53 protein-coding genes (1 of these 53 running past the window's edge) are annotated in these 57,671 nt (G+C 35.5%); 34 read left to right on the top strand and 19 right to left on the bottom strand.

Going from position 1 to position 57,671, the window contains the following annotated elements; translation table 11 throughout:
• The 3 genes in view from mreC to purH are tightly spaced (at most 55 nt apart) and all read right to left on the bottom strand, a layout consistent with a single transcriptional unit that may run on beyond the window.
• Positions 1 to 187, bottom strand: the beginning of a protein-coding gene (gene mreC, locus ACMHJ2_RS15030) for a rod shape-determining protein MreC (RefSeq protein WP_413513689.1). 647 nt of this gene lie to the left of the window's left edge; the window shows 187 of its 834 coding nt (coding positions 1–187); it begins with the start codon at positions 185 to 187; its stop codon lies off the left edge, out of view.
• Between the two features lie 8 nt (positions 188 to 195).
• A complete protein-coding gene (locus ACMHJ2_RS15025) occupies positions 196 to 1,224 on the bottom strand; it encodes a rod shape-determining protein (protein ID WP_413513688.1) in 1,029 nt (342 codons plus the stop codon).
• A gap of 55 nt (positions 1,225 to 1,279) precedes the next feature.
• Positions 1,280 to 2,806: a bifunctional phosphoribosylaminoimidazolecarboxamide formyltransferase/IMP cyclohydrolase gene (purH, locus tag ACMHJ2_RS15020; protein WP_413513687.1), complete on the bottom strand. Its 1,527-nt coding sequence runs from the start codon at positions 2,804 to 2,806 to the stop codon at positions 1,280 to 1,282.
• 183 nt (positions 2,807 to 2,989) lie between these two features.
• On the opposite strand from purH, the gene ACMHJ2_RS15015 reads away from it, so the two are divergent.
• Positions 2,990 to 4,240, top strand: coding sequence for an ABC transporter permease (locus ACMHJ2_RS15015; RefSeq protein ID WP_413513686.1), 1,251 nt, complete (start codon positions 2,990 to 2,992; stop codon positions 4,238 to 4,240).
• Positions 4,241 to 4,298: 58 nt separating this feature from the next.
• Here the strand turns inward: ACMHJ2_RS15015 and accD are convergent, their stop codons facing one another.
• Genes accD through ACMHJ2_RS15000 form a run of 3 tightly spaced genes read right to left on the bottom strand, consistent with a single transcriptional unit; the run spans position 4,299 to position 8,841 of the window.
• Positions 4,299 to 5,156: an acetyl-CoA carboxylase, carboxyltransferase subunit beta gene (gene accD, locus ACMHJ2_RS15010; protein WP_413513685.1), complete on the bottom strand. Its 858-nt coding sequence runs from the start codon at positions 5,154 to 5,156 to the stop codon at positions 4,299 to 4,301.
• A gap of 45 nt (positions 5,157 to 5,201) precedes the next feature.
• A complete protein-coding gene (gene fbaA / locus ACMHJ2_RS15005; protein ID WP_413513684.1) occupies positions 5,202 to 6,269 on the bottom strand; it encodes a class II fructose-bisphosphate aldolase in 1,068 nt (355 codons plus the stop codon).
• 46 nt (positions 6,270 to 6,315) lie between these two features.
• Entirely contained in the window at positions 6,316 to 8,841 is a 2,526-nt protein-coding gene (locus ACMHJ2_RS15000; protein WP_413513696.1) for a BamA/TamA family outer membrane protein, read from the bottom strand.
• 81 nt (positions 8,842 to 8,922) lie between these two features.
• On the opposite strand from ACMHJ2_RS15000, the gene ACMHJ2_RS14995 reads away from it, so the two are divergent.
• Positions 8,923 to 9,663 carry a TrmH family RNA methyltransferase gene (locus tag ACMHJ2_RS14995; RefSeq protein ID WP_413513683.1) on the top strand — a complete coding sequence of 247 codons (741 nt, stop codon included), beginning with the start codon at positions 8,923 to 8,925 and terminating at the stop codon, positions 9,661 to 9,663.
• Here the strand turns inward: ACMHJ2_RS14995 and ACMHJ2_RS14990 are convergent.
• The 7 genes from ACMHJ2_RS14990 to ACMHJ2_RS14960 form a co-directional block, all read right to left on the bottom strand.
• Complete coding sequence (locus ACMHJ2_RS14990; RefSeq protein ID WP_413513682.1) at positions 9,650 to 10,450, bottom strand: porin family protein; 801 nt, start codon at positions 10,448 to 10,450, stop codon at positions 9,650 to 9,652. The genes ACMHJ2_RS14995 and ACMHJ2_RS14990 overlap by 14 nt on opposite strands.
• Positions 10,451 to 10,452: 2 nt before the next feature.
• Positions 10,453 to 11,181: a bifunctional demethylmenaquinone methyltransferase/2-methoxy-6-polyprenyl-1,4-benzoquinol methylase UbiE gene (ubiE, locus tag ACMHJ2_RS14985; protein ID WP_413513681.1), complete on the bottom strand. Its 729-nt coding sequence runs from the start codon at positions 11,179 to 11,181 to the stop codon at positions 10,453 to 10,455.
• Positions 11,182 to 11,291: 110 nt separating this feature from the next.
• Positions 11,292 to 11,858 carry a GNAT family N-acetyltransferase gene (locus ACMHJ2_RS14980; protein ID WP_413513680.1) on the bottom strand — a complete coding sequence of 189 codons (567 nt, stop codon included), beginning with the start codon at positions 11,856 to 11,858 and terminating at the stop codon, positions 11,292 to 11,294.
• A gap of 55 nt (positions 11,859 to 11,913) precedes the next feature.
• Complete coding sequence (locus ACMHJ2_RS14975; RefSeq protein WP_413513679.1) at positions 11,914 to 13,359, bottom strand: alanine/glycine:cation symporter family protein; 1,446 nt, start codon at positions 13,357 to 13,359, stop codon at positions 11,914 to 11,916.
• Between the two features lie 385 nt (positions 13,360 to 13,744).
• Positions 13,745 to 14,272 carry an inorganic diphosphatase gene (locus ACMHJ2_RS14970; protein WP_413513678.1) on the bottom strand — a complete coding sequence of 176 codons (528 nt, stop codon included), beginning with the start codon at positions 14,270 to 14,272 and terminating at the stop codon, positions 13,745 to 13,747.
• Between the two features lie 88 nt (positions 14,273 to 14,360).
• Positions 14,361 to 16,853 (bottom strand): DUF5686 family protein, encoded by a 2,493-nt coding sequence (locus tag ACMHJ2_RS14965; protein ID WP_413513677.1) that lies wholly within the window; start codon positions 16,851 to 16,853, stop codon positions 14,361 to 14,363.
• Positions 16,854 to 16,942: 89 nt separating this feature from the next.
• On the bottom strand, positions 16,943 to 17,920 hold the full coding sequence (locus tag ACMHJ2_RS14960) for a pyruvate dehydrogenase complex E1 component subunit beta (RefSeq protein WP_413513676.1): 978 nt from the start codon (positions 17,918 to 17,920) through the stop codon (positions 16,943 to 16,945).
• A 331-nt stretch (positions 17,921 to 18,251) separates the two neighbouring features.
• Between ACMHJ2_RS14960 and ACMHJ2_RS14955 the strand changes: the two genes are divergently transcribed.
• The 9 genes from ACMHJ2_RS14955 to ACMHJ2_RS14915 all read left to right on the top strand — a co-directional run bounded on the left by ACMHJ2_RS14955 (position 18,252) and on the right by ACMHJ2_RS14915 (position 24,810).
• Positions 18,252 to 18,626: a hypothetical protein gene (locus ACMHJ2_RS14955; protein WP_413513675.1), complete on the top strand. Its 375-nt coding sequence runs from the start codon at positions 18,252 to 18,254 to the stop codon at positions 18,624 to 18,626.
• Positions 18,627 to 19,191: 565 nt separating this feature from the next.
• A complete protein-coding gene (locus ACMHJ2_RS14950; RefSeq protein ID WP_413513674.1) occupies positions 19,192 to 19,938 on the top strand; it encodes an electron transfer flavoprotein subunit beta/FixA family protein in 747 nt (248 codons plus the stop codon).
• A gap of 31 nt (positions 19,939 to 19,969) precedes the next feature.
• Entirely contained in the window at positions 19,970 to 20,938 is a 969-nt protein-coding gene (locus tag ACMHJ2_RS14945) for an electron transfer flavoprotein subunit alpha/FixB family protein (protein ID WP_413513673.1), read from the top strand.
• Positions 20,939 to 21,038: 100 nt separating this feature from the next.
• The gene (locus ACMHJ2_RS14940; protein WP_413513672.1) at positions 21,039 to 21,659 is read left to right on the top strand and encodes a bifunctional nuclease domain-containing protein; all 621 of its coding nucleotides are present in this window, start codon (positions 21,039 to 21,041) and stop codon (positions 21,657 to 21,659) included.
• Between the two features lie 20 nt (positions 21,660 to 21,679).
• On the top strand, positions 21,680 to 22,504 hold the full coding sequence (locus tag ACMHJ2_RS14935) for a thymidylate synthase (RefSeq protein ID WP_413513671.1): 825 nt from the start codon (positions 21,680 to 21,682) through the stop codon (positions 22,502 to 22,504).
• Positions 22,505 to 22,523: 19 nt separating this feature from the next.
• Positions 22,524 to 22,904, top strand: coding sequence for a 2TM domain-containing protein (locus ACMHJ2_RS14930; RefSeq protein ID WP_413513670.1), 381 nt, complete (start codon positions 22,524 to 22,526; stop codon positions 22,902 to 22,904).
• A 3-nt stretch (positions 22,905 to 22,907) separates the two neighbouring features.
• Positions 22,908 to 23,393: a dihydrofolate reductase gene (locus ACMHJ2_RS14925; protein WP_413513669.1), complete on the top strand. Its 486-nt coding sequence runs from the start codon at positions 22,908 to 22,910 to the stop codon at positions 23,391 to 23,393.
• A gap of 2 nt (positions 23,394 to 23,395) precedes the next feature.
• Positions 23,396 to 24,190 carry a hypothetical protein gene (locus tag ACMHJ2_RS14920; RefSeq protein WP_413513668.1) on the top strand — a complete coding sequence of 265 codons (795 nt, stop codon included), beginning with the start codon at positions 23,396 to 23,398 and terminating at the stop codon, positions 24,188 to 24,190.
• On the top strand, positions 24,190 to 24,810 hold the full coding sequence (locus ACMHJ2_RS14915; protein ID WP_413513667.1) for a deoxynucleoside kinase: 621 nt from the start codon (positions 24,190 to 24,192) through the stop codon (positions 24,808 to 24,810). The genes ACMHJ2_RS14920 and ACMHJ2_RS14915 overlap by 1 nt, the downstream gene beginning before the upstream one ends.
• A 41-nt stretch (positions 24,811 to 24,851) precedes the next feature.
• Here ACMHJ2_RS14915 and gldA read toward each other — a convergent pair whose 3' ends face one another.
• From gldA to ACMHJ2_RS14900, 3 genes are read right to left on the bottom strand one after another with little or no spacing between them, the layout of a single operon-like run.
• Positions 24,852 to 25,760 (bottom strand): gliding motility-associated ABC transporter ATP-binding subunit GldA, encoded by a 909-nt coding sequence (gldA, locus tag ACMHJ2_RS14910; protein ID WP_413513666.1) that lies wholly within the window; start codon positions 25,758 to 25,760, stop codon positions 24,852 to 24,854.
• 47 nt (positions 25,761 to 25,807) lie between these two features.
• A complete protein-coding gene (locus ACMHJ2_RS14905) occupies positions 25,808 to 26,197 on the bottom strand; it encodes a DUF1634 domain-containing protein (RefSeq protein ID WP_413513665.1) in 390 nt (129 codons plus the stop codon).
• Between the two features lie 11 nt (positions 26,198 to 26,208).
• A complete protein-coding gene (locus ACMHJ2_RS14900; RefSeq protein ID WP_413513664.1) occupies positions 26,209 to 27,051 on the bottom strand; it encodes a sulfite exporter TauE/SafE family protein in 843 nt (280 codons plus the stop codon).
• A 159-nt stretch (positions 27,052 to 27,210) separates the two neighbouring features.
• Here ACMHJ2_RS14900 and ACMHJ2_RS14895 point away from each other — a divergent pair, with 159 nt between their 5' ends.
• Positions 27,211 to 28,284: a chorismate mutase gene (locus tag ACMHJ2_RS14895; RefSeq protein ID WP_413513663.1), complete on the top strand. Its 1,074-nt coding sequence runs from the start codon at positions 27,211 to 27,213 to the stop codon at positions 28,282 to 28,284.
• An 89-nt stretch (positions 28,285 to 28,373) separates the two neighbouring features.
• Positions 28,374 to 29,339, top strand: coding sequence for a ribosome small subunit-dependent GTPase A (rsgA, locus tag ACMHJ2_RS14890; RefSeq protein WP_413513662.1), 966 nt, complete (start codon positions 28,374 to 28,376; stop codon positions 29,337 to 29,339).
• 85 nt (positions 29,340 to 29,424) lie between these two features.
• Here the strand turns inward: rsgA and ACMHJ2_RS14885 are convergent, their stop codons facing one another.
• The gene (locus ACMHJ2_RS14885; protein ID WP_413513661.1) at positions 29,425 to 30,309 is read right to left on the bottom strand and encodes a hypothetical protein; all 885 of its coding nucleotides are present in this window, start codon (positions 30,307 to 30,309) and stop codon (positions 29,425 to 29,427) included.
• Positions 30,310 to 30,943: 634 nt separating this feature from the next.
• On the opposite strand from ACMHJ2_RS14885, the gene ACMHJ2_RS14880 reads away from it, so the two are divergent.
• From ACMHJ2_RS14880 to ACMHJ2_RS14845, 8 genes are all read left to right on the top strand, one after another.
• A complete protein-coding gene (locus ACMHJ2_RS14880; RefSeq protein ID WP_413513660.1) occupies positions 30,944 to 32,917 on the top strand; it encodes a DUF3857 domain-containing protein in 1,974 nt (657 codons plus the stop codon).
• Between the two features lie 8 nt (positions 32,918 to 32,925).
• The gene (gene dtd, locus ACMHJ2_RS14875) at positions 32,926 to 33,378 is read left to right on the top strand and encodes a D-aminoacyl-tRNA deacylase (RefSeq protein ID WP_413513659.1); all 453 of its coding nucleotides are present in this window, start codon (positions 32,926 to 32,928) and stop codon (positions 33,376 to 33,378) included.
• Positions 33,379 to 33,631: 253 nt separating this feature from the next.
• On the top strand, positions 33,632 to 33,958 hold the full coding sequence (locus ACMHJ2_RS14870) for a nucleotide pyrophosphohydrolase (protein ID WP_413513658.1): 327 nt from the start codon (positions 33,632 to 33,634) through the stop codon (positions 33,956 to 33,958).
• A gap of 13 nt (positions 33,959 to 33,971) precedes the next feature.
• Entirely contained in the window at positions 33,972 to 35,219 is a 1,248-nt protein-coding gene (locus ACMHJ2_RS14865) for a 3-phosphoshikimate 1-carboxyvinyltransferase (protein WP_413513657.1), read from the top strand.
• A 110-nt stretch (positions 35,220 to 35,329) separates the two neighbouring features.
• Positions 35,330 to 36,379 (top strand): tRNA preQ1(34) S-adenosylmethionine ribosyltransferase-isomerase QueA, encoded by a 1,050-nt coding sequence (queA, locus tag ACMHJ2_RS14860; protein ID WP_413513656.1) that lies wholly within the window; start codon positions 35,330 to 35,332, stop codon positions 36,377 to 36,379.
• A 126-nt stretch (positions 36,380 to 36,505) separates the two neighbouring features.
• A complete protein-coding gene (kynU, locus tag ACMHJ2_RS14855) occupies positions 36,506 to 37,786 on the top strand; it encodes a kynureninase (protein ID WP_413513655.1) in 1,281 nt (426 codons plus the stop codon).
• Between the two features lie 63 nt (positions 37,787 to 37,849).
• The gene (locus tag ACMHJ2_RS14850) at positions 37,850 to 38,932 is read left to right on the top strand and encodes an agmatinase family protein (RefSeq protein WP_413513654.1); all 1,083 of its coding nucleotides are present in this window, start codon (positions 37,850 to 37,852) and stop codon (positions 38,930 to 38,932) included.
• A gap of 294 nt (positions 38,933 to 39,226) precedes the next feature.
• A complete protein-coding gene (locus tag ACMHJ2_RS14845) occupies positions 39,227 to 40,573 on the top strand; it encodes an FAD-dependent oxidoreductase (RefSeq protein WP_413513653.1) in 1,347 nt (448 codons plus the stop codon).
• A 4-nt stretch (positions 40,574 to 40,577) separates the two neighbouring features.
• On the opposite strand, the gene ACMHJ2_RS14840 is transcribed toward ACMHJ2_RS14845, so the two are convergent.
• A complete protein-coding gene (locus ACMHJ2_RS14840; protein WP_413513652.1) occupies positions 40,578 to 42,125 on the bottom strand; it encodes a helicase HerA-like domain-containing protein in 1,548 nt (515 codons plus the stop codon).
• 335 nt (positions 42,126 to 42,460) lie between these two features.
• Between ACMHJ2_RS14840 and ACMHJ2_RS14835 the strand changes: the two genes are divergently transcribed.
• From ACMHJ2_RS14835 to ACMHJ2_RS14790, 10 genes are all read left to right on the top strand, one after another.
• Entirely contained in the window at positions 42,461 to 43,297 is an 837-nt protein-coding gene (locus tag ACMHJ2_RS14835; protein WP_413513651.1) for a MotA/TolQ/ExbB proton channel family protein, read from the top strand.
• A gap of 62 nt (positions 43,298 to 43,359) precedes the next feature.
• A complete protein-coding gene (locus ACMHJ2_RS14830; protein WP_413513650.1) occupies positions 43,360 to 43,989 on the top strand; it encodes an ExbD/TolR family protein in 630 nt (209 codons plus the stop codon).
• A 22-nt stretch (positions 43,990 to 44,011) separates the two neighbouring features.
• A complete protein-coding gene (locus tag ACMHJ2_RS14825) occupies positions 44,012 to 44,560 on the top strand; it encodes an ExbD/TolR family protein (protein ID WP_413513649.1) in 549 nt (182 codons plus the stop codon).
• 26 nt (positions 44,561 to 44,586) lie between these two features.
• On the top strand, positions 44,587 to 45,438 hold the full coding sequence (locus ACMHJ2_RS14820; protein WP_413513648.1) for an energy transducer TonB: 852 nt from the start codon (positions 44,587 to 44,589) through the stop codon (positions 45,436 to 45,438).
• 370 nt (positions 45,439 to 45,808) lie between these two features.
• The gene (locus ACMHJ2_RS14815; protein WP_413513647.1) at positions 45,809 to 46,765 is read left to right on the top strand and encodes a PstS family phosphate ABC transporter substrate-binding protein; all 957 of its coding nucleotides are present in this window, start codon (positions 45,809 to 45,811) and stop codon (positions 46,763 to 46,765) included.
• A 32-nt stretch (positions 46,766 to 46,797) separates the two neighbouring features.
• Positions 46,798 to 48,480, top strand: coding sequence for a tetratricopeptide repeat protein (locus ACMHJ2_RS14810; protein ID WP_413513646.1), 1,683 nt, complete (start codon positions 46,798 to 46,800; stop codon positions 48,478 to 48,480).
• Between the two features lie 98 nt (positions 48,481 to 48,578).
• The gene (locus tag ACMHJ2_RS14805; protein WP_413513645.1) at positions 48,579 to 49,748 is read left to right on the top strand and encodes a glycosyltransferase family 2 protein; all 1,170 of its coding nucleotides are present in this window, start codon (positions 48,579 to 48,581) and stop codon (positions 49,746 to 49,748) included.
• An 83-nt stretch (positions 49,749 to 49,831) separates the two neighbouring features.
• The gene (locus ACMHJ2_RS14800; protein WP_413513644.1) at positions 49,832 to 51,136 is read left to right on the top strand and encodes a dihydrolipoamide acetyltransferase family protein; all 1,305 of its coding nucleotides are present in this window, start codon (positions 49,832 to 49,834) and stop codon (positions 51,134 to 51,136) included.
• A gap of 181 nt (positions 51,137 to 51,317) precedes the next feature.
• The gene (locus ACMHJ2_RS14795) at positions 51,318 to 51,728 is read left to right on the top strand and encodes a hypothetical protein (protein WP_413513643.1); all 411 of its coding nucleotides are present in this window, start codon (positions 51,318 to 51,320) and stop codon (positions 51,726 to 51,728) included.
• Positions 51,725 to 52,279, top strand: coding sequence for a hypothetical protein (locus ACMHJ2_RS14790; protein WP_413513642.1), 555 nt, complete (start codon positions 51,725 to 51,727; stop codon positions 52,277 to 52,279). The genes ACMHJ2_RS14795 and ACMHJ2_RS14790 overlap by 4 nt, the downstream gene beginning before the upstream one ends.
• A 95-nt stretch (positions 52,280 to 52,374) precedes the next feature.
• Here the strand turns inward: ACMHJ2_RS14790 and ACMHJ2_RS14785 are convergent, their stop codons facing one another.
• Positions 52,375 to 53,397 carry a helix-turn-helix transcriptional regulator gene (locus ACMHJ2_RS14785; protein WP_413513641.1) on the bottom strand — a complete coding sequence of 341 codons (1,023 nt, stop codon included), beginning with the start codon at positions 53,395 to 53,397 and terminating at the stop codon, positions 52,375 to 52,377.
• 749 nt (positions 53,398 to 54,146) lie between these two features.
• On the opposite strand from ACMHJ2_RS14785, the gene ACMHJ2_RS14780 reads away from it, so the two are divergent.
• The 3 genes from ACMHJ2_RS14780 to ACMHJ2_RS14770 form a co-directional block, all read left to right on the top strand.
• The gene (locus tag ACMHJ2_RS14780; RefSeq protein ID WP_413513640.1) at positions 54,147 to 55,238 is read left to right on the top strand and encodes a slipin family protein; all 1,092 of its coding nucleotides are present in this window, start codon (positions 54,147 to 54,149) and stop codon (positions 55,236 to 55,238) included.
• Between the two features lie 45 nt (positions 55,239 to 55,283).
• Positions 55,284 to 56,714, top strand: a complete 1,431-nt coding sequence (locus tag ACMHJ2_RS14775; protein ID WP_413513695.1) for an RtcB family protein — start codon at positions 55,284 to 55,286, stop codon at positions 56,712 to 56,714.
• A gap of 225 nt (positions 56,715 to 56,939) precedes the next feature.
• A partial coding sequence (locus ACMHJ2_RS14770; RefSeq protein ID WP_413513639.1) for a DUF4280 domain-containing protein occupies positions 56,940 to 57,671 on the top strand: 732 nt, incomplete at its 3' end.

Here is a 57,671-nt window from a genome sequence, read left to right as displayed (position 1 = left end):
GATGCATGTATTCCTTCAGGTTATTTACATTTTCATAGACGTAACCCGTCACACCATTTGCGGAGCTAATAAAAGAACTTTGGTGAAAAGTATGCGTTCGTAGTACTAGGACAAATGATATAACTAAAAGCAGCAAAAACAGTAACTTAGTACTGTTTTTTATAAAGAAATTAATTATTTGCTGCATAGGTTAGTTTATTTTATCAATACACTTTTGTATTTCTCAAGGTTTTTAATAACAAGGCCTGTTCCGCGAACAACTGCGCGAAGCGGATCCTCAGCAATATATACAGGTAAATCTGTTTTTTGTGAGATACGCTTATCCAGTCCTCTTAACATAGATCCTCCACCAGCAAGGTAAATCCCCGTGTTATAGATATCTGCAGCTAGTTCTGGAGGCGTTTGAGAAAGCGTTTCCATTACTGCGTCTTCTATGCGTTGTATTGATTTGTCTAAGGCTTTCGCTATTTCGCGGTAAGATACCGTAACTTGTTTTGGTTTTCCTGTCAACAAGTCACGACCTTGAACCAGCATATCATCCGGCGGTGTTTCTAAATCTTCTGTAGCAGCTCCTGTTTGAATTTTAATTTTTTCTGCTGTACTTTCTCCAACAAATAAGTTGTGTTGCGTACGCATATAATAAATAATATCGTTGGTGAATACATCACCCGCAATTTTTACTGATTTATCACAGACAATACCGCCAAGAGCAATAACCGCAATTTCAGTTGTTCCTCCTCCGATATCTACAATCATGTTTCCTTTAGGTTGCATGATATCTACACCAATACCAATGGCCGCAGACATAGGTTCATGTATTAGATAAACCTCTTTACCATTTACACGCTCACAAGATTCTTTTACCGCACGCATTTCTACTTCAGTAATACCTGAAGGAATGCATACAACCATACGTAAAGCTGGGGTAAACATTTTTTTTCTAAGTGCAGGAATGCTTTTGATAAAGAGGCTTATCATCTTTTCAGATGCGTCAAAATCAGCAATAACTCCGTCTTTTAAAGGGCGTATTGTTTTGATATTACCATGCGTCTTCCCTTGCATCAAACTCGCTTCTTTTCCAACAGCTATAATCTTTCCCGTTGTCCTATCTCTAGCAACGATTGATGGGTTGTCAACGACAACTTTCCCATCGTGAATGATAAGGGTATTCGCAGTTCCTAAGTCAATTGCGACATCTTCCGTCATGAAATCAAAAAATCCCATATATATAAAAGGCTTTTAGAGTTAATATTTATTGTTGTTCCACAAAATTAATAAATTAATGTTTAAAATGGCGAATTCCAGTGAAAACCATTGCCATTTTATTTTCATCACAATAGGTGATGCTTAAATCGTCTTTAATAGACCCTCCAGGTTGAATTACAGCGGTGATTCCAGCATTGTTTGCAATTTCCACACAATCAGGGAAAGGGAAAAATGCATCGCTAGCCATAACAGCTCCTTGTAAGTTGAATCCAAATGCATTTGCTTTGTCAATGGCTTGACGCAAAGCATCTACTCTAGAAGTTTGTCCAGTTCCAGAAGCAAAAAGTTGACCTTCTTTTACAAAAACAATCGTATTGGATTTGGTGTGCTTGCAGATTTTGGAAGCAAAAAGTAAATCATCAACCTCTTTTTCAGAAGGGGCTACTTTGGTAACGGTTGTTAAGTGATCTTTATTGTCAGTAACCTGATCTTTTTCCTGAACTAAAATTCCATTTAAACAAGTGCGAACGTGTTTCTTAGGTAATTCAATTTCATTTAAGATTAAGATAATTCTATTTTTCTTTTCTTTTAAAATCTCAAGGGCTGCTTCCTCATACGATGGAGCAATAACAACTTCGCAGAATAATTTGTTGATTTCCTCTGCGGTAGCTACATCAATCTTGCCATTCGCAATTAAAACACCACCAAAAGCAGAAGTAGGATCTCCAGCTAAAGCATCCAAATACGCTTCTTTCATCGTGTTTCTTTGCGCAACACCACAAGCGTTATTGTGTTTTAAGATGGCAAATGTAGGTAGTTCTCCTTTAAACTCATTCATTAAGTTTACTGCCGCATCTACATCTAGTAAGTTGTTATAAGATAATTCTTTGCCGTTTAATTTTTTGAATAACTGATCAAAATTTCCAAAGAAAGATCCCTTTTGATGTGGGTTTTCTCCATAGCGCAATTCAATCCCTTCCGCATGACTGATTTTTAATGTGTCATCTGCTTCGTTGAAATAATTGAAAATAGCTCCGTCATAATGAGAAGAAACATGGAATGCTTTAGTGGCTAATAAACGTCTTTGCGCTAAAGTTGTTGATCCATTCGTTTCAAGTAACATTTGTAAGAATAAATCATATTCGTTTACAGAAGGAACAATAATGGTGTCCTGGAAATTTTTGGCAGCTGCGCGGATTAATGAAATTCCACCAATATCAATTTTTTCAATGATATCCGCTTCACTAGCATCGGAAGCAACTGTTTTTTCAAAAGGATACAAATCAACAATCACTAAATCAATTTGAGGAATCTCAAATTCCTTCATTTGTTGAATGTCGCCTTCGTGATTTTGTCTATTTAAAATCCCACCGAATATTTTTGGATGTAATGTTTTTACTCTGCCTCCTAGAATTGAAGGATAAGAAGTGATGTCTTCAACAGGAACAACTGGAATACCTAAATCTTTGATAAAAGTTTCTGTACCACCTGTAGAATAAATAGTTACTTCGTTTTTGTGTAGTTCACGTACAATTGGTTCTAATCCATCTTTGCTGAAAACAGAAATTAAGGCCGATTGAATCTTTTTAGTTGTGTTCATTGTGTGTTATTAATTAAGGGGCAAAAATAACTAATGTATAGGTATTTATAAAGTTAATAGAGAAGTTTTTATTTTAAATTTAAGATGAGTAAATTGTCTTGATTTTTTAGGACAAAAAGAAAAGGGAGCTGTAACTTTTTGCATCTTTGTCTACTAATTAGATAAGTCGTTGAATTTGTTGCTATGATAGTATATTTTAGGCTTTTACTCAGCAGTTTTCAGTTTGCATTAAATGCATTGAAAACAAATAAATTAAGAACACTCTTGTCTCTTTTAGGAGTAACCGTTGGAATTTTTTCAATTATTGCTGTTTTAGCAGCGGTGGATTCAATGGATCGTACGATAAAATCTGAATTAAGCGGGTTTGATCGCAATATGATTTACGTTTTTAACCATTCTTTTGGTCCATCAGAAATTCCCAAATGGAAAATTGACCAGTTCCCAAATGTTACCTACGAAGAGTATGAGTATTTAAAGAGAAATCTCAGTGGCGTAGAGTATGCTACCTTTAATTTCTTTGTTCGATCGGAGAATATCAAAGCAGAGAACAAGTATGCCAATGGGGTGAGTATTAATCCTTGCGGTTCAGATATGCAGTATTTGGATAATGCAAAATTAAAGAATGGCCGTTTTTTTAATGAATCAGAAGCAGTAAATGGCAATGCCGTTATTGTTATCGGAAATGAGATTGCCAATACGCTCTTTCCTGGGCTAGATCCTTTGGGGAAAAATGTTCGATTGTATGGAAGGAAATTTGTAGTTATTGGTGTTTTGGAAAAGCAAGGAGCCATTTCTATAGGGAATAGCCATGATGAAACAGCCTATATTCCCGTTAATTTATTTAGACAAATGTTTGGGGATAATATTAAGGCATATACACCTGTTATTATTTTAAAACCTAATCAAACGGTAGATATTAAAAATTTTGAAGACGATATTACAACCAAATTACGCGCGTATCGCGGCTTGAAAGTAGGAGAGGACACCAATTTTTTCGTCAATGTTTTTGGAGGAGTCATGGAGTTTTTAGATAATATCATCGGACAAATGAATCTAGTGGGATGGATTATCAGTATGTTTTCCCTTTTAGTAGGTGGATTTGGAATAGCGAATATTATGTTTGTGTCTGTGAAAGAACGCACACATCTAATTGGTATTCAAAAAGCGATTGGAGCCAAGCGAAACATAATTCTATTACAATTCCTCTTTGAGTCTATTATCTTAGCTTTAATAGGGGGATTAGTTGGCGTTTTATTGGTGTGGACCATTGCAAAAGGCGTAAGTATCTTATTGGATTTTGAGTTTGTTTTGAGTTTTATTAATATACTAATTGGTCTGGGTTTGTCTGTTTTAATCGGCTTGATTTCTGGCTATTTACCAGCGCGTTCAGCGGCTAAATTAGATCCCGTAGAGGCGATTCGTTCAGGCATCTAAATATAAGATAAACAAAAAAGCCGCTGTTTAGCGGCTTTTTTGTTTATCTGAAATTAGATTAGTGTCTAATTGGGCGATTTAAAACTAAATCAAGGTATAAATTTACATTTTTCTTCAATTCTTTTCTGTGTGTAATGAAGTCTAGGAAACCATGTTCTAATAAAAATTCAGAAGTTTGGAATCCTTCAGGTAAGTCTTTTCCAGTTGTATCTTTTACAATACGTGGACCTGCAAAACCAATCAATGCACCAGGTTCAGCAATATTAATATCACCTAACATAGCAAAAGAAGCTGAAATACCTCCAGTGGTTGGATCTGTACAAAGAGAAATATAAGGAATCTTAGCATCACTTAATTGAGCTAATTTAGCCGAGGTTTTTGCCATTTGCATCAAAGAAAAACCAGCTTCCATCATACGTGCACCTCCAGATTTAGAAATCATTAGAAATGGGATTTTGTGTTTGATTGAATAATCAATTCCTCTTGCAATTTTTTCACCTACTACAGATCCCATAGATCCACCAATAAAAGCAAAATCCATCGCTGCAATAACTAATTTCTCCCCTTTTGAACTACCAACAGCTACGCGAACAGCATCATTTAATTGTGTTTTTGAAGTAGCTTCTTTTAAACGATCCACATATTTTTTTGTATCTTCAAATTTCAACATATCTTTTGAAGATAAACTTTTAGCTATTTCTTTGTAATCGCCATTATCAAAAAGAATTTCAAAATATTCTTTACTGCCAATTCGAACATGGTAACCATCTTCAGGACTTACCCAAAGATTTTTCTCTAATTCTTCAGAGTCTATAATTTTACCCGTTGGAGATTTATACCATAAACCTTTTGGTATATCTTTTTTGTCCTCAGTTGGTGTTTGAATTCCTTTTTCTTTTCTTTTAAACCAAGCCATAAATGTCTGTTTTGTTTATACTGTATTAATAGGTTGCTACAAGAATTACAACGTATTTACATTGTTTAAGTCTTTAAATGCCTCTTCTAAACGAGTATTGAAAGTAACTTCTCCTTGTCTTACCCATGTACGAGGGTCGTAGTACTTTTTATTCGGTACATCCGCGCCTTCAGGGTTGCCTATTTGTGTTTTTAAATATTCAATTTTTGAAGTCATATAATCTCTTATTCCTTCTGTGTAAGCAAATTGAAGGTCCGTATCGATATTCATTTTAATTACACCATAAGAAATGGCTTCTCTAATTTCTTCTAGTGATGAACCTGAACCACCGTGGAATACAAAATCAACCGGATTATTTCCTAAATTGAATTTTTTAGCCACGTATTCTTGAGAGTTCTTTAAGATGATAGGCGTAAGCTTTACGTTTCCAGGTTTGTATACCCCGTGAACGTTTCCAAAAGCCGCTGCAATAGTAAAGCGAGGACTAATTTTACTTAATTCCTCATACGCATAAGCTACTTCATCTGGTTGGGTATATAATTTTGAAGAATCAACATCAGAGTTATCAACTCCATCTTCTTCTCCACCTGTAATTCCTAATTCAATCTCTAAAGTCATACCCATCTTATCCATTCTTTCTAGGTATTTTTTAGAAATCTCAATATTTTCTTTGATTGGTTCTTCTGATAAATCAATCATATGTGAACTAAATAGCGGTTTGCCATAGTTAGCCATATGTTCTTCACTTGCATCCAATAAACCATCAATCCAAGGGAGTAATTTTTTTGCGCAGTGATCCGTATGTAAAATAACCGGCACACCATAGGCTTCTGCTAGTGTATGTACATGTTTCGCTCCAGCAATTGCTCCTACAATAGCAGATTTTTGGTTTTCATTCGATAAACCTTTTCCTGCCATGAAAGAGGCACCGCCATTCGAAAACTGAATAATAACAGGTGCATTGAGTTTTGCCGCTGTTTCCAATACCCCATTGATTGTACTAGAACTAGTCACGTTAACAGCTGGTAAAGCAAAACCTTTCTCTTTTGCATAATTGAATATTTCTTGCACTTGATCTCCAAATGCTACTCCAGGTTTAATATTGTGTGCCATAGTCGTGTGTTTATTTATTTGGACAAAAATACTAATTATTATTTGATTAGAATGGATAATTAATTCCAACATTTAAGACAGACTCTTTAATGCTAAATTCTCCAAACCATTTGCGTTTCGAGTAAATAGAAGGGTCGTAGGTTTTGAATCCCATATCTAAACGGAATACAAAGAAACTAAAATCATAGCGAATTCCAAAGCCTGAACTCACTGCTAAATCTTTGAATGAGCTTACCCCATTAAAGGTATAATTCCTATCCTCCACATTGTCAAATACATTCCAAATATTACTTGCATCAACAAATAATGCACCATTCCATTTTCCGCTGATATTAAAACGATATTCTGTACTAAAGAAAAGTTTCATATTCGCTTCATTGAAATCATTCTTACCTCCACTTTTCCCAGGACCTAAGCGGTAGGACTGCCAACCTCTGTTGTCATTGGATCCTCCTGAAAAATAGCTTCGAGAAAAAGGAATAGAGTTGGCATTGCCATACGGAACAGCAAGTCCCCCGAATAAACGGATGGCCACTACCTGCTGGCGTCCTATATCCCAATATTTTACAAAATCTAACTCAGTTTTAACGTATTGCGAATATTCTACATCAAATAAAGTGTTTTTACCCGTATGCCCTTCTTTATCACTTACGCGATCCATAATTACATCCAGTAAACCACCCGCAGCCTCTACTTTTGCTCGAACGGTGTAAAAACTATGGTCATTAATTCCCGTTCGAGAGGAAGAATTAAAGGTGATATTCGAAGCTAAAATCAAGTTGTTTTCCGAAAGTCTAACTTTGCGCTCTTCAATACTGCGAATTTCATTAAAATCTTCAGTTGAAATCCCTAAAGGATTATTGGAAGCCAAAGCATCATTGATAAATTGATTGGCTCCTTCACTTTGTATGCTTAAATCCCCATTGGCATCTAAATAATTTTCAGGGACCTCATAGTTTTTTGAAATTTGATTCAAGGTAGTATACGAGGACTTGTAAACGCTGAAATAATTATTGGGATTCGTGTTTCTAACATATTGAATATTGGCAACATCCACACTAAATGAATTCGTTCGCGAAGGGTACCAACTGTAGTTAATAATTCCTGTAAAGTTGTCTTTATCTAAACCAATGTTGCGTTGTCTTGCAAAACCAAAACTCATGGCTGTGGTAGGTAACATGGTTTTTGGAATAATCTTATTAGAGGCAAAAGGAAATAAGAAACGTGGAAACGTCAATTTAATATCCGCACCATATTCCGTCACATTGAAAAATACATCGTTGGGATTACTCATTTGCCTAGAAGAACCGATAGTTCCTCGAAGGCCAAATTCTAAAATTTCCGCTCCTCGAAAAACATTTCGAAAAAGCAGCCCCATACTTCCGCCGATACCAAAATCTTGAATATTGGAATGCGTGACATCCAACGAAGGATTAAACGTCATTTTTTTACGAGAAGTTAAGTAAATATTGCTAATCAAGGTCTTGCCTTCTGGATCATTGGGATCTTCTACATATTCAATAACAGGATAATTAAAAATGCGCAAGTTACTGATAGAGCGAGAAGTGAGGATACGTCTTGCATCACTAAAGGTACTTTCCGGAGTGATAAATATAGCATCCGTTAACGCTTTAGGCTTATATTGTAATTTGGTAGAACTGTAAATAGTAAAACCATTGTGCTGGATACTATCTAAAACATACGCCTTGTTTTTAGAAACATTATCCGTAAAGATATTTACTTTGCTAATTTGATATATTTTAAAAGGTACTTGGGATAAAGTATCTCCCGATTTTACCGTCTGTTGATCGACAATTAATAAGACATTGGCTTTGTTTTTGCTATCTAAAATAGTGTCAACTTCATAGCGAATGTTTATTTCTTGGAAGTGATAAGCCCCATTATTTCTAAATACCGAAGTAATACGCTTGCGTTCATCCTCAAAGTTACTGACATTAAATACAGTATTTTCTTTGAGGGTACTTTTTTGTTTATTTGCTTCGTATAATGTTTTCAAAGCAGGGGTAGAGATCAAATAGGAAATATGGTCTATTAAATACGGATTTCCTGTAGTTACGGTATACGCATTTGTCATCTTTTGAGGACCTATACTCGTGGTTTGATTTGTGACTTTAGTATCAAAGTACCCTTTGTTGAAATAATAGTTTTTTAATCGGATTAACGATTTTTCCGTTTTTACACTATCGTATAATACCGGAGGTTCTCCCGTTTTGATTAAAAAATTATTGAAACCGGCAATGACAAAAGAGTGCCCTAAGCGGTTCACCTGTTTGCGGGACAGTAATCCTTCTAAAGTTCGATCGGTTTTAGGGTGTTTCGTTAACCAAGCGTGGTAATTTGAATCCGCATTTTGTCGGGCTAAATTGTATAAATTCAAACGAAGACGCGAACCAATTACTGGAAATTTGCTATTGGGTTGTTGGTATAATTGATTGTAAAGTTCCTCTTTAGAGGTTTTTTTTTCATTAATGATAATGGTGTTTTCCATTAATAACGAGTCCTCCTCTGCCACGTTTTTCGTTAAGGAACACGAAAAAAAACATGTAGAGATTCCAAGAATAAATACTATTTTTGATAAAAATTTGCCCAATTTTATTACATCGATAAATACAGATCAAAAATACACCTTTTTATGGTTACCAAAAACCAAATTAAACGAATTAAAAGCCTTCATCAAAAAAAATATCGAAAAGAGTACCAAATGTTCATTGCAGAAGGACTTAAAGTGATTCATGAATTGCTGCAATCTTCTTTTGTTTTAGAGCATATATACGTAACAAAAGAAATGGATTTTGGTGTACCTGAGCATCAACTAACCGTTGTGTCTGAAGAGGATTTAAAGAAAATGAGCGCTTTGACAACGACACCAAATTGTTTGGCGGTATTTCATTGTTTAGAAAATCAAACCGTTGATTTTTCAGATTGGGTAGTGGCTTTAGATGATATTCGCGATCCAGGTAATTTAGGAACGATTATTCGCCTGTGTGATTGGTTTGGAATTAGACATATTTTATGCTCCACAGAAACCGTGGATTTATATAACCCAAAAGTTATTCAAGCAACGATGGGGTCTGTTTCACGTGTTAATCTAGTATATGCAGAACTGCAAGCGGTGTTAGCTACAGTCGAAGCACCCGTTTATGGCACTTTTTTAGGGGGAGATAATATTTATGAAATGAAAGCTGTGCAGCCTGGAGTTATCGTTATGGGAAATGAAGCCAATGGTATTTCTGCTGAAATAGAGCAACTCGTTTCTCGAAAAATAACCATACCGCGCTTTGGCAACTTGCAACAAACAGAAAGTTTGAATGTTGCAATGGCTACCTCTATTGTTTTAAGTGAATTCCGAAGAAGTGTTTTTAATGAACAGTAAAGTTTAAGAAGAATCCTCTTGTTTTCATTGAGCTAATGTGTCCAGTCCAAGGACTATCTGGATCTCTATCTCGGATTAATTCATCGTTTAAGCCAAATACACCCCGTATAGATGGACTGAATTTGAAGTATTCGAAATAGATATCAATACCTACACCCAACTCGTAATTGGTGGTCCATTGTTTCGCTCTCCAAACCCCTTCATAGTTATCATCATCTGATTTGTGATTGCTGCTTAAATTTAAATCAGCAGAAAAACCACCCACTACATAAGGGCGAATATTACCCGTTCTCATAGCGGAGAATTTTAATAATAAAGGAAGGTGAATTAAGGTTGAACTAATTGATTTATTACTTGAATTTGTCAATTCCTGCATTGAAGGAAGAGATTCAATCGGTTTATTCTTGATGTAATAATCCATGACTAAAGCACGAGGGAATTTTAAATCTCGTTTGGCATAGACTAATCCAGGTTCAAAACGCAAATCTAAATACTCCGTCAGACGCAAGTTTCCAACAAGTCCAACTGTAAAACCTACATTCGTAGTGACTTGTATTTCTGTATTGTCATTCCCGTATTCTTGTGAAAGGCTTTTTAGCTTGTTATAATATTCTTTGTCGTATTCAAAGTGAGAATTCAAAAAACTGGTACCAATATAATACCCATAATGAACGCGTTGTTTGTCCCAATCGGATTTATTGAGAATTGGGGTTTTTCCAAAAATCCACTGTGCAGATACATTTGCAGAGGTGAATAGAATTACAAGTAAAATAAACAGTTTTTTCATAACTACTTTGAAGCAGAATATATGGTTGCTATACCCATCGTTTGCGGACGGTGTTTTACAGTATTAAACCCAACTTTCATTAAAATATTGTTCAATTCTTGCCCAAAAGGAAAGTTTTTGGCAGAATCAGATAAATATTTATAAGCATCTTGATCTTTTGAAAACAATTTACCCATGAAAGGCATTATGTTTTTGGTGTAAAAGAAGTATCCTTGCTTAAATGGAAATTTAGTTGGAACTGAGGTTTCTAAGATAATAAAAATTCCATTAGGTTTTAATACTCTTAAAATTTCTGTTAAACCTTTTTCTAAATTTTCAAAATTTCGGATACCAAAACCAACCGTAATTGCGTCAAAACTGTTGTCTTCAAAGGGAAGGTTCTCTGAATCGCCTTGAATCATGTTAATGCGATTTTCTAGGTTTAAAGCTTTTATTTTCTTTTTACCTACTTCTAACATACCCGCAGACAAGTCTAAACCGGTGATTTTTTGAGCATTTGTCTTCGATAAAAGAATTGCCATATCACCTGTTCCTGTTGCAATATCCAAAATTGTGCTTGGATTTGTTTCTGAAACTAAGTGTAAAACTTTTTTTCTCCAACCTTGATCCGTCCCTAATGAAATCATTCGATTCAAGTTGTCATAATTGCCTGAAATTGTATCGAACATTTGCTCTACTTGTTGTTTTTTTCCAAGTTGAGAATCTTTATAGGGCGTGATATTTTTACTCATTGTTAGTATTTTTAGGCAAATATATAGAATCTCTAGCAAAAAGTGGGTTTCAATTCAGGAATAAAGAAAGGTAATAAAAAAGGAAACAGCAATTGCTGTTTCCTTTTTTATTAGAAAGTGATATACATGTGATAGTATGTTCCACCAACAAATTCAATTTGCTTGCCTTGAACAAATCCCAATCGAGTATACAATTTCAAAGCATCAGGATTTTCTAAATCCACGATTAAACCCACCTGTTTATAGTGTTGTGCTTTGGCAAATTCTATCGCTGTTTTTAGCAAATGACTACCGACTCCTTTTCCTTGGGCTAAAGGAGATACTGCTACAGTGTCTAGATAATACTCATTGCCTTCTGTTTCAGGTTCTGGTACCCTATCGTTGTTGTATTGCTTTTTCATCAATTCGAGCACAGGTTCTCTCAACTTAAAAAAGTCATCTCCGTTATAACCTGTGATAGATCCCACAATGTTATCTTCTTCATCTAGAGCAACAAATGTATGCTGATAGCTATATAAATTATCAGGTTGTTTGAACAGGATAGTAAGGAAATTAATGGCTTCTTCAATATCTTCTTTTTGAATAAAACTAAATACGATGTCTTCCATCGCTTGTAACATTAATTCGGGTACAACATCAAAATCTTCTTTTTGTGCGGGTCTGATCGTATAATGCATGACTTTGTTTTTTTAAAATTCACACAAAGTTAGGAAAGAGTTTGGATGTGCTCAACTAACTTCTTCTTTCTTTTAGAAGTCTTTGCCAAATTGTACTAGCGTTTTTAATATTTAGTTTTTGAGGATCAAAAATAGGATTGATTCCTTGTTTGAGTTGTGCCATATAATCATGGAGTGCAATAATAGCAGGTTTGTGTAAGAGAAGAATAACAATAAAGTTAATCCAAGCCATGAGTCCTACACCAATATCTCCAATTCCCCAGGCTAAAGAAGATTTATTAATTGAAGCGTAGAATACAGTTACAAGTAGAGTTAGACGCATGGTCCAGCGAAGTATTAGTTTCGGCTTAGAAGTTAAATAATTAAAATTGGATTCTGCAATGAATACATAAGCCATAAGAGTTGTAAAGGCAAAAAAGGTTAAAGCGATGGCTATAAATTGACTGGCAAATAAAGGGAAATGAACACCAATGGCTTTAACGGTATAAGCAGACCCTGGTTCAACGCCAGGAATATTTTGGATTATATAGTGACCCGCTTCATCCACTACATTATACTGATGAGTAAATAGAATCATGAGCGCTGTTGCAGTGCAAACGAATAACGTATCAATATAAACGGAAAAAGCCTGTACTAAGCCTTGTTTAACAGGGTGTGAAGTTTCTGAGGCAGCAGCAGCATGAGGAGCGGTTCCTTGTCCAGCTTCATTGGAATAAATACCTCGTTTAACGCCCCAAGCAATAGCTGCTCCAAAAATTCCACTAAAAGTGGCTTCTAGGTTGAAAGCAGATCGGAAGATTAAAGCAAATATAGAAGGGATTTCTTTGGCATTGATAGCAATAATAATGACAGCCATAATGATATAGACCGTGGCCATAAAAGGAACGACAATTTGAGCAATTCTACCAATTTTTTTGGTTCCTCCAAAAACAGTAAGACTTAATAAAACACAAATAGCAAGTCCAGTGATCCAGGGGGGCACAGCAAAGGCATCTTTTATACTGATTGCAATGCTATTTCCTTGTATACTTGGTAAAAAAAGCGTGCAACTAATAATTGTTAATCCAGCAAAAAACAAAGCCAGTTTTTTGTTGTTCAATCCCTTTTCTATATAAAAGGCTGGTCCTCCACAATAGTGTCCATTCTTTTCTTCTTTGTAAATCTGGGCTAAGGTGGATTCAACAAAGGCTGAGGCACTGCCCAAAAAAGCAATCATCCACATCCAAAAGATGGCGCCAGGACCACCATAAGCAATCGCAGTGGCTACCCCAACAATATTACCCACGCCAACTCGACCCGCAATCGCAATGCTAAAAGCCTGAAAGGGACTAACACCTTTTTCAGAAGAGCCTTCTGTAAAAAGAAGTTTGATCATTTCTCTAACATACCGTATTTGTACAAATCTGGTTTTGATGGTGAAGAACAATCCCGCTGATAAACATAAGAGGATAAAAACATTTGACCAAAGTACACTATTGATGATTTTTATAACCTGTTCCATGTAAAGTAATTTAGATTGAAAATAGTGATTTTAAATCAAATAGGCTATTATTTTGTTATTCTTATATGTAAAATAAGTTTTTTATTTATAAAGTGAAGGTTAAAGGGTGTTTTTTTGCTAATACTATTTTTGTAGATCAAGTGTCTAAGTAAGGGACGACACCACAATCTAACTACGGATGTCAACCCGTAGGGATATAGAATCGAATTCTAGATTTGCGTCCTAATAATTCCCTACCTGTAGGACTAACCTTGAAGTACGAAAAGTCGCTTTCAACAGGTTCATTTACTAACTTAATACCAGATCTAAAGGGGGGAGGTTGTTTGAAGAAATAGAAAAAGCTACCTCTTTAGAGATAGCTTTTATATATACTTGGATAAGTAACTTAGTAACGAATGCTGAATAAACCTTCTGCTTTGTTTTCTAAATTATCAAAACGGTCTTTACATTCTTGAATCATTTTGATAGCAGCTGCTTTATCTCCAAAACCATTTGTAGTCACTTTCTTATTTTCTAAGTCTTTATAAACTTGGAAGAAATGCTCTACTTCTTTTTTGAAGTGCTCATTCACATCATTGATGTCAGTTAATTTATTCATTAATGGATCAGAAACTGGAACACAAAGAATTTTTTCATCTTGTCCTTTATCGTCAGCCATATAGAAAATTCCAACTGGTTTTACTTCAACCACCATTCCTGGAAGAGAAGGTTCTGTAAATAATACTAATACATCAAGTGGATCTCCATCTAAAGCTAAAGTTTCTGGAATAAAACCATAGTCTGCTGGGTATCTCATGTTTGAGTAAAGTAAACGATCAAATCTCAATCGCTTTAAATCGAAATCATATTCGTATTTATTTCTGCTACCTGCTGGGATTTCAACAAAGGCATCAAAAGTTTCGAATGTACTCATATTCATTTATTTTTTAGAATCAAAAAACTTAATAATGGGTGCAAAAATACTTCAATTCGTACGGTTTACCAAGTTTTATTCCTAACTATTAGAAATAAATTCCAAAAGAACCTCGAATTGCAAATCTTCTCGCATCAGGCATATCCATATAATTTCCTCTCCAACTTAGGTCGAGTCTAAAAACCTTAAAGATATTGCCAATACCTACATAGTATTCATAATAAAAATCCTCCGGTGCTTTGTATACTAATTGAGAGGCATTCAGATCAATATTTTCTTGTGAAATCTTACCATAAATTCCTCGAATACCGACGATTTCTCTTAGGTTAAGGTCTCTAAACCAGGGAATTCTCGAAAGTAATCGGCCACCAAAATTGTGTTCTAAGTGGATAGAAGCATACTCATTGGTTACAAACTCATAATAGTTTAAGTTGGCAAATGTATTTTCAATATTGAACCAGGATTGGTTACCTGGCACAACACTAAGTAGTCCTAAAGGAACTTCACCAAAGGTTTTGCCTGCCTCAAAGGTAGTTGTAAAGGTTCCGAAACCACCTAATAAAATAGGTTTTCTCGCGTACAATTGCAATTTGTCATATTGAAAATTACTGTCGAATGCACCTTTAAAACCATGGCTATATCGAAGGTATAATTTTAAATATTTTTGATCAATTTCTTTTCGATCTACTCCATAACCAATCGTTCGTTTACCAGGCGTATAATCAATAGCCATTTCTACTTCGGATTGTTTGGTTTCATTCGAGATAATCGTATGTTCTTTATCTACGTAATAATCCAGATTAAAGACTTCGGATGCGGGTTTTAAGGTGCGATAACTAAAAGTTGTAAGTAAGCGCAAGTTCTTAACAGGCTCCAATTCTAGACCAATTGTAGATAGATTAATATCCGTAAGTTTTGAATTGTCTCCACTGGCAAATAAAGAACTCGAGGCAAAACTTCGACCTAAAACATCGTTCGTCTCTGTTAAGCTTACGCCAATTTGTTCTACATCTCGACGATTTCCCCCATAGAGAATGAAACGAGAGGGGCTATGCAGTAATACTTTTCCGCTAATCCCATACTTGAATTTATTGTCTTTAAAGCCATAAGCCCCGTAACCTTCCAATCTCCACTTGTCATTCGGACCAAAATAGGTACGTCCTCCGGCACGGAGACGCATACCTTCAATATCGTTATAACCAAAACTGGAGAATATAGGACCGTAGTCAAATTTGTATTTAGGTATATTGTAGTAATTACTTGCGATGGTTGAGGTAAGATCAAACAAGAACCTAAATTTAGGGACTGTTTTTAGGGTATCTAACATCTTGTAAATTCCATATTCGTCTTTGCTCAGCGGCTCAAAGCGATAACTCTGCCAAAAGTCGTCCGATTTAGCATAGATGGATTCATCGTATTCATTTACATTTTTTTTGTAGAACTCATCTGGGTGTTTGATATTAAACTCGTGATTCCTGTAGACCGTAGTTCGCTTGCCATAAATACCTTTCGAATCTTCTTTTTTAGAAAGCGCAAAATCAGACATAAAATGGTCTCTGGTCAATAAGAAAACAGAATCGTTTAGAACATCAAATTCCTGTTCAATATAAATTTCTTTAACCCAGTTGATGTTGGCATCCCGACTGGCTTCCATGTTGATTTTCTTAATAGCAAAAGTGGAGTCATTCACCCAAAAGTCTCCTTTAAACGTAAGCTCTCCTTTTCTACGAGGATAATACACAATATTATAACACCATTTGTTATCAATAAAAGCACTATCTGCTAGGACATAGTTGTATACGTTAATTCCAGTTCGAGAGAGAGGACTGACAAAATCTTTGTCAAAAATCTTGATGTAATTGTTGTAGATATTGTATTCAGCATATAAATCTTTTACAAATTCAATGATATGTTGATTGGTATCAAAACCTGAATTTTTGTTTCCAAGTGTTTTTTCTATTTTTTTATTGTCAATATTATCACCGTACACTTGGCCGATATTTTCATTGATGAAAATAGGAAGATACGTTTTTCCCGTAATTCTATTGGTATCAACTTGATCAAAGATAAATTCCATACCCTTGAAGAGTTTCTTCTTGCGATAGGTACTGTCTATGGAGTTTAAATCAAATTCAATTTTTTCGTATTTGTCAAATTCATATTGACTAAACATATACAACCCATTTTTTCGTTTTCGTTCCCATATTTTTCGCAAAATATCGAGCGCTGGATTGTTCTTTTTAGATGTTTTTCCTGTAAAAATACGCACCTCTTCCAGCATATTATCTTCTTCTAAAACAATGCTTAAATCCAGGTTACTACGGGGTTTTAAGGGAATGTAAGCCGTTTTATATCCCACAAAAGAAACAACTAAAGTATCGTAGTTATTTTCAGTTTCCAAATAAAACTTTCCAAGCTCATTCGCAATTACCCCTTGGGTAGAATTCTTGAAATAGACACTAGCATAGGCTACATCTAATTGATTCGTGTCTTTAATCTTACCACTTACCTTTGTTTGTGCAAAGCCTTGCAAACTAGCTAATAAAAGAAAGGTTAGGTAAAATAATATCTTTTTTTTCATAGTCAATATAGGAGTAAACTAAAAAACTCCATCCTATTAAAATAAGATGGAGTAATTCAAATATACAATATTTTTTTACTTAAAAAAGTTTATCTGTATAGTACTTTTTTTACTGCATTGATTACATCCGTTGCATTTGGCAACCATTGTTCTAATAATACAGGTGAATAAGGCGCAGGTGTATCTGCAGTAGTAATTCTTTGAATAGGTGCATCTAAATGATCAAAGGCTTGTTCTTGAACTAAATAGGTGATTTCTGAAGAGACACTACCAAAAGGCCAAGCTTCTTCTAGAATTACTAAACGATTGGTTTTCTTTACTGAAGTAAGAATCGCTTCTTGATCTAAAGGACGTACTGTTCTTAAATCGATTACTTCACAAGAAATACCTTCTTTTTCTAATTGTTCAGCTGCTATAAGCGCTTCTTTGATGATTTTACCAAAAGAAACAACGGTTACGTCTTTTCCTTCTTTTTTGATTTCAGCAACCCCTAATGGAATCGTGTATTCTCCGTCAGGAACTTCACCTTTATCTCCATACATCTGTTCAGATTCCATGAAAATTACAGGGTCATTATCGCGAATAGCTGCTTTTAATAAACCTTTCGCGTCATAAGGATTAGAAGGAACAACTACTTTTAAACCAGGTACATTGGCAAACCAGTTTTCAAAAGCTTGAGAGTGTGTTGCACCTAATTGACCAGCTGAAGCAGTTGGTCCACGAAATACAATAGGAATATTGAATTGACCCCCTGACATTTGACGCATTTTTGCTGCGTTATTTATAATTTGGTCGATTCCTACTAAAGAGAAGTTGAAGGTCATGAATTCAACAATTGGGCGGTTTCCATTCATAGCAGAACCAACAGCAATTCCTGAAAAACCAAGTTCTGCAATTGGTGCGTCAATTACGCGTTTAGGACCAAATTCGTCCAACATACCTTTTGAAGCTTTATATGCACCATTATATTCCGCTACTTCTTCTCCAATTAGATATATCGTTTCATCGCGACGCATCTCTTCGCTCATAGCTTCACATATGGCCTCTCTAAATTGAATCGTTCTCATAAGTTCTTAATTTTCCGTAAAATTATTCAATACCAGCAAAAGTATGAAAAAATATGATTCCCTCACTTATGTTATATTCTGTTTTGTTTTTTTTAACGGATTGTAAAGAACATTCATTTAGCGGTTGTACCTGGTTTAGGTTTTTTTTTGTGAATTGTATGTTTTTAGTGGAAATCTCTATAGAGTTGCGTTGATGTATTGTGGATTAATTATCCTTTTTTGTGTAGAATAATTACACAATGCGATGTTTTTTTACTGATTTAAGTAAAAAATTTGTACATACTGAGAATAGTTGTTTTATTTGTTTTGTAATAATTAAAAAAAGTTGAGTATGTTAAGAAAAGCAAAGCTGGCACTTGTATGTGCAATCGTATCTATGGGGATTTATTCATGTAGTAGCGATGATAGTTCATCGGATTCAAAACAAGGAGCCTATGAAATTGTAGCTAAAACATCGGACAATGCAGTATTGAACAATATTGTTGTTGTTGAAGGAGGTACTACAGAAACAATAGCAGACTTAGGTAAAAAAGAATGGTCTAAATCATTCAATGGCAAACAAGTGGTTGTAGTTTCAGTTACGGGTGAAACAATTGATCATGAAGATAAAACGGGCGTTTTAACGCTAGAAATTATTCAAGATGGTAAGGTAATTAAAACCTCAAAAGCGAACGGGAATATACTAGTAGCTAGTATTTCAATGTAAATAATTACTTTTTGTTAGACTTGATTTAGCTAAAATACAGTTCAATCAAGTAAATGAAAAGCCCTGAAAGAGTCTTGCTTTTTCAGGGCTTTTTTGTGTTTGGTAAAGAAGTTCTTCAACAATTCTTCAACAATCGCCCATGTTTTATAGGCTTAAAGACTTATTTGTTGAAGGAATGTTGACTATATCTTGAAGAAACCTCAAAAGAATACCAATCAAAGCAGGAGAGGAAGGAAAGGGGATTGCGGACTAGATTGAACAAGAAAATAAATTTTAAGGGTATTTTTTTGCATTTAGTGGATGGATATATCAGAGTTTTTTTTTGTGAATTACGAAGAAATGGAGGAAGATACAAATTAGTAACTTTTTAGTTTTTTGTCTTTTATTTCGAAGAATGACTATTTCAAGCTCGAAATCCTAATAAACCTATTTAATAATTACTTGATTTACCCTATTTTATTTTGTTAACATACATCATTTTAGTATGCTTGCATAGTAAAATATTGAAAATTAATTCTTATTTTCGTTCACAAGTAATATTGTAAAACAAAAAACTATAATAATAATGAAAATATTAGTTTGCATCAGCCACGTGCCTGATACTACATCAAAAATCAATTTCACGAATGGTGACGCTGAGTTTGATACAAATGGAGTGCAATTTGTGATTAATGCTAATGATGAATATGCATTGACACGTGCCATTTGGTTTAAAGAAAAGCAAGGAGCAACAGTAACGGTAGTTAATGTTGGCGGACCTGATACAGAACCTACTTTAAGAAAAGCATTAGCAATTGGTGCAGATGAAGCAATTCGCGTAAATGCAGTTCCTACAGATGGTTTGTTTGTTGCCAAACAACTAGCAGAAGTAGTAAAAAACGGTGGATATGATTTAGTATTAGCTGGAAAAGAATCTTTAGATTATAATGGTGGAATGGTTCCAGGTATGTTAGCAGCAACTTTGGGATTTGATTTCATCAATTCATGTGAAGGCATTGAAGTTGACGGAACAGCAGTTAAAGCAATTCGTCAAATTGATGGAGGTAAAGAAACGATAGCTGGAAAATTACCTCTTGTTATTGGAGGACAAAAAGGATTAGTAGAGGAGAAAGATTTGCGTATCCCAAATATGCGTGGAATCATGGCGGCTAGAACAAAAGCACTAACCGTTCTTGAGCCTGTAGGAGCTGAAGCTGGAACGAAAGCAGTTAAATTTGAAAAACCAGCAGCAAAATCAGCTTGTAAAATGATTGCTCCAGATAACTTGGATGAGTTAATCAACCTGTTACACAACGAAGCAAAAGTTATCTAATCTAGTAGTTTTAACCGTAAAAAGAAAAAGTATGTCAGTTTTAATATATGCTGAATCAGCAGAAGGAAAATTTAAAAAAGTAGCATTAGAATTAGCTTCTTATGCGAAAAAAGTAGCAGATTCATTAGGAACAACAGTTACAGCTGTAACGGTTAATGCTTCTGATGTTAGCGAATTAGGAAAATATGGCGTTGATAAAGTATTGAAAGTATCGAACGACAAATTAAATACTTTCAACGCTAAAGCATTTGCCGATGTAATCAAACAAGCGGCTCAAAAAGAAAGCGCTAAATTGGTTGTATTATCATCTTCAACGAATAGTTTATATGCAGCACCAGCAGTTGCAGTTGGTTTAGATGCAGGTTTTGCATCAAACGTTGTCGCTTTACCAGAAAGTACATCACCCTTTGTAGTAAAAAGAACAGGATTCTCGAATAAAGCATTCAACTTTACTGAAATCTCTTCAGAGGTTAAAGTACTTGCGCTTGGGAAAAACTCATTCGGATTAGTAGAAACTTCAGGTGCAGCAGCAACTGAGGATTTTGCACCAAGTTTAAATGAGGCTGATTTTAGCTTAAAAGTAGAAGGTGTAGAAAAAGTATCTGGAAAAGTAACCATTGCAGATGCAGATGTTGTTGTATCTGGAGGACGCGGTATGAAAGGACCAGAAAACTGGGGAATGTTAGAAGATTTAGCGGAGGTTTTAGGTGCAGCTTTAGCTTGTTCAAAACCAGTATCTGATGTGGGATGGAGATCACATGAAGAACACGTTGGACAAACAGGAAAACCAGTAGCGGCAAATCTTTATATTGCTGTTGGTATTTCAGGAGCAATTCAGCATATTGCTGGAGTAAATTCATCGAAAGTAAAAGTAGTAATCAATACAGATCCAGAAGCACCTTTCTTTAAAGTGGCTGATTACGGAATCGTTGGAGATGCTTTTCAAGTAATCCCTCAATTAGTAGAAAAATTAAAGGAATTTAAAGCGAAAAATGCTTAATTAGTTTTTTTGATTTAGATAATTTATTCAGACAGTAACTAAATTCCGAAGATTGTTTATCTTTGATTTAGTTACTGTTTTTTGTTTTATAAAGAAGATTATGAGTTTGATTAAGTTGACAGTTAAAGGAATTTCTTATAGCCATTCACAAAATGGAGCCTATGCCCTTATTTTAGATGAAGAGCATGGAGATAGAAAATTGCCTATTGTTATTGGAGCCTTTGAAGCACAAGCTATTGCCATTGCTATCGAAGAAGAAATTAGACCTCCAAGACCGCTAACTCACGATTTATTTAAGAATTTTGCAGACACTTTTGATATTGAACTCAAACATGTAATTGTCCATAAACTAATAGATGGCGTATTTTTTTCAAGTTTAGTCTGGGAGAAAAATGGCGTAGAAGAAGTTATGGATGCTCGTACATCAGATGCCATTGCTTTGGCCATTCGTTTTTTTGCTCCTATTTATACCTATCCTGATATTATGAATAAGGCGGGAATTATCTTAAATGGAAATCCCGAAATAGAAGAGGAAGAATCAGCAGATGACGATATCGCAAGTCAGGTAGAACAGTTTTTAGAATTAGATATTGAGGGCAAGGGCAAAGGCTATAGCAAATATGGTTTACAGGATTTGCAGCGCTTACTAAAGGAAGCCATTGGCAATGAAGATTACGAAACTGCAGCGAGAATTAGAGATGAAATAAGTAAGCGATCATAGTGAATTAAAGGAAGGAAGTAATGAAACAATATTTAAATTTAGTACAAGAAGTTTTAGATAGAGGCGTGCAAAAAGGAGATCGCACAGGAACGGGAACTAAGAGTATTTTTGGTCATCAAATGCGTTTTGATTTAGCGGAAGGGTTTCCTTTAGTTACTACTAAAAAAGTACACTTAAAATCGATTATTCACGAACTTTTATGGTTTTTAAAGGGAGAGACTAATATTGCATACTTAAAAGAAAATGGCGTTCGTATTTGGGATGATTGGGCCGATGAAAATGGCGATTTAGGCCCTGTATATGGGTATCAATGGCGCAATTGGAATGGAGAGGGAATTGATCAAATTAAAGAAGTTATAGACACTTTAAAGAATAATCCAGATAGTAGACGTATTATGGTTTCGGCATGGAATCCAAGTGTATTACCCGATACAAGTGTTTCTTTTGCAGAAAATGTAGCCAATAATAAAGCCGCTTTACCTCCATGTCACTCGTTTTTTCAATTTTATGTGGCAGACGGAAAACTGTCTTGTCAATTGTATCAACGAAGTGCAGATGTGTTTTTAGGCGTGCCTTTTAATATTGCCTCTTATGCTTTATTAACCCTTATGGTTGCCCAAGTTTGCGATTTAGAAGCAGGCGATTTTATTCACACCTTTGGCGATGTTCACATTTACAACAACCACATCGAACAAGTGAATTTACAACGAAGTAGAGCACCTTATGCTTTGCCAAAAATGAAAATTAATCCGAATGTAAAAGATATTTTTAGCTTTACTTATGAAGATTTTACGTTAGAAGATTACGTATCACATCCGGCTATTAAAGGGAAAGTATCTGTATAATTTCTAATCCAAAAATGCTATGGAAAAAACGGAAGCAATTAAACAGTATGAATATGCAAAACATCGAATCAAACAGCGAAAAATGCTGTTATTTCATTTGGTTGTTTTTGTATTGGGATCCATGGTTTTGTATGGAATCAATATGTGGGTAAAGGACCCACAACTTGTTGGGGTTTGGTGGACGTATGCGGTAGGAGCTTGGGCGCTGTTACTCGTCTTTCATATTATCAATGTTTTAGTTGTTAATCGCTTTATGGGACCCGCTTGGAAAGAACGTGAAATTGAACGTTTGATAGCCCTACAACAAGAAAAAATTAGGGAATTACGCGCTAAAGTTGAAAAAGACTTTCCTTTAGTAGATGTAAAACGCGATTTAAATCAAGAAGATCTAAAACCGTAAAAAATGATTACGCTTATAGCTGCTGTAGCAGAGAATAATGTATTAGGTAAAGACAATGCAATCATCTGGCATCTACCCGATGATTTTAAGCATTTTAAAACAGTAACATCCCATCATTATATCGTAATGGGGCGTAAAACCTTTGAGTCTTTTCCGAAGCCCCTACCTAATAGAACCCACGTGATTATTACAAGGCAACAAGACTATGTAGTTCCAGATAATTGCGTGGTTGTACACAGTTTGGAAGAAGCATTGGAATATACGAAAAAGGAAGCGGAAGTTTTTGTCATTGGCGGTGGTGAGATCTATAAATTGGCGCTGCCTTTAGCTGACAAATTAGAGTTAACTCAAATTCACGCTTCTTTTGATGGAGATGCGTTTTTTCCTGAATTTTCAACTTCTGACTGGCAATTGGAGAAGGAAAATTATCATCCACAAGATGAAAAACACGCCTATGCTTTTACTTTTCAAACCTTTACTCGAAAGTAAATATGAAGAATTTTATCGCTTTTCTTATTCTTTGTGCTAGTTTATCCGCAGTAGCACAAGATACCCTTGTTGCTCATTATTTAAATAGTGAAGCACTCAAAGAAAAAGAGATTTTTATAGGCAAGGATATTTTTGATAATACCTTTACAAAAGAAGAAAATAGCTTGCGTAAGCGAAGTAAATACAGTTCGGAAAATTTCAGTTTACCTAAACTAGGGACCTTAAAAATGGTTGATTTAACCAATGCTTTATTTCCCATACTATTCTATAGTGATTTTAATTCAATTGTTTTACTGAGTAAGGAGCTCGCTTTGTTGAATACTATTGATTTAAATGGTCGATTTTCAGCAATGGATCCGATTTATATCGGAACAAGTACGCAGAAAAATTTGTGGATTGTCAATCAAGCGAATCAAAGTGTTTTGCGTTACAATCTAAGTACTTTGGAGGTACGCAATATTTATACGATCAAAGAAAATTCAATCAAGACGTATCAATCTACCTTAAATTACCTGTATCGTGTTACTTCTACTAATCAAATTATTGGAATTGATATTTACGGTAATGAAGTTTTAAACTACACCTTGCCCTCCGCCTATGATCAGATTCAGATTCTAAATAATAAACAGGTATTTTATTCGTATCTAAATAAGCTGTATTATGTTGATATGGAGAAGAATAAACAATATGAAATTAAAGTTGAGGTAAAAAGCATTTTAAGCTTCTTTTATAACACTCAAAAATTGAGTATTTTTGCCGAACAGAAAGTAAATAATTATCAAATAAAATTACCGTAATGCACATAGCAATTGCCGGAAATATTGGGGCGGGAAAAACAACATTAACAGATTTATTAGCCAAACATTATAGATGGGAGGCGCATTATGAAGATGTAGTCGATAATCCGTATTTGGATGACTTCTATCATCAAATGGATCGTTGGTCATTTAATTTACAAGTCTATTTTTTGAATAGTCGTTTCCGTCAAGTGCTTCAAATTAGACAAAGTGGAAAAACAATTATTCAAGATCGAACGATATATGAGGATGCTCATATTTTCGCTCCGAACTTGCATGCGATGGGCTTAATGACCAATCGCGATTTTAAAAACTATTCTTCCCTTTTTGATTTGATGCAAGACTTAGTTGCTGCACCAGATTTATTAATTTATTTAAGAAGTTCGGTACCTAATTTAGTGGGACAAATTCACAAAAGAGGCAGAGAATATGAAAACTCTATTTCTATTGAGTATTTAAGTGGATTGAATGATCGCTACGAGCATTGGATCAAAGGATATGATAAAGGCAAATTGTTAGTCATTGATGTAGATGAGTTAAATTTTGTTGATAATCCAGAAGACCTAGGTTTTATTATCGATAAAATTGACGCGGAAATTAATGGTTTATTCAAAGTATAAAAAATAAAAAAAGAGCTTTAAAAGCTCTTTTTTTATGAATATTAGTTCGTATCTGTAGTTGTAAATTCGTGAAAAAGTTTTTCTAAATTTTTATTCTTTGGTTGCAACGACAGTGTTTTTAATCCTTGTTGTTGCGCAAAATCATACACCGTAGCTCGGTAGTCCTGATCTGTTGGAAAAACAAGTTCCCATTGTGCATCGTGGATGTGATTTGCTTTAATCAGATGAGGGATTTTATCAATAAATTCGATTTCTATCTTAAAGTCAAATTCAACAGCAATAATTTGCTCCTGTTGATTTTCTAATAGGGTATCCAAAAATTGATCAGCAACGATCTGCCCCTTTTTAATGATAATCACACGTTCACAAATGGCTTCTACTTCTTGCATAATATGAGTAGAAAGAAAAACTGTTTTATCTTTACCCACCGTTTTGATTAACTCTCTTATCTCAACCAATTGGTTGGGATCTAAACCCGTTGTAGGCTCATCTAAAATGAGCACTTCAGGATCATGCAATAAAGCCGTTGCAAGCCCTACCCGTTGACGATACCCTTTAGATAGTTGCCCTATTTTTTTATGTGCTTCAGGTGTAATACCTGTTTGTATAATAACCTCTTCAATGCGCTCTTTTTTTACTTTGTATATAGAAGCATTAAACTGTAAATACTCGCGAACATACATGTCTAAATACAGCGGATTGTGTTCTGGTAAATAACCAATGGATTGTTGTACTTTTTTGGCTTGAGTCGATACATTGTATTCATTGACATAGGCCACACCTTCGTCACTGTGAATGAAGGTCGTTAGTATTTTCATGAGTGTTGATTTTCCCGCTCCATTAGGACCTAAAAAACCAACAATTTGTCCTTTGGGTACGGTAAAACTTATCGCCTTAAGCGCTTGTTGTTCGCCGTAATATTTACTAATATTTTCTACTTTAATAGACATATTCAATCATATTCAATGGGGGGTTAGCAAAAACAAATGTAGGTAAATTAATGGGAAAAACCGAAAGACAAACTAAGAATGATAACCGAAATTACAATCAAAGTTATGATAACGTATAGGGTATCTTTTTCTAGAAAAAAGGAGAATAAAGATAACACCAAACGCAGAGCAGGTGTTAGAAATAATAATAACACACCCAAAAAGATGATGGATTCGCCATTCCATTCTTTAATACCACTGAGAATTGTTTTAAAAACAACAAAAAGATTTTGATCTTTTTCAACAAAGGTGGAGAAAGAGACAGTTTGTTGTGAATCTTTAAGGAGCAGAATAATTCCTCCAAGTATCGTTACGGTTAAGGCACTTAATACGCCATAGCGTAAAACATTACCTATAACACTTTGCAATTGTTTATCTGTAAATTTTGATGTACTCATCGTTTTGCGCTTTAAATTTTTCCTGTTATTCCGTTATAGATCATATTTAGTGCAATAATGAAAATCAGTACAGCAAAAAATAACTTGAGTTTTTTGGTGTTTGCTTTCATTAAAACTTTTGCTCCAAGCATGGATCCGATAAGCACACCTATAATCACGGGCATACAGATGGTAGGTTCAATGTATCCTTTTTGGATGTAAATAACAGAACTAGCAATGGCCGTAACTCCCATCATAAAATTACTTGTAGTGGTAGATACTTTAAAAGGTACTTTCATAATGGTATCCATAGCAATTACTTTGAATGCACCAGATCCAATGCCCAATAATCCCGACATCATACCTGCTACACCCATCATGCTAAATCCCCCTAATACATTGGTCATGCTGTAAGATACAGTCTGTCCTGTGCCTGTTGGGTAACTTCCTGCGAGTTTCAACTTTTTTGCAAGTATACTTCCTTGCTCCGGTTGGATGAGGTGATCTTCTTTTTTTCGAACTGAATTCAAAGAAGAAAAAATTAAAGTAGCGCCAAATATAATAGCGAGTAGAGAGGTAGGGGCATTGGTTGATAAAAGCGCACCTACTACGGCACCAATGGTGGTTGCGATTTCGAGAAACATCCCCAAGCGCATATTGGTGATTCCTTCTCTGACATAGGCTGAGGCTGAACCAGATGAGGTAGCTATGACCGATACCAAAGCAGTTCCAATGGCATAGTGTATATCAACACCAAGAAAAACGGTGAGTAAGGGGATGATGATAATTCCACCGCCAAGCCCAGATAAAGAGCCGATAAAACCAGCCGCTAAAGCACCCAGAAATAAAATTAAAATTAAAGTTAGTACTGACATTAAGGTTGAATTTTTTGATGAAAAGTAAAAGTATTAATTATTATAAAAATCAAGGAATAAAAACGAACTTATCTCAAGTTTTGCGTTTTAACCTTTTGGGTTAATTCATTTTTTTATGGAATATAACTCGTAAATTTGTATGAATTGAAATCGAAAAACATGAGTAAAGATTGGTTAGCTGCTTTTCAAGGACAAACACCCGCAATTATTGCAGGACCATGTAGTGCCGAAACACCTGAACAAGTATTGCAAATTGCACATGCTTTACCCAAAGAGGTAAAGGTTTTTCGCGCTGGTATTTGGAAACCACGTACAAAACCAGGTGGATTTGAAGGGGTAGGCGCGATTGGTTTAGATTGGATGAAACAAGTAAAGGAAGAAACAGGTTTACTTTTAGCCACCGAGGTCGCTACAGCAGAACATGTTGATTTATGTTTAACGAGTGGAATTGATATCCTTTGGATTGGGGCTAGAACAGCAGCTAATCCATTTTCAGTGCAAGAAATTGCAGACGCCTTAAGAGGCACAGATAAAATCGTGATGATAAAGAATCCTATCAATCCCGATTTAGCACTGTGGATGGGCGGTTTAGAACGATTAGAAAAAGCTAATATTCAAAAATTAGGTTTGATTCATCGCGGATTTAGTACCTATGAAAAAACAAAATATAGAAATATTCCGGAATGGCAAATTCCTTTAGATATTAAGTCAGAATTACCTCATATTCCTATTTTTTGTGATCCTTCACATATTACAGGTCGTAGAGATCGCATTTTGGCTGTCTCTCAATTGGCTTTGGATCTGAACTTTGATGGCTTGATGATTGAAACGCATGGCAACCCTGAAAAAGCATGGAGTGATGCAGCTCAACAGGTAACACCAGATCAATTACAAAAGATCCTCCAAACGCTGAAGTTGAGAAATAGCACAGATGATACCGAAGAATACTTGCAAAAACTTCAGGCTTGTCGCATTCAAATTGACGACATGGATAGTAAATTGTTGGACTTGTTGAAGAAGAGAATGATGATTTCTGATGCAATAGGTTCGCTTAAACGCGATAAGAATGTAGCTGTTTTTCAACAAGAAAGATGGAATACAATCTTGGATAAAATGAGGCAAGAAGGGGAAGACCTTGGATTCACAGAGGAGTTTATCCGCACGATTTATACCGCTATTCACCAAGAAAGTATTTATCGCCAAGATCAAGTGATTAATAGAAAAGAAGAATAAAGATTCACCAAATCATAGCGAAGAGAAAGACTAGTAATTTTATACCTAGTCTCTTTTTTTTACATAGATTTTTAAAATATATTTGCCCTATGAAAGGAACTGTTTATAAATCAACGGGAAGCTGGTATATCATAAAGGGAGGAAATGGACAATTTTACAATTGCCGTATCAAGGGAAAGTTTCGCCTTAGAGGAATTAAGAGCACGAACCCTATTGCTGTTGGAGATCATGTAACATTTGAATTAGAAACCACCAATGACGCAGTTACAGGTGTGATTAGTGACATTGCTCCTCGTATGAATTATATTGTACGTAAATCCGTAAACTTATCGAAACAAGTTCACATTATTGCCTCGAATATCGATACAATGTTTTTAATTGTCACGATTGACAATCCTGTGACGACCACAAGTTTTATCGATCGCTTTTTGGTTACAGCTGAAGCCTATGGTATTAAAACGGTTTTGATTTTTAATAAAATTGATACCTATTCCGAAGCAGCCTTAGATGAACAATTGTATCTACACTATATTTATACTCAAATAGGTTATGAATGTTTGCGTGTTTCTGCTTTGGAATCAAAAGGATTAGATGCGATAAAAGAACGTATGATAGGTAAAGTATCTATGTTTTCTGGACATTCAGGTGTTGGAAAATCAACGTTAATCAATGCTATTGAACCAGGTTTAAATTTAAAAACAGCTCAAATTTCAGAACAACATCAGCAAGGTCAGCATACGACAACATTTGCTGAAATGTTCGATTTGTCTTTTGATGCTGCTATTATTGATACACCAGGCATCAGAGGTTTTGGCGTTGTAGATATGGAACCTAAAGAAGTAGGGGATTATTTCCCAGAGTTCTTTGCTCTAAAAGATCAATGCAAATTTAATAACTGTTTGCATAAAGAAGAACCCCATTGTGCAGTTAAAGAAGCCTTAGATAATGACCAACTCGCTTGGTCTCGGTATAAATCATACATCCAAATTTTAGATGGTGAAGAAGAACACTATCGAACGGATATTTATAAAGATGGACAAAACCAAGAAGAATAAAAAAATAAAACCAACGTTATACTATATTGACAAAGGGCTGCTTCATTCAATATGAAGCAGCCCTTTTAGTATTAAAAAAATAAAATTAAAAAGTTGCAGAATAGTACGTATAACCAAAGCGGTACGTCGCCATTTCTAGTAACAAAACGCTTTTCACCGTTTGCGATAAAGATGCATCTTGTAAAACAGCGGTTTCCATTTCTTTAGAAAAGGCAGTAAAAGTTTTTGAATCATTTACTTGAGAGAAAATGGTTGCGTATAATTTTGAGATGGATTCAAAATCTCTTTGGTCTTTGAGCTGTTCAAAGGTGTGTATTGGCATATCAGAAACCTTCGCTCCTTCTTCTAGTGAGGGCATAAAGTTTTGTAAAAAAGCAACAGCGTTTTCTTTTTCATAGCTTGCATGTATGCCTAGTGCTTCTGCTTGCGTGTAAATTTTATCATATACCATAGCAATTAAGTTACTTTTTGGAATCGTTGATAAGGTTGGGTCTTTGAGTACTTCATTGACCAAAACGTAGTGCTTGTACCCTAAATCGTCCATTGTATTTTGCTCAAATTGGGCGGTTTTAATTTGTTCGATATTAGAAAGAACAACCGTTTGATAGGCTCTTGTATCAGGGGGAGCCAGTATACCTTTCTTCGATTTATCTGGAGTTAAGGCTTCTACTACCGAAGCAGATGCTCCAACCAATAAAGCTTCTTTCCAATCGCTTTTTAGTCCGTGTTTGGCAGCATAGGCAGCTGCTGCCTTTGCATCTGCCGCTGCTATTCTTTTTAACCAACTCCAAAAATCTAGCTTGGATAGACCAGAGGTAGTTGTTCTATCAGGCTTATACGTTTGGGTAATGTGTTCATAGGCACTTGTAGGGTCGACTTTTTGCGAGATGGGCTCGTTATTCGATTGATCTGAACTACAAGACATAGTTAAGAAAACGAGGCTTACTAAGATTAAAATTTTCTTTTTCATATTCATAATGATTTAGGCCAAGCCCTCTAGGCTTCGCAGGTTTATAAACGGATAAGGTTATATCAGCTGTAAATAAAAGGAAAAGAAGGAAATAGTATTAACTTTAGTATTTCACTTCTGTTATTTTATTAGCTAGATAAACATGCAAATAGCAATAGCTATTTGATCTTTTTAAAGAATCGATGGATTAAGGCCGGCCAATTAATCAGAGGTACAACTTTTTGCAAAAGTTGAAAACTCAAATTCTCAAAAAACACTAGAGTCATGACTCTTGTTATTGTGTGGAATAGTATGTATTTTGTGTGATATATATATTTATGAGGTATTTTATTGCGAATAATATACTTTTTATGCGTATTATTTGAATAAAATTAAATTAAAAACATTTTGCAATTAGTTAATAAAGTGTTAAATATAGAATTAAGGTAAAAAATGCAACCAACTACGTATTTTATTATTTTTAAATTGCTGTTGTTCAATGCATTGTTCCTAATTTTCCAGAAGAGGTATAGCTGGTTTTTATTTTTATAAAAAGGCTAAAACGCAGGAAGGCTAAAACCTCATTAAAATAACCTAGAAAACAGAAGTAGTTTTGTATTTTTGATACGAATAATAACAAATGCCCTATAGAACTATGAATAAGATTGTACTATTTACTTTAGGAGTTTTTAGTTGTCATGCGCTTGCTCAAAATTCACCAAGTGTTTTGCCCCCAAAAGAAAAGATTGAAATACATAGCCCTGCTGTAGCTTTGCAAAATGCTGAGGCCGTTGTGTTGGATGAAGTATGTGTGGTAGAATATGAATTTTCAGAAGATAGTGGTTTTTCAATTGTTCAAAAAGTAAAGCGAGTAATTCAAATTAATAAGAAAGAAGGAATTAGTCACGCAAGTTTGATTGTTCCTTTTTATTCAGGGCGCTATGCGAAAGAAGAAGTTGTTATTGAATATTATAAGATTTATCGAACCCAAAATAACAAAGAAGAAGTACTTGTTATTGACAGGGCTTCCAATAAAAAAGTAGATAATGAGTTCTACGTCAAAGAAATTAAAGAAGATGACATCCAAGTAGGTGATCGCATTGAATATAGTTATACTAAAACGATAGATAATATCGATGGTATCCCCACTTGGTATTTTCAAGAGGATATTCCTAAGCTCAAAAGTAGCTATACGGTTATGATTCCGGATAACTTAACTTATTTAATAACGAAAACAGGCGATTTTGCGATACAAGAAACGAAAGAAGTAACGCAAACAGCACGTAATTTATCCTCTTCTCGATGGGGTACTTCTTACCGTTTTAAAGAAGCCATTCTCAAATTTAGTGCTGTAAATATTCCCGCTTTTGAATATGAACCTTTTAGGGGGAATACCCAAAATAACAGAAGTTCGATTCGCTTTGATTTAATTCAATTTCAGTATCCAATGGAGGCCTCTGTTGTTATTCCGCATGAACCAGTGGCAGTAGCCAAAGAAATATATAAAAACAGAAATTTTGGTCCTGAATTACGTCAAGAGAAATTTTGGAACAAAAACACTGAAAATCTGGAATTAGAAGGGCTAAATGAAAAGGAGAAAACAGCGAAAATAACAGCTTTTATTCAGAATCAAATCAAGTGGAATCAACAGTATGGGTATGCGGCTGAATTTGGTGTTAAAAAAGCATTTAGCCAAGGACTGGGAAATGGAGCTGATATTAATATCGCTTTAATAGGCGCATTGCGTGCAGGTGGATTGGTTGCTGAACCTATCGTCTTGAGTACGCTGTCTAATGGGATAGCCTCTATTTTATTTTCCCGTTTTATTAATCATGTCATTGTTGGTGTAAAAATAGAGAATCAATTCTATTTGATCGATGGAACGATGTACAATGCGCAACTGAACCTGTTGCCCTTTGAAGATTTGAATGGACAAGGTTGGATGATTACGGATCAATATGCAGTAACAAAGGTCGATTTAGTACCTAAACAACTTTCATTTAGACAAGAAGAATTTAGCTTAAATTTAGATACTTCAGGTACCGTTTCGGGAAGTATGCAAACCAAATTGACACGGTATGAAGCGCTGGCATTTCAATCCAAATACACGGAAAGTGCTGTGAACAGAAGTCGCAGGGATATTGAATCGCGCACGAATCAATTCTTTCTGAGTAAAGGGGAAATACTACCTGCTAATACAGGCGATATAGATTTACAATTTCAAGTACAAAAATTTAACTTTGCAACGGTTGAACAAAAAACAGCAAAAATGGAATTTAATCCCATGCAGTTGTATCGCGATCAAGAAAATCCATTTTTGAGTGAAACGAGACAATTCGATATTGATTTTGTTTTTCCTTTTATGGATATTTATAAGGTGATTGTCCAAATACCAGAAGACTATAAAGTACAAACGTTACCGGCAGATGAAGTATTTACGAGTAAGAAACTAGGAGTGAATATAACTTATGAAAGTAAGGTTTTAGAGGCAAATAAAATACAAGTTGGGTTTAGTTTTCGGTTGATTAATCCCTTGCTATCTAAAGAGGATTATGAGGAACTGCAACTTTTGTATGCTGCCATGAATCAAAAGATGAAGCAGTCTATCGTTTTAGAAAAAATTAAATAAGTAAAAAATTGAGAGTAGTAATACAACGGGTCACAGAAGCTTCTGTTAAAGTAGATGATGCAATTACAGGAAGCATAGGCAGGGGGCTATTGGTTTTTGTAGGCATAGAAGAAGTCGATATCCACCAAGATATCGAATGGCTTTCTGGAAAAATAGTAAACTTGCGTATTTTTGAAGATGAACAAGGCGTAATGAATAAGTCTGTTTTAGATATAAACGGCAATGTGTTGATTGTTAGTCAATTTACCCTGCATGCTTCAACGAAAAAAGGCAATAGACCTTCTTATCTCAGAGCTGCAAAACCCGATTTTGCAATTCCAATGTATGAACAATTTATCACGCAAATTGAACGCGATTTGAATAAAAAAGTGCAAACAGGTATCTTTGGTGCGGATATGAAAGTAGCTTTACACAATGATGGACCTGTTACTATTTGTATAGATTCTCAAAATAAAGAATAATGAAAAATACACTCATCAAATTTTGCTTATTTACAGTAATCTACATTTTGTTTTCGTGGATTATTGCCAATGATTTTGTCTGCGCCTTACAAGGTGATCTAATTTGTTTGCAAAATGTAGCGGTTCGCTATTTGATTTTCATAGTGCTCATGCTCATCTATGAAAAATGGGTTAAAAACAGATTGTTTAAAAAAAACAAATCATAAAACCACAATAAAACCAAATTATAAATAAATAAAAATACAACGATAAGATGAATATTAAAGACGCACAAGAAGCCGTAGATAGTTGGATTAAAGAACACGGTGTTCGCTATTTTAACGAGTTAACAAATATGGCACAATTAACCGAGGAAGTTGGTGAAGTAGCGCGTATTATTGCTCGTCGATATGGAGAACAATCCGAAAAAGAAAGTGATAAAAATAAAGATTTAGGAGAAGAGTTAGCAGATGTCGTTTTTGTTGTACTGTGTTTAGCAAATCAAACAGGCGTTAATCTGCAAGAGGCTTTTGATAAAAAAATGGATCTTAAAACAAAACGAGATCACGATCGTCATCACAACAATGAAAAATTAAAATAAGGACAAGCTAGTTATGCGAGTTTCCCTACAAAAATCAGCTTTACAATCCGGACAAACGGTTCTAATTTCAGGTAGTAAATCGGAAAGTAATCGCCTATTGGTATTGCAAAAATTATTTCCTCAACTTACGATTGAAAATCTAGCGGATGCGGATGATGTAGTAGCTATGATACAGGGATTGAATGCGAAAGATCAGCTCGTTAATATCCATCATGCGGGTACAGCTATGCGATTCTTAACGGCTTATTTTGCTTTGTGTCAAGAAAAAAAGATGGTGCTTGAGGGAAGTGAAAGAATGCATAATCGTCCAATTGGCGTTTTAGTGGAGGCCTTAAGAAGCTTAGGAGCAAAAATTGAATACGTGGACAAAGAAGGTTATCCGCCTTTATCCATTGAAGGAATTCACGCTGAAGGTGGAGTAGTAAGTCTACCTGCAACTATTAGCAGTCAATATATCACAGCCTTGCTTTTAGTGGGAAGCTCTTTAAAAAAAGGATTGACGGTTCATCTTTTAGGTGAAATTACTTCAAGACCCTACATTGGGATGACCCTTTCGTTATTAAATACATTGGGCGTTTCAACAACTTTTAAAGAACAAACAATAACCGTTCACCCTCCGCTCAAACTAAAGCAAACGCACTTTACGGTTGAAGCAGATTGGTCTTCAGCTTCTTATTTCTATTCATTTGTTGCCCTATCTCCAATCGGTACTACGCTTCGATTGGGCAAATATAAAAGCGTTAGTTTACAAGGAGATGCTGCTTTAGCTGCTATTTATGAAAAATTAGGAGTTCAAACTATTTTTGAAACGGATGATTTTATACAACTAATAAAAAAAGAAATACCTCAAAAAGCTTTTATAAGCGATTTTAGTCATACCCCCGATTTAGCACAAACTGTTGTTGTCACTTGCTTTGGTTTGGGAATTTCTTGTCAGATACACGGTTTGCATACCCTAAAAATAAAAGAAACAGATCGATTGGTTGCACTGCAAAATGAATTGAAGAAATTAGGAGGGAATCTTGAAATTACAGTGGATGCTTTCTTGCTGAGCACTTCAAAAACAGATCGACAATCAACAGACAAACAAACAACAATAGGTATAGATACGTATCAAGATCACAGAATGGCAATGGCGTTTGCACCACTAGTCGTACAAATGGATTTACTTATTGAAGAGGCTGAGGTAGTGAGTAAGTCCTACCCTAAGTTTTGGAACGACCTTAGAAAACTAGGTATTCAGGCCATTGAATCCGTGTGATAAATAAAAAATAGTGCTAAATACTTGACAACCCCTATCTCAAGGTTGTATATTTGCAAAACCTAAAAAGAGCTTACCTCTTTTTATTGAACTAATTAAAATTATTTTCAATGAAGTTATCAAACTTTAATTTTGATTTGCCAGAAGCATTATTGGCAGAGTTTCCAGCTGAGAATAGAGATGAGGCTCGCTTAATGGTTATTGATCGTAAAGCGGGAACTATCGAACATAAATCTTTCAAAGATGTTGTGGATTATTTTGGAGAAGGTGATGTTATGGTTTTAAACAATACGAAAGTATTTCCTGCACGTCTTTATGGAAATAAAGAAAAAACAGGTGCCAGAATTGAAGTGTTCTTATTGCGTGAACTAAATGAAGAACAACGTTTATGGGATGTTTTAGTAGATCCAGCACGTAAAATTAGAATTGGAAATAAATTGTACTTTGGAGAAGATGATTCATTAGTTGCTGAGGTAATTGACAATACGACTTCTAGAGGGAGAACGTTGCGTTTTTTATATGATGGCTCTTACGAAGAATTCAGAACAAAATTGCAAGAGTTAGGAGAAACGCCAATTCCAAAATACATCAATAGAGAGGTTGTTCCTGAAGATGCAGAACGTTACCAAACTATCTATGCTAAAGAAGAAGGTGCTGTAGCAGCTCCAACAGCTGGTTTACACTTCTCTAAACATTTGATGAAACGTTTAGAAATCAATGGAATTAAATTTGCTGAAATTACACTTCATATTGGATTAGGAACTTTTAATCCAGTAGAAGTAGAAGATCTATCCAAACATAAAATGGATTCAGAAGAGTATGTAGTATCCCAAGAAGCATGTGATATTGTTAATAATGCAAAGATAGAAAAACACAGAGTATGTGCCGTGGGTACAACTTCTATGAGAGCGTTGGAAAGTTCAGTATCATCGAGTCAAACTTTAAATCCATTTAACGGGTGGACCAATAAATTTATTTTCCCTCCTTATGAATTTAGTATTGCTGATTGTATGATCACAAACTTCCATATGCCAAAATCTACCTTATTGATGATGATTTCTGCTTTTTGTGGTCATGATTTAATGATGAAAGCATACAAAGAAGCGGTAGCTGAAGGCTATAAATTCTATTCGTATGGAGATGCGATGATGATTCTATAAAATTCATTAAAAAATATAATACGATTAAAAAATCCCTTGCTGAGCTAGCAAGGGATTTTTTATATGTGGAAAATGATAGAAATAGTGATAAAAATTCTATTTTTACCAAAACCAAAACCATATCTAATGAAATTTGAAAATACGTTAGCTTTTGCTCAAAGCCTTGATGCTAAAGATACCTTGGCGAACTATAGAAATGAATTTAATTTCCCTAAAGTAAAAGGAAAACAAGTGATTTATTTTACAGGTAACTCGCTAGGTCTTCAGCCTAAAAGAGCTGTAGATTATGTTAATGAAGTAATGACAGATTGGGCAGAGTTAGCCGTGGAAGGCCATTTTTATGCCGCTAAACCTTGGTGGGATTACCACGAAAGATTTAGTGAGCCTTTGAGTAAAATTGTAGGGGCAAAGCCTTCTGAAGTGACTGTGATGAATACCTTAACCGTGAATCTTCACTTGTTAATGGCTACTTTTTACAAACCTTCTGGAAAGAGAATTAAGATCTTATGCGAAGAAAAAGCCTTCCCAAGTGACCAGTATTTAATTCAAACCCAAGTAAAATGGCATGGATTGGATCCAAAAGACGTCATTGTTGAGGTAAAAAGAAGACCTGGGGAACACAACTTTAGAATGGAAGATATTCTAGCGCAAATTGAAGAAGTTGGCGATGAGTTAGCTTTAGTATTAATTGGAGGCTTGAATTATTATACGGGACAAGTACTCGATATGAAAACGATTACCGCAAAAGCACATCAACAAGGGGCTTATGTAGGATGGGATTTGGCACACGCAGCAGGAAATATCAATCTAGAATTACACGATTGGGAGGCGGATTTCGCTGCCTGGTGTAGTTATAAATATATGAACTCAGGACCAGGAAATGCTTCCGGCTGTTTTATCCATGAAAAACACCATACAAATAAAGAATTAGTTCGCCTTGGCGGATGGTGGGGACATAATAAAGACAGACGCTTTTTGATGGAACCTACGTATGATCCAATTGAAAGTGCGCACGGATGGCAAATTAGCAACCTTCCTATTTTATCTTTAGCTCCTTATTTAGCTTCTGTAGAGATGTTTGCAGAAATTGGAATGCCGCGATTAATCGAAAAGAGAAATCTGATTACGGCCTATTTAGAATTTATAATCAATACCATTGGTGCTGAAGTAGGGGGTAATTTTGAAATTATTACACCTTCTGAATCAAAGGAACGCGCAAGTCAATTGTCTATTTTATTACATGGAGAAGGTAAAGCAATGTTCACGTATTTAATGGAGGAAGGCGTAATCGTGGATTGGAGAGAACCCAATGTAATTCGTTTAGCTCCAGTACCATTATATACGAGTTTTGAAGATATGTATCACTTCGGACAAATATTGAAAAAAGGAATTCAAAGTCAAAAATAATTGAAGTAGTACGACTGTGATTTAATTCATAAATTTGCAGCGAAAAATAACAGCTTAATACCTATGTCAACAAAGCAACAAAAAATAGAGACCTTTGATCCGTCTCAACCTGGATTAGCAGATGCTACCATCTATGGTTTGCCTTTTACCGCAGAAGAAAGTGAAATAATTGTGGTTCCTGTGCCTTGGGAAGTAACGGTAAGTTATGGAGCTGGTGCATCAGAAGGACCAGAAGCCATTTTAGAAGCTTCTTATCAAGTCGATTTGTTACATCAAAACTACCCTGAGCTTTGGAAGTTGGGTATTTATTTTGATGAAGCACCTGCGCATTGGTTGGAACAAAGTGCAAAGTATAAAGCATTGGCTCAACCTATTATTGAAGCTTTGGAAGAAGGAGAACGTTTAGAAGACCACCCAGCTTTACAAGCTAGCTTACTTACAATCAATCAGGTTTGTGATACACTACACAAAGAAGTAGAAGCAAAAGTAACGGATTGGATGAGTAAAGGTAAACGCGTTGTTTTGTTAGGTGGCGATCACAGTACACCGTTGGGTTACTATAAGGCCGTAGCGAAACACCACGATTCATTCGGAATTTTACATTTTGATGCGCATATGGATTTAAGAGAGGCTTATGAAGGCTTTACGTATTCTCATGCCTCTATTATGTTTAATACCTTGAAATTACCACAGGTTGAAAAAATTGTTCAAATTGGTATTCGCGATTTCTGCGAACAAGAAGTAGACGTAGTGAAAAGCTCAGGTCGTGTTTTCGTACATACCGATGTGGATTTGAAAAAAGACGAGTTTGAAGGAATGAGTTGGAAAGATAAATGTGATCAAATTATTGCTTCTTTGCCACAGAAAGTGGTGATTAGCTTTGATATTGATGCTTTATTACCTTGGTATTGCCCTAATACAGGAACACCAGTACCAGGTGGATTAACGTTTGAACAAGCCACGTATTTAATAACGAGACTTTCTGAAACCAAGAAAGAAATTATTGGAATGGATTTAGTTGAAGTTGCTCCAGGAGAGGATGATTGGGATGGAAATGTAGGAGCAAGACTTTTGTTCCACATGTGTGGAGCATTTGCAAAATCACAAGGATTGGCTGTGGGAAAAGAACTAACATTTGTAAAATAAAAAAATAATCCCTTTCAAAAGGGATTATTTCTTTGAACTTTTTTGGAAAAAAAAGTTGATGATACTTAAAATGATAGCGAACGTTAATAAACTATAAACATAGACGCTATCAAAATAAAAAATAAATTGACAAATATACCAACAGCCAGTCAGTAGAATAACGAGAATCCAGATTAAGTTTTTCATTGTAGTTTAGAGTGTGGTTTAAAAGTAGTCGATTATAGGAAGAGCGAAAAACACTTTTCAAATATTAATTAGGTAATTTTATTAAAGATTCAAACATTGAAGGGGATTATGGGGAAAAGTATTGCAATTGTAGGGAGTGGTTTAGTAGGAACCGTATTAGCTATTGCTTTAAAACAACTCGGACATCAAGTTTTTGTCTATGAAAAAGGAGATGATATTCGCACCCTTGATTTTTCAGGACGATCAATTAATTTGGCGCTGTCAGAGCGAGGTTGGAAAATGCTAAAACGCGTGGGTTTAGAAGACAAAGTACGTCAATTTGGAATTCCAATGCATCAACGCGCGATCCATCATATCAATAGAGAAGAACAGCAACCCTATGGAATTAATGGAGAAGCTATCTGGGCTGTTTCCCGTGGAGGATTAAATAAAAAATTAGTGGACTGGGCAGAGGAAGAGGGCGTTCAGTTTGTCTTTAATACACCGATTTGGAGTGTAGATGTTAAGCGAGGCGTTCTTTTTACGAGTCAGTTGGAACACCAAGAATGGAAAGAAATTCAACACGATGTGATTTTCGGAGCAGATGGTGCTTATTCAATGGTGAGAAGTCGTTTGCAAAAAAGAAGCCGATTCGAATACCAACAAGCCTATTTGCCTATTGCCTATAAAGAACTTGTAATTCCAGCAAAAGGAGGTAATGCCTTTGCGATGGATCAAAATTCATTTCATATTTGGCCGAGAAAAGACTTTATGCTGATTGCTTTACCTAATATGGAGGGATCATTTACTTGTACCTTGTTTATGCCGTATAAAGGAGAAGTATCTTTCGATGCTATTCAGACAGAGGAAGCGATTACCCAGTTTTTTAAAACCTACTTTCCCGATGCTTTACAACTAATCCCTAATTTAATAGATTTATACCATACGAACCCAATAAATTCCTTGGTTACTACTACGTGTTTTCCTTGGGTATATAAAGATAAGGTAGCCTTAATTGGCGATGCCGCACATGCGGTAGTTCCTTTTTATGGACAAGGATTAAATGCAGGATTGGAAGATGTAGATGTTTTGATTGACTGTCTGGAACAGAATACGTCAAATTGGACGGAAGCTTTGGATCAATATCAGCACTCTCGTAAAGTAAATGCAGATGCAATTGCAGAATTGTCCTACCGAAACTTTAAGGAAATGAGTGAACAAACTGCGAATCCACTCTTCTTGTTGCGAAAAAAAATAGAAAGCAAGTTTGCTAAAAAATACCCCGACCTGTGGTTGCCTTTGTATGATCGCGTAACCTTTAGTAAAGGAAGTTACCAAGAAGCCTTAGCTATTGGAGATCAACAAGCCAAAATCATGGATGTTATCATGGCTACAGCACAGATTGAAGAACTGTGGGATACCTTGGAAATCGAAGAGAAATTAAAACAGGTAATAAACGAAAATAGAGGCATTTAAGCCTCTATTTTCGTTTTTTTGGAGTACTTGTTTTCTTTGTTGTATTTAACCCATTCATGAGTCGACTGAGTAAACTAAAGGCTCCTTTTATAAAGGTTGCACTAGTAACTACTTTTAAAACACTCTTTGTTAGTGTATTATCTTCTTTCTTTGGGTTGGTGGATGAAGTTGATTTTGTAGAATTAGCTGTAGCTTCACCAGAGGCGGCCACTCTTTTTTCAAGAATAGCATACGCACTCTCGCTTTCTATCGCTTGATTGTATTTTTGAACCAATTTCGATTGGGCGAGAATCTCGCTAATTTCATTTTCATTTAAAACATCCATTCTACTGCTAGGCGCACGTAGGGTACAAACAACCAGTGGTGTAGGTACTCCTTTTTCATTTAAAACGGTTACAAGGGCTTCTCCTGTACCCAATTGAGTAATGATTTCGTTGGTTGTATAATAAGGCGTAGAAGGGAAGTTCTCTGAGGCTGATTTGATTGCTTTTCTGTCTTTTTCAGTAAAAGCACGTAAGGCATGTTGGATTTTTAACCCCAATTGTGCCAAGACACCATTGGGAATATCCGTCGGATTTTGTGTGATAAAGTAAATCCCCACTCCTTTGGATCGGATCAATTTGACAATCGTTTCAATCTGATTTAATAAAGCCTTACTTGCTTCATTAAAAATAAGATGGGCTTCATCAATAAAAATAACCAATTCAGGCTGGCCACTATCTCCTTGTTCTGGTAGTTGATTGTATACTTGCGTCAAGAGATTCAACATAAAAGTAGAAAATAACTTGGGCTTATCTTGAATATCCGTTAAGCGCAAAATATTGACATATCCTTTGCCTTTTTCATCATAACGCATAAAATCGCGAATATCAAAAGAAGGTTGACCAAAAAATAAATCAGCCCCTTGCTGCTCTAATTCAATGACTTTTCTTAAAATAGTATTAGTGGAAGCAGGTGAAATTCGACCATATTCATTTTCAATTGCTGTTTTTCCTTCATTTGTCAAGTATTGGAGTAGTCTTTTAAAATCTCGTAAATCAACAAGTTCGAGTTTTTCATCCGCCGCATATTTGAATAATAAAGCAACAATTCCCGCTTGCGTATCGTTGAGTTCGAGGATGCGACTTAGTAAAATTGGCCCAAATTCAGCAATCGTAGCGCGTAATCGCACGCCGTTTTGTTGTGAAAGTGTGTACAATTCAACAGGAAAAGCACTGGGATGGTACGGTAAATTCATCTGTTCATGACGATTCTTGATAAAATCATTGCACACACCCGGTTGTGCAATACCGCTAAAATCGCCTTTAATATCCATCATAAGTACAGGAATTCCTTTTTCAGAGAGTTGTTCAGAGAGCACTTGGATGGTTTTTGTTTTCCCTGTTCCAGTAGCACCCGCAATTAACCCATGGCGATTCAAGGTTTTAAGAGGGATATTGATAAAGAGATCTGCAAGTATATTTTGGTCGAGATTTGCACTGCCTATGGTAATAAAATCACTTTTGTGACTATAACCATTACTAATATCAGTTTTGAAATTCCCTAGGTTCATTTTGTATATTTTATATAATTAAAGACGATTTTACATCAAATACACAAGTAATATTGCATAAATCATACAATTATTAAATGTTAAATGTGTTCTTGTTGATGAAATAAAGATAGTAAAATTCATTTAGACTTAGTATCTTTACCACTACTTACTATTTTCTAAAGTTTAAGGTAAGTATAAATAAATCTTATGTTAAGTCAAGGTTAGCTTATTTTAAAAAAATAGATTTTAATTTTTTTATTTCATCTAAAAACATAAATTTGCGACACTGATGACTTTAAAAAAGTAAAAAGTAATAAGTAATAATTGAAAAAAAAGAATTAAATTTTAAAAAGATGACAAACGTATCAAACGAATCAGTTGAAAAAGTAGGGTCTAGCTCAGGAGCAAGTAGATTATTTGCATCATTAGCGGTAGTATTTTGTATTGTTTTTGGTTACCTTATTTGGCAATTCGTAATGGGTAATTCTGCGAATTTCGAGAATGGTGACCCAAATGGACATCCCCTACCAGGTAACTTCATGGGAATGATTTATAAAGGAGGACCAGTTGTTGCTGTGTTAATTGGTTTATTAACTATGACAATTGTTTTCTCAATCGAGAGATTTTTAGTTATCTCTAAAGCTTCTGGAAAAGGTGATGTTGGAAAATTCGTTCAAGAAATCCAAGTTTCAATCAACGAAGGAAGAATCGAAGAAGCTATGGAAGCTTGTGATGCTCAAAAAGGGTCAGTGGCTAACGTTGTTAGAGCTGGTTTAGTTAAGTATCAACAAATGAAAAAAGAAGGATACAATAGCGAAGAGGCTACTGAAGCTATCCAAAAAGAAATCGAAGAAGCTACAACGCTTGAAATGCCAATGTTAGAGAAAAACATGATTGTTTTGGCTACATTAGTATCAATCGGAACGTTATGTGGATTATTAGGAACAGTAACAGGGATGATTAAAGCGTTCTCAGCTTTAGCAACTTCTGGTACGCCTGACTCAGCTGCATTAGCAACAGGTATTTCTGAAGCATTAGTTTGTACAGCTACAGGTATTGGTACTTCAACATTAGCGATTGTAATGTATAACGCATTTACTACAAAAATTGATAGATTAACTTATTCAATTGATGAAGCTGGATTTGCTATTACTCAAGCATACAGAAGATTCAAAGGATTAGTAAAATAATTTTAGAATAAGTATTAATAATCTTATATTGAAAAATATAGGAGCTTTAAAAAGATTTATCAATGGCTAAAGGTAAAATGAAAAAGAAGAGTATGAGCGTAGATATGACCGCAATGTGTGACGTGTCATTCTTACTCTTAACATTCTTCGTATTAACATCGACAGCAAAGCTTCCGGAGCCATTACCAGTAGATACACCAAATTCAACCGTTCAAACGAAGTTGCCAGAAAGTAACTTAGCAACAGTTACAATTGGAGGAGAACCAGGTAAAGAAAAGGTTTTCTTCGGAGTTTCGGGAAAAGAAGATCGTATTGCTACACTTGAAAAAATGGGTAGTCGTTATCAGATTGAGTTTAATGATCAAGAAAAAGAAGCATTTGCTTATACTGAAGGTATCGGAACTCCTATTAACGAGTTGAAGAAGTTTTTAAATCTACCAGCAGCAGTTAGAAATAAAATCGGGGCAGATGAACCGGGAATTCCTACTGATTCGGTAAACAATCAATTAAAAGATTGGGTAGAGATGGCACGTACCGTGGCGAAAGAAAAAAATAACAAAGTTTTAGATGTTGCAATTAAGGGAGATGCAGAAGCAAACTACCCAGCAGTAAAACAAGTTATCGATATCTTACAAGAGCAACGTGTAAACAAATTCTTCTTAGTTACAGGACTTAGAAATGAAGATTTTTAATCATTAAAAAATTAAACTGTAAATGGCTGAATTAAATACAGGCGGCGGTGGCGGCGGTAAGGATAAAAAGGTAAGAAGTAAAAAACAAAACTCCGGAGTAGATTTAACTGCGATGGTGGATTTGGCTTTCTTATTGATTACGTTCTTTATGTTGACTACATCGATGAACAAGCCTCAGTCTATGAATCTAGCGATGCCTGATAAAGAGGCTGAACTTGATCTAGAAGATCAAAAGACTAAGGTAGATGAGAACCGTACCATGACTATATTACTTGGCGGGGACAATAAAATAATGTGGTATATGGGGATGGTTAACAGCCCTATAGAAGGACCAACTGATCAGGCGTACGGCAAAGCAGGAATTCGCCAAGTATTGTTACAAAAAGACAAGCAAGCGTTGGCTTATTCAGGAAAACCGGATCAAGGTTTGATTGTAATCATTAGAGCAAGTGAAAAAGCTACGTATCGCAACTTAGTTGATATTTTAGATGAGATGGCTATCTCAGGTATTAAATCATATGCTTTAGTAGATATCACGTCTGAGGATTTAGTAATATTAGGTGAGAAGTAGTTAACGTTCTGAGAAATTAAGAAATTATGTCAAAATTAAATATCTTTAAAAAGGATTGGGTTGATATTATCTTTGAAGGACGTAACAAGTCTTACGGAGCATATCAATTGAGATCTGAAAATCCAAAAGTAACAACTGTAGCTTTGTTCTCAGGTATTGCTTTATTTGGTTTAGCCTTGGTTTCACCAATGTTAATCGATATGGCAAAGGGAACTTTTGGAGATAATAAGGTGGAAAAGTTGGATAAAGTTATCGAAATGGAAAATTTAAATTTACCAGATGATTTGCCACCCCCACCACCCCCACCAGAGGATGTACCACCACCTCCACCACCTCCACCAGCAGATGAGGTAAAATCAATAAACGATACAAAAAAGTTTACTGAACCTGAAATTGCTAAAAAAGAGGAAGTGAAAGAAGAAATCGCTAAACAAGATGATTTCAAAGATGCAGAGGTTGGTAAAAAGGACATGAAAGGTGATAAGGACAAAGGGGAGATAAAAATTAAAGAAAAAACAGGAGAAGCAGACAAAGGAACCGGTTCAGGTGGTGACGGAGATGGAAACGAAGTTTTCATTGCTGTACAAGTACCTGCTGAATTCCCAGGAGGTATGGCAGCGTTTAATAAGCAATTTATTCAACGTTTCAGAACTCCAGACATCGATTCAGGTGTGAAGTCTATCCGAGTTATCGTAATGTTTATCGTAGAGAAAGATGGTTCTTTAACGGATGTCAAAGTAGTACGTGATCCAGGTTATGGAGCTGGAAAAGAAGCTGTACGTGTATTGTCAAATATGCCGAAGTGGAAACCAGCCGTACAAAACGGAAAAACAGTTAGATCACAGTTTACATTACCTATTACAATTCAAGTTCAATAGTAATGTTTAACAATAAATTCAAACAAAAATCGCTGTTACAGCGATTTTTGTTCTTTTTTGGACTTTTGTTTTTTGGACTCTATTTGTTCTGTGGTATTGCTTTAATTATCAATAAATCATTGCCCTTTCAAATGGAAGATACACACCGAATTTTATTCGGTATTGTACTAATAGTCTATGGTTTTTTTAGATTCTACCGTTTGTGGAGTACTAATAGTGAGAAATAGTAAGAGGCTTCGAGTTATTCGGAGCTTTTTTTATTGCGCGTTTTTATGTTAAAAACTACTTTTATTTTTTGCTTCTTCCAAAGAATATCTATCTTAGACGGAAGAAAATGAGGAAACTAGGTTTTGCTCTAAATTAGTTTTATATGATTCAAATAAAAGGCGCGGCTAGAGTTGGAATTTTAGCCAGTGTTTTAGCAACAACTTGTTTGTTCTTTCAATGTAAAGATAAAAACACAACCGCAACGGATTCAAATGCAGGTACGGTTGCTCAAGAAGAGAGTTTACTAGGTGGTACTTTGACATTGGGAGTGGATGAATCTATTTTTCCAATCGTAGAAGATGTTTCCGTTCTTTTTGAAAAGGAATATAAAAAGGCTAAATTAAATCTACTGGTAAAGTCAGAAAAAGAAATTCTGAATTTATTGTTCTCAGATTCAATTCGCGTGGCGGTTTTGCCTCGTACGATGACAGCAGATGAAATGAAACACTATGAAGGTGTTGTTGCTCCTAAGCAAACGCATTTTGCTAGTGATGCAATTGTCTTTGTTACCAATAAGGTAGCTGCAGATTCCGTTGTTGATTATCAAAAAATACTGAAGCAATTAAAAACAGGACAGGTAAAAGAAGGAGATTCGTTCCTTGTGTTCGACAATTATAATTCAAGTGTTTCTTCTGCTTTTAGACAAGCAAGTGGGTTTGACTCTTTTCCGAAGGACTATGCCTATTTTCTAAAAAATACCCAAGAGGTAATTGACTATGTCGTAAAAAATCCTAAAGCAATTGGTGTAATTGGTCTAAATTGGCTAACACAACCTAATGCAGAAATTCAGCAAAATATAAGTCAAGTCAAAGTTTTAGCGGTCAAAAACGATACGGATGCTAAATATTATAAACCAAGCCAAAATAATATTGCAGAAGGAACCTATCCTTTAGTTCGAAAACTTTATGTTTGGGATATGCAAGGTAAAAATGGTTTAGGTACAGGATTTGCGTCGTATATTGCCGGATATAAAGGACAGCGTATTATACTAAAATCGGGATTGTTTCCGTTTAATATACCCCCTAGGGAAATTGTCATAACAAAAGATATTAAAAAATAAACCACATACTTATAAAACAATAACGATATATTATGAATAAAAAGTATTCTATTTCATTGTTGACTTTAGCTTTAAGTAGCTCTTTTGCTTTTGCTCAAAGTATAAATGAAGCAAAAACGGCAATCAACGCAGAGCAGTTTGATAAGGCAAAAGAGATTTTAAAAGATTTAATTAGCAAGAAACCGGCTGAGGGAATTAATTATTACTACTTAGGGGATGTGTTTCTGAAAGAAGACCAATCAGATTCAGCTCGTTATTATTTCGATAAAGGACTTCTTGCAAAAACAAAAGGGTCATTAAACTATATCGGTTTAGGTCAAATAGAGTTAGATAATAACCGTACTACAGAAGCGGTTGCTAATTTTTCCAAGGCAGAGAAAGATATTAAGAAAAAAGAGTATGATGAGCAATTGCTAGTAGCTGCTGCTTATTTAAATTCTAAGATGCCTAATCCTAAAGAAGCGCAAAAGATTGCCGCTGATGTTGTAGCTAAAGATTACAGCAATGCAATGGCTCATCTACTTTTAGGGCGTGCATTTTTAGAACAAAAGAATTTGAACGATGCTTATTCTTCATTCAGAAATGCCTATGATTCTGACAATACTTTGTTAGATGCTAAATTGCAAATGGCAATGATTACAAAACGCGCAAGAGCGTATGCAGATGCAATCAAAGCGTGTGAAGAAATTATAGCAACGAACCCTGATTATGCACCTGCATACAGAGAGATTGCGGAAATTTCTTTTATGTGGTCAAAAGTAAATGCAAAACAAGAGAAACAATTGATTGCTCAAGCAGGAGAGAATTACAAAAAATTCATCAAAGCAACGGGTAATTCTATCGATTCTCAAATGAGATATGCAGATTTTTTAGTTTTGACAGAAAATTATCCTGAACTAGAAAGACTAGCTACGCAAATGAAAGACATCAAAGGCGTAAATCCTCGTATCCATAGATATTTAGGCTATGCAGCTTATGAAAATAAGCACTATGATGTAAGTGCAGAAGCGTTAGATAAATTCTTGAAAGTGTACTTGAAGGAATCAAAAAGTTTGAATGCAATCGGTAGAGATTATTTGTATTTAGGATTATCTGAAATAGGTCTATCTAAAGATGGAGAAAATAAAGAACTATACCACAAAGGGTTAAATCACTTAAAAGATGCAGTTAATACTGAAGTTGCTATAGCAGGTGAATTTAATCGTTTTGGATTGGACTTATTCAGAGAGAAAAAATATCAAAATGTAATTGATATTTTAAGTATTTCGGCTGATGTAAAAGAATCAAGTGGCTATATTTACGATAATTATTACGTAGGTTACTCTTACTATTTATTGGGATCTGGAGAACGTTCGGACAGTGAAGCTTTATTGAAAAAAGCGGATGAGTACTTAGGGAAAGCCATTGAAGCATCTCCTTTAACGCAAGAAGCTTATTTCTATAGAGCTCGTGCTAACCGTTATATTGATTCTGTAGAGGCCTATGACAAAATGTATGAGTCATACAAAGGGTTTTTAAAAGTATTAGCGGAGAAAAATGAATTAAAAGACGCTGCAAATAAAGAGCAAGTAATTGAAGCACACACTTCTATTGCTACTTATTATGCAAATAAGAATAAAAATGCGGAAGCAGTTGAAGAATTTAAAAAAGTATTGAACTTAGATCCTTCGAATAGTTTTGCAAAGAAAACAATAGACGCGATTAACAAAGGTTAACTAGTTGTAAAGAATAAAAAGGTCAATTATGTAAAGTAATTGGCCTTTTTTTTGTTTGATTGTTATTGTAGTTTTCCTAATCCTATTATATTTGCCGGATGCAATTATCTATAATCATTTTAAACTATAATGTTCGTTACTTTTTAGAACAATGTATTAAGTCGGTACAAGCAGCAATTGTAACGATTGATGCAGAGATTATAGTGGTAGATAATAATTCACACGACACAAGCGCATCGATGATGCAAAAGCTGTTTCCCGATGTACACTTTATAGAAAATAAGGAAAATCTCGGTTTTCCCAAAGGAAACAATATCGGAGTAGCCCAAGCCCAAGGAAAATATATTTGTATTCTCAATCCTGATACGGTTGTATCAGAAGATACTTTTTTGAAGGTAATTGATTTATTTCAACGCAAAGAAAAACTGGGAATTGTCGGTTGTCAGCTTATTGATGGTCGCGGTGGTTTCCTACCAGAATCAAAACGGGGAATTCCGACCTATTGGAGGTCTCTGATGAAGATAACGGGTATGTATCGATTCTTTCCTAAGAGTCCTTTAGTAAATGGCTATTATGCCTCTCATTTGGGGAAGGATAAAAATGGAAAAGTAGAGATCTTAGTTGGTGCTTTTATGTTTATGCCTAAAGGGGTGTACGAGGAGTTAGGGGGGTTTGATGAACAATTCTTTATGTATGTAGAAGATACAGATTTATCTTATTCGAGTTTAAAAGCAGGCTATGAGAATTATTATCTTTCAGATACTACTATCATTCACTATAAAGGAGAAAGCACAGATAAGGATATTGAATACGTAAAGCGATTTCATCAAGGGACACAGATTTTTTATGCCAAGCATTTTCGGAAGTCCATGCTGTTTGAAATTCTAATGCGTATGGTAACTTTACTTTTTCTTTTGTTCAAGCAAAAGAAGAGGGGAGCTAAACTAGAGGTAGCTACACACACTTTTTTTGTAAGTGAGAATGAAATGCTGAAAAATAAAATTGAATATCGATTGAAGCGAAGCATTAATCAGGTGCATACGCTCGAAGAAATACAACAACAGCTAGATCAAATGCTACCTAAAAATAGTGATTTAACAGAAATTATCTTCGATGGCGATTATTTAACTAATAAAGAGATCATTGACTTTATGCATAAAAATTATAGATCAGAAATAATTTATAAAATTAAACCTATAAATTCTTTGTTTTTGATTGGTAGTAATGATAGTAATAGTAAAGGATCAGTGATAATTTTAGAAGAATGATAATTTTATCTTTACTTGAAATAAGTCCGAAATATTATTAAATTTGTAATCTGAATTAAGAAACACAACCTTAGGTTATAAATATGGCAAAGTTCGAATTGAAATTACCCAAAATGGGAGAAAGTGTTGCGGAAGCAACCATTACAAACTGGTTGAAGAATGTAGGGGATCGCATTGAGGCTGATGAGACCGTATTAGAAATCGCAACAGATAAAGTGGATAGTGAAGTTCCATCAGAAGTAGAAGGAACTTTGGTTGAAATATTATTTCAAGTAGATGATGTTGTTCAAGTAGGACAAACAATCGCTATTATTGAAACTGAAGGAGGAGAAGTTGCTTCAACTCCAACTGCTGCTACAACATCAACCGTTACAGCAGTAGAACAAACAATAGAAGTAGCACAAGAAGCTGCTGCACCTGTAGATTTTTCAAGTTCTGAAAAGTTCTTTTCGCCTTTAGTGAAAAACATTGCCAAAGCAGAAGGTATTTCTTTGAGCGAGTTAGAAGCTATCGATGGAACGGGTAAAGAAGGAAGAGTTACAAAAAACGATATATTAGCTTATGTTGAGCAAAGAGGAACTCAACCAGCTGTAGCTGCACCAGTAGCTCAACCAGCAGTTGCAAAACCTGTTGCAGCATCTGCACCAGCTACGAAAGCTACACCAGTTTCTGTAAATGGAGGAGATGAAATTATTGAAATGGATCGTATGCGTAAACTGATTTCAGGATACATGGTACAGTCTGTTCAAACTTCTGCTCACGTCCAATCCTTCATTGAAGTAGATGTTACGAATATCGTGAACTGGAGAAATAAAGTGAAAAATTCTTTCGAAAAGAGAGAAGGTGAGAAATTAACGTTCACACCAATCTTCATGGAAGCAGTTGCTAAAGCATTAAAAGACTTCCCTGGAATGAATATTTCGGTTGATGGAGATTTCATCATTAAGAAAAAGAACATCAATTTAGGAATGGCTGCGGCCTTGCCTAATGGTAATTTAATTGTTCCTGTAATCAAAAATGCAGATCAATTAAACTTAGTAGGTATGGCTAAAGCAGTAAATGATTTAGGAAACCGTGCTAAAGCTGGAAAATTGAAACCAGACGATACACAAGGAGGAACGTATACAGTTACAAACGTAGGTACGTTTGGAAGTGTTTTTGGTACGCCAATTATCAATCAACCACAAGTGGGTATTTTAGCTTTAGGAGCGATTCGCAAAGTACCAGCTGTTATCGAAACACCAGAAGGAGATTTTATCGGTATCCGCCAAAAAATGTTCTTGTCTCATAGCTATGATCACCGTGTAGTAGATGGTGCATTAGGAGGTTCATTTGTGAAGCGTGTAGCTGATATTTTAGAAGCTTGGGATGTTAATAGAGAAGTATAATTTATTGTACACAATATAATTCAAAGGGTTTGTCGAAAGACAAACCCTTTTTTTGTCCATACTAGTTTGAGAAGTAGTTGTTTTTAATTAACTTTTTTGGTTTATACTGTACGTCTTTTTAAGTTAATATATATTGTTTAAATTATTAATTTTCGTTATTTTTGTTTTAAATAGATGTGAATTGAAGCAAAAGAGAGATATTTCAGAATATAAGGCTATTTTTTATTTCGTATTAACTCCTTTATTGTTAGGAGTAGTAATCTATAGTATAGCAAGAGATGAATCGATTTATTTTTTGAAATTTTTCCGACTCAATTTTTTTAAGATCCCCTTGCCGTATTGGGTGCAATACCATTTGCCCGATGGATTGTGGGCTTTTGCTTTTTCTTCTCTCCTGGCTATTGTTTGGGGGGATGTACAAGCGAAAGCTTATCGTGTTTGGTTGATTATTTTGATCAGTGTCTCCCTGTTGTTAGAAGTTTTCTATGGAACTTTTGATTGGTATGATGTTGTTTTTATAGCCCTTGGGATAGCGATTCCATGGGGTATCTTTCGAAAAGTAAAAGTTAAATCTAAATCGTTATATATATGAAAAAGAATTTATTCTCAGCAATGGCTATTGCTTTTATGGTTGTTTTGGCTATTGCTTCTGGTGGTGATAAATCAGCTAAAACGGAAACTACTTCGGATCAAACAACAGAAGAAAGTTCAAGTAAAACAAAATGGGAGTATTCAGAAGAAATTGATAAGATGGAAGGAACAACAACCTATTTTGCGGAGTTGCCTTCTACGAATAAAATTAATTTTAAATTCCCGTATAAAGGAGGATCTACCTTATCCATAAATTTGCGCAATAAAGGAGCTGGAAATGAGGTATACCTGTATTTAGATAAAGGACAAATTATGCCAAGTCTGATGGGAGAAAAAGCAATGAAATTTAAGTTCGATGATGCGAGTACAATTAATTATTCGTACACTACTGCTTCAGGTGCAGCGAATAATTATGTGTTTCTTGATAAGAAAAAAGAAATCATAAACAAGCTTTTGAAATCCAAAAAGGTTATGATTGAGATTGAGATTTTCAATGAAGGACTAAATGTATTTGAATACGATACAGAAGGTTTAGTTTGGGATAAAAAGTAAATAGAAAAAGGCTTGTCATTGACAAGCCTTTTTCTATTTAAAAACGAAAGAAGCCCTATTAAGGCTTCTTTTGTTATTTAATAAAACAGCGTCTATTATATTTTTTCTTTCAAATAGTGTTGATGCATTTTCTCCACGCGTTTAGCAATTTGCCTTTGTAAATGTCGAGGCGAAATTACCTTGATAGCCTCACCAAACCCTAATATTTCGCGTTCTAATTCAAAATTCAATACAACATCTAAACGTATTTTTATCCCCTTTTCATTCTCCTCTATAATTTCTTGAGAACTGTGTATGGGTTTTGTTTTGACATAAGGCGCATGATAGGGATTGACCCATAGAATAACTTTCTGTGCGCGATCTTGCTCTGTTTTGGTAACGCCTAAGGTATCTTCAAAATAACGATCAAAATCAACGCCTTGGTACTCTTTATACGGTTCATTGACTATAGGGTATACATTGGCTATGCGGTCAAGGGCCAAAGTCAAGAGGTATTTATCTTTGCTACTTCTGACAACCACAAACCAACGATTGCGGTATTCTTTTAAAAGATAAGGGTAGTAAAAATGCTTAGATGCTTCTTTGGACTTAAAGGATTTATACTCGATTAGCAGCGTTTGTTTGTTCTTTATGGCCTCATATAAAGGACTGATGAATTTAATCCCTTTGAGCAGGGGATTGCCTTCCATTTGAATGTAGTTCGGAGCATGCGTATTACGCGTTAGTAAACTGTTGTCTAATTTTGCGATAACCTCACTCATTTCATCTACCTGACTAAATCCATTCAAGTGCTTGAGAATGGATACCACTTCTTTTAGTTTCTCCATATCCGCCTCGTTGATCGGTGAGTTCTTAATACTATACTGTGCATCTTCATACGTATAATATTTGCGATCAACAACTACAATTGGAGCTTGATACCCTAAACCTTCACTGCGCATGCTCTGAATATCCAATTGAATCGTGCGCTTGCTAATTCCGGTATCAATGCCTTCGTATTCATATAACCCATCGGCTACCTTTTCAATGAGGTCATTCAACGTCCATTTTCGGAAGCGGTTTTGTAAGCATTCGTCGATAATGCGATAACGCAAAAGAGCTAGTTTATTGGTTGCCATTAGGTAGTATTGTCTTTTTGGTGTTTTCTTCTCTCCCAAAGATAGGTTTTATTTCAGTATCTACGCAGTGTATTTGCGTAGATGGAACATTTATTTAAAAAATAAAAATATAAGTAATTGATAATTAGGATTAACTAAAGTATTTTAAAATTTATTCAAACTGCGCAACTCATTTGCGTATATAGGTATGCATCTTTGTACTGTTCGAAAGATACAAACCTTGGAAGCGTTTCGGTATAGCGCAGAAGTGAGAGACAATCGTTAATCTTATCCTGTTTGTATGTGGAAGAATATTTGAGGTTCGACTCCTCACATTCATTGCAGTGAATGACTAGTGGTTTAGTAATTATATTCGGGTCGTAGGTTCGAATCCTACTATTGCCTAAAAGCAATATAACTCAGTTGGTTAGAGTAGAATAAAAATTGCCTTAAAAGCAACCTTGGTGAAGCTGGAGAACTTCCTTAAAAATCTCCTCCATAAAAAAGTTCAGTCAACTAGTGTTTCCGTTTTTTGCTCTAAAGTCGCAGACTCAAGAGACAGAAAACACCGGATTTGAAGCCTGTAAAAAAGACGACAGTGCGAAAGAGAGATAAGGGACGGTATAGGTCGAATAATTTGCTTGCTGAATTATTCCAGACTATAAGCGAATTATCTTATTTCACCCTGTGCTTTTTTTCCGCCTAAAGTAAGGGAAACCTAGTTCGCCTGTTCTTTGATAGAAATGATTTAAAAAAATAAAAAGATAGTTATGAAAAAGTTACAAGTAAAAACCAATCACGTGGCCTTAGTGTTTAATCAAGGAGAATTGAAAAAAGTATATAGCACAGGTCAATATTGGTTGTGGGGACAAAAAGAGGTTGTGGAATACAATATAGCCGAATTGTTTCCGATGCGCAGGGATATGGATGCTTTGTTGAAAAAGGAGCAGTTACGTGCTCGGTTAGAAATTGTGGATGTATTGGATCATGAAGTGGTTTTGGTTTACAAAAATAAAGTGTTTTATACGGCATTAGCGGCAGGGAGATATATCTATTGGAAAGAGGCTCAAATTTATTCGTTTGAACGCTATTCTACAGATGAGCTAAAGGTAGCTTCTTCTATTTCAAGAACTATTAGAGGGAAAGGTAATATGCCTCAATTCTTGCGAATGTATACGGTAGGTGCGAATGAAAAAGGCTTGTTGTTTATTGATGAACAATTTCAGGTTATCTTGAATGCAGGAGATTATTGCTATTGGAAAAATGCGATTAAAGTTCAGATGATTTTTGTGGATGTACGTCAACAAACCATAGATATGAATGGACAAGAAATGTTGACCAAAGACAAAGTTCAGTTGCGTATAAATTTCAATATCGTGTATCAAATAAGCGATTTATTAAGAGCTTATGTGGAAAACAAAGAAGCAGAAAAACAAATGTACAATGCGATTCAATTGAGGTTGAGAGAAAAGATAGGACGCATGTCTTTTGATGAGTTGATGGAGAATAAAGAAAATGTATCACACGCTATTTTGGAAGGTGCACAAGAAGAAGTGGCCGCTTTGGGAATCACCTTAAAAGCATGTGGAATCAAAGATATTATCTTACCAGGAGATATTCGAGAAATCATGAATCAGGTATTGATTGCTGAGAAAAAAGCCCAAGCGAATATGATTACGCGGAGAGAAGAAACTGCAGCTACTCGCAGCTTGTTGAATACGGCAAAATTGATGGAAGAAAACGAAATGTTGTTGCGATTGAAAGAGATGGAATACATCGAGAAAATTGCGGATAAAGTGGGTGAAATCAGTTTGGCAGGCGGCGGAAATGTATTGAAACAATTGAAAGAGGTGTTTGGTTGATGGTTTGCGGTTGACCGTGAAAAAATAAAAGAAGAAATGAAAAATATAAAAGATACTACCCCAATTAATGGGAATGATTTACTAGCCTTAGGATACCCGCAAACAGAACTATTGGGTATCGCATTAAAGGCAAATAAAAAGCGAACAGGGTTGACAAAAGCAGAGATGCTGGAACACTATAAAAGGGTTTTGGATAATGCCGAAGACTACATCAACCATCGTGTATTTGGAAAATTAGCAACCGCTATTCTAGAAGGGGTTGGACAGCGCGTAGAAGAGGAGGTTATTCCATTGAGGGAAGTGGCAGTTGATTATAGTATTTATGGTTCTGCCCATATTGAAGAAGGAGCAATCAGACAGATGGAAATAGCCGTAAAATTACCCGTAGCCGTAGCTGGGGCTTTAATGCCAGATGCACATCAAGGCTATGGGTTGCCAATCGGAGGGGTTTTGGCTACAGAAAACGCAGTTATCCCTTATGGGGTTGGTGTGGATATTGGATGTAGAATGGCGTTGTCTATTTTTGATATTAAGGGAATAGAATTCTATGGAATGGAAAACTTGCTGAAAGAGCAATTAGTGAAACATACCAAGTTTGGAGCAGGACATGGATTTCAAGGGCAGTATAAAGCTCAACATGCTATTTTAGATCGCGCAGAATTTAACCTCAACCCTTTTATTAAAAACTTACAAGATAAAGCCTGGGGGCAATTGGGATCTTCTGGGGGAGGTAATCACTTTGTCGAATGGGGATTGATGGAATTTAAAGAACGCGATGAAGCTTTGAATATCGATAAAGGAACGTACTTGGCCTTGTTAACTCACTCAGGATCTCGCGGAATGGGAGCAACTATTGCAGGACGATATACTCAAATTGCCAAAGATAGCTGTAAGCTGCCACACGAAGCCAAGAATTTAGCGTATTTAGATATGAATTCTCAAGCAGGACAAGAATATTGGACGTTGATGAATCTAGCGGGGGATTACGCTTCTGCATGTCATGAGGTGATTCACAATAAATTGACGCAAGCAATTGGCGCGGAGGTTTTAGCCAAAATTGAGAACCACCATAATTTTGCATGGAAAGAAAACTACCAAGAAAAAGAAGTCATCGTTCACCGAAAAGGCGCTACACCAGCAGGTAAGGGGGTAATGGGAATTATTCCTGGATCTATGACAGCTCCTGGATTCTTAGTCCGCGGAAAAGGAGAGGAACAAGCGTTGAACTCCGCTTCGCATGGAGCAGGACGACAAATGAGTAGGACCCAAGCGATAAAAACACTAAAAACAACAGATATTAATGCCGTTTTACAAGCGCATGGTATTGAGTTAATAGGAGCGGGGAAAGACGAAGCTCCCATGGCGTATAAAGATATTCATCAAGTGATGGCTGCTCAAGAGGATTTAGTAGATGTAGTTGCAACATTTATACCTAAAATTGTCCGAATGGCAAGCGATGGAAGTAGAGAAGATTAAAAGAAAGACCACATTAAACGTGTGGTCTTTCTTTTTTTTAAATACAAAAGAGACTATTTGATTAAAAAAGAAAATAAAAAGAAGGATTACTTAATTGAAACGAATTTGAGCTCCTTTTTTTGTGTTGTTCGGTTTAATTTTTGGGGAATTCAAAAAAACACATGGTAAAAGAAGTAGAATCGATATGCAATAACCGACCACTTCTTGTGTTGTAGAAAATCAAAAATGAAAAGTAAAAAAACAGAACATATTCTTCGTTCACCATCGTTACAATCCGAAGATAAAACAGACCAAAAACAAACAGGCGGAAAACAAACAGGCGGAGAACAAACTGCTGCCGCCTCTGATCCATTGTCAAGCTCAGCCTATGTTGTTTGTCAAGGAGCCACGTGTAGCTGTACGGGAAATCCCTCTGTTTTTCCTGAATTAGCCCTTACAAGCCACCGAAAGTTTTATGCCAATACGCAAGACAAGCTCATTGCGACGATCGAGGACAATCAATTTAAGGTTGGTTCTGCCCCCTTTGTGGTGTGCAGTTATAAAAAAGGCAATGATAAAACCTGTACGTATCTCCCCCGTGGATTTTGGGAAGTACCTCAAAACGATCATTTTCCCTTGATCGATGGACGCGATATCTTAACCCATCAAGCTCAACTGGGTTGCACCCTAGGAGGAATCCTTCAAATATTCACCCATGGACAGCTTATCACCCTCGATCAGCATGAGGTAGAACAAGCCCACGAGGCCTTTGTCGATCTCACCCCTTTTAGCCCCCTGTTGGATTTAGAGGCGCTGCATCATTTTGAACAGCCCACCTATGTTTCCAATGTAACGGGATTAACACTGAGCAATCAAAGTGAACTCCATTGCGGTTCTGTGATGCAAGGCGGTCCTCAAGCGCTTCGCGTCTTGAAGGGGGAAACATTGATCTTTACCGCTACTACTTCGCCCGAAGAT

The organism is Myroides odoratus, assembly GCF_965118575.1.
GTDB lineage: Bacteria > Bacteroidota > Bacteroidia > Flavobacteriales > Flavobacteriaceae > Flavobacterium > Flavobacterium odoratum_B.
This window is presented reverse-complemented; position numbering and strand designations above follow the sequence as displayed.

Bases quoted from the DNA above. Each gene is read 5' to 3' on its own strand.
- ACMHJ2_RS14815 (WP_413513647.1), top strand. From the start codon at position 45,809: ATGATTCAAATAAAAGGCGCGGCTAGAGTTGGAATTTTAGCCAGTGTT.
- ACMHJ2_RS14950 (WP_413513674.1), top strand. From the start codon at position 19,192: ATGAAAATATTAGTTTGCATCAGCCACGTGCCTGATACTACATCAAAA.
- ACMHJ2_RS14935 (WP_413513671.1), top strand. From the start codon at position 21,680: ATGAAACAATATTTAAATTTAGTACAAGAAGTTTTAGATAGAGGCGTG.
- gldA (WP_413513666.1), bottom strand. From the start codon at position 25,760: ATGTCTATTAAAGTAGAAAATATTAGTAAATATTACGGCGAACAACAA.
- ACMHJ2_RS14960 (WP_413513676.1), bottom strand. From the start codon at position 17,920: ATGAGAACGATTCAATTTAGAGAGGCCATATGTGAAGCTATGAGCGAA.
- ACMHJ2_RS14895 (WP_413513663.1), top strand. From the start codon at position 27,211: ATGAGTAAAGATTGGTTAGCTGCTTTTCAAGGACAAACACCCGCAATT.
- ubiE (WP_413513681.1), bottom strand. From the start codon at position 11,181: ATGAGTAAAAATATCACGCCCTATAAAGATTCTCAACTTGGAAAAAAA.
- ACMHJ2_RS14980 (WP_413513680.1), bottom strand. From the start codon at position 11,858: ATGCATTATACGATCAGACCCGCACAAAAAGAAGATTTTGATGTTGTA.
- ACMHJ2_RS14825 (WP_413513649.1), top strand. From the start codon at position 44,012: ATGGCTGAATTAAATACAGGCGGCGGTGGCGGCGGTAAGGATAAAAAG.
- ACMHJ2_RS14850 (WP_413513654.1), top strand. From the start codon at position 37,850: ATGTCAACAAAGCAACAAAAAATAGAGACCTTTGATCCGTCTCAACCT.
- ACMHJ2_RS14970 (WP_413513678.1), bottom strand. From the start codon at position 14,272: ATGAGTACATTCGAAACTTTTGATGCCTTTGTTGAAATCCCAGCAGGT.
- ACMHJ2_RS14780 (WP_413513640.1), top strand. From the start codon at position 54,147: ATGAAAAAGTTACAAGTAAAAACCAATCACGTGGCCTTAGTGTTTAAT.
- queA (WP_413513656.1), top strand. From the start codon at position 35,330: ATGAAGTTATCAAACTTTAATTTTGATTTGCCAGAAGCATTATTGGCA.
- ACMHJ2_RS14820 (WP_413513648.1), top strand. From the start codon at position 44,587: ATGTCAAAATTAAATATCTTTAAAAAGGATTGGGTTGATATTATCTTT.
- ACMHJ2_RS14785 (WP_413513641.1), bottom strand. From the start codon at position 53,397: ATGGCAACCAATAAACTAGCTCTTTTGCGTTATCGCATTATCGACGAA.
- ACMHJ2_RS14800 (WP_413513644.1), top strand. From the start codon at position 49,832: ATGGCAAAGTTCGAATTGAAATTACCCAAAATGGGAGAAAGTGTTGCG.
- ACMHJ2_RS14930 (WP_413513670.1), top strand. From the start codon at position 22,524: ATGGAAAAAACGGAAGCAATTAAACAGTATGAATATGCAAAACATCGA.
- ACMHJ2_RS14880 (WP_413513660.1), top strand. From the start codon at position 30,944: ATGAATAAGATTGTACTATTTACTTTAGGAGTTTTTAGTTGTCATGCG.
- ACMHJ2_RS14900 (WP_413513664.1), bottom strand. From the start codon at position 27,051: ATGTCAGTACTAACTTTAATTTTAATTTTATTTCTGGGTGCTTTAGCG.
- ACMHJ2_RS14920 (WP_413513668.1), top strand. From the start codon at position 23,396: ATGAAGAATTTTATCGCTTTTCTTATTCTTTGTGCTAGTTTATCCGCA.
- ACMHJ2_RS14975 (WP_413513679.1), bottom strand. From the start codon at position 13,359: ATGGAACAGGTTATAAAAATCATCAATAGTGTACTTTGGTCAAATGTT.
- ACMHJ2_RS14925 (WP_413513669.1), top strand. From the start codon at position 22,908: ATGATTACGCTTATAGCTGCTGTAGCAGAGAATAATGTATTAGGTAAA.
- purH (WP_413513687.1), bottom strand. From the start codon at position 2,806: ATGAACACAACTAAAAAGATTCAATCGGCCTTAATTTCTGTTTTCAGC.
- ACMHJ2_RS14805 (WP_413513645.1), top strand. From the start codon at position 48,579: ATGCAATTATCTATAATCATTTTAAACTATAATGTTCGTTACTTTTTA.
- ACMHJ2_RS14865 (WP_413513657.1), top strand. From the start codon at position 33,972: ATGCGAGTTTCCCTACAAAAATCAGCTTTACAATCCGGACAAACGGTT.
- fbaA (WP_413513684.1), bottom strand. From the start codon at position 6,269: ATGGCACACAATATTAAACCTGGAGTAGCATTTGGAGATCAAGTGCAA.
- ACMHJ2_RS14810 (WP_413513646.1), top strand. From the start codon at position 46,798: ATGAATAAAAAGTATTCTATTTCATTGTTGACTTTAGCTTTAAGTAGC.
- ACMHJ2_RS15025 (WP_413513688.1), bottom strand. From the start codon at position 1,224: ATGGGATTTTTTGATTTCATGACGGAAGATGTCGCAATTGACTTAGGA.
- ACMHJ2_RS14830 (WP_413513650.1), top strand. From the start codon at position 43,360: ATGGCTAAAGGTAAAATGAAAAAGAAGAGTATGAGCGTAGATATGACC.
- ACMHJ2_RS14840 (WP_413513652.1), bottom strand. From the start codon at position 42,125: ATGAACCTAGGGAATTTCAAAACTGATATTAGTAATGGTTATAGTCAC.
- ACMHJ2_RS14835 (WP_413513651.1), top strand. From the start codon at position 42,461: ATGACAAACGTATCAAACGAATCAGTTGAAAAAGTAGGGTCTAGCTCA.
- ACMHJ2_RS14955 (WP_413513675.1), top strand. From the start codon at position 18,252: ATGTTAAGAAAAGCAAAGCTGGCACTTGTATGTGCAATCGTATCTATG.
- rsgA (WP_413513662.1), top strand. From the start codon at position 28,374: ATGAAAGGAACTGTTTATAAATCAACGGGAAGCTGGTATATCATAAAG.
- ACMHJ2_RS14940 (WP_413513672.1), top strand. From the start codon at position 21,039: ATGAGTTTGATTAAGTTGACAGTTAAAGGAATTTCTTATAGCCATTCA.
- ACMHJ2_RS14845 (WP_413513653.1), top strand. From the start codon at position 39,227: ATGGGGAAAAGTATTGCAATTGTAGGGAGTGGTTTAGTAGGAACCGTA.
- ACMHJ2_RS14995 (WP_413513683.1), top strand. From the start codon at position 8,923: ATGGTTACCAAAAACCAAATTAAACGAATTAAAAGCCTTCATCAAAAA.
- ACMHJ2_RS14965 (WP_413513677.1), bottom strand. From the start codon at position 16,853: ATGAAAAAAAAGATATTATTTTACCTAACCTTTCTTTTATTAGCTAGT.
- ACMHJ2_RS14790 (WP_413513642.1), top strand. From the start codon at position 51,725: ATGAAAAAGAATTTATTCTCAGCAATGGCTATTGCTTTTATGGTTGTT.
- accD (WP_413513685.1), bottom strand. From the start codon at position 5,156: ATGGCTTGGTTTAAAAGAAAAGAAAAAGGAATTCAAACACCAACTGAG.
- ACMHJ2_RS15015 (WP_413513686.1), top strand. From the start codon at position 2,990: ATGATAGTATATTTTAGGCTTTTACTCAGCAGTTTTCAGTTTGCATTA.
- ACMHJ2_RS14885 (WP_413513661.1), bottom strand. From the start codon at position 30,309: ATGAAAAAGAAAATTTTAATCTTAGTAAGCCTCGTTTTCTTAACTATG.
- ACMHJ2_RS14945 (WP_413513673.1), top strand. From the start codon at position 19,970: ATGTCAGTTTTAATATATGCTGAATCAGCAGAAGGAAAATTTAAAAAA.
- kynU (WP_413513655.1), top strand. From the start codon at position 36,506: ATGAAATTTGAAAATACGTTAGCTTTTGCTCAAAGCCTTGATGCTAAA.
- ACMHJ2_RS14870 (WP_413513658.1), top strand. From the start codon at position 33,632: ATGAATATTAAAGACGCACAAGAAGCCGTAGATAGTTGGATTAAAGAA.
- ACMHJ2_RS14905 (WP_413513665.1), bottom strand. From the start codon at position 26,197: ATGAGTACATCAAAATTTACAGATAAACAATTGCAAAGTGTTATAGGT.
- ACMHJ2_RS14915 (WP_413513667.1), top strand. From the start codon at position 24,190: ATGCACATAGCAATTGCCGGAAATATTGGGGCGGGAAAAACAACATTA.
- ACMHJ2_RS14990 (WP_413513682.1), bottom strand. From the start codon at position 10,450: ATGAAAAAACTGTTTATTTTACTTGTAATTCTATTCACCTCTGCAAAT.